This is a genomic window from Acinetobacter sp. B51(2017) (genome assembly GCF_003711395.1).
Lineage (GTDB): Bacteria > Pseudomonadota > Gammaproteobacteria > Pseudomonadales > Moraxellaceae > Acinetobacter.
Map to the genome: position 1 here is coordinate 57,672 of NZ_PJRJ01000004.1, position 57,671 is coordinate 115,342.

The window sequence follows — 57,671 nt, forward strand, 5'->3', positions numbered from 1 at the left end:
ACACTCTATGCTTTAAGCTGCAAAGGAAGGCGCATGTCTTTATTGATACAATTGACGATTATTTTGGCGTTTGCCTTAGTTATGGTGCCAGTCACCAAACGGCTCGGTTTACCCACACTTATCGGCTATGTAGCAACAGGTATCGCCCTTGGTCCTTACGTGTTTGACCTCATTCCATTAAGTATTGAGCTCAAGCAACTCCAGCATCTTGGTTTATTACTTTTGTTGTTTTTCATAGGGATGCAATTGCAACCCACTCGTTTAATGCAACTTAAACTAAAAGACATTCAATTTGCCAGCTATGCCCTCGGACTGAGTATTTTAGTGCTGACCATGCTCGGGATTTGGTTATTCGATCTGTCTATTTTGGTCAGCTTTATTGTCAGTGCAGCCTTAAGTTTACTCAGCTTTAGTTTATTACAACAACAAATCCAACTACCAAAGCACTTTAACCCTGTTTTAGGTCAGCAAGTGTTTAACTTTGGCTTAATACACAGTCTATGGGCTGTGCTATTAATTGCTTGTTTACCCATATTGATTGGTTTCGCATCACCGCAACATAGCTTTGCCTATGCAATGAGTGTAGTGGCTGCGCTGAGTGGTTTATGGTTACTCCAGCGCTATGTGCTGCAACCTGTGTTTGAATATTTAGAGCAGACTCACACGCATGAACTGGTCTTAGCCAGTGCGGTTTTAAGTGCAAGTTTAAGTTTTATTGTACTCGATGCTTTGAATATTCATGATAGTTTAGCTGCCTTACTGGCAGGCTTTTTAATTTCAGATTCGCGTTTTCACAAACGTATCGCTCAATATAGTGCACCATTTAAAGGCTTGGTATTTGCCGCGTTTTTTATTGTGCTTGGCATGAGCCTACCGCTATCACTACTGCTGGAACAGCCTGTATTTTTCGCGCTAGGCTTATTGGTTCTGCTCTTGGTTAAGCTCAGCATGTACTTGGCCTTAGCACGTTATTTTAAAGCCTCTTGGTTAGACAGCTGCTTAATCAGCAGTGCCTTCATCAGTAGCGGTGAATTTGGGTTTATTTTGCTGTATAGCGCTTTTGCGAGCCAACTTGCACCTGCAACAGTACTCGAACCGTATTTACTACTGTTGATGCTGGCGTTCGTGCTCTCACCCGTTTTAATGCTGTTTAGTCAGCGCTATCTTGTGCCACGTTTTAAGACGGCAGCTTTAGCAGATAACGCCACTGAGCCTAAATTTACTGCACCCACACCGCTATTCATTATTGGTTTTGGCCGTGTTGGACAATTGGTGGCACGGGTGGCACACACGCAAAATATTGCTTTTACAGCGATTGATAATCATCTGCCTCCCGCACAGGATTTATCTGCTTATGGTGGCTGTTTACTAAAGATGGATGCGACAGATACTCAAGCACTGCAAAAACTGCCGCTCAATGCTATGCAACTTGCCGTGATTGCTGTCGATGATGTGGAAGATAACATCAATATTGTGCGTTATTTACAGCTACATTATCCTGATTTAAAGCTCTTGGTTCGGGCGCGTGACCGTCATCATGCGCATCTCTTAAGTGATTTAGGCATCATACATATTTGGCGAGAAACCTATCTATCTGCCTTAGATTTAGCCCTAAATAGTCTGATTCATTTAGGGATGCAGCCACAGCAAGCTCAAGATAACATTGCTCAGTTTCGTATTCACGACCAAAAGCTACAACGCCAACAACAGCAAATTGAGTACGATGATATTAAGCTATATCAAACCCAAGAAGCGGCTTTAGCTGAGTTACATTATTTACTCGCACAGGATCTATCCCTTAAAAGCCAAGTAAGTGCATTAACAGCGGATGATTTAAAGCCAGACTCAGCATTACAACAGATGAAGGCAACTGACTTGTGATTTACAATATAGCCACCATTAAGACAGGGTTTGGAGAATTTTATGTCTGATTTACGTCAACGTTTTTTTATTGAAGATAGCCCTGTTCGTGGCGAAGTGGTGCATCTTGAGCAATCCTTAACCACCATTTTAGCGCAGCGTGACTATGCCCCTGCGATTAAAATTTTACTGGGTGAGATGCTCAGTGCCACAGCATTATTAGCCAGTACCCTAAAAATCCAAGGTCGTATTAGCTTACAAATTCAAGCATCAGGCACCTTAAAATGGGCTATGGCTGAATGTAACCATTTAGGTGAAGTACGCGCTTTAGCAGAATACGAGCAAGATCCGCATTTTAATCAAGCAAGCGATTCAAGTACTGTATTAAAAACTTTAGTTAAACCCGTATTATTTATTAATATTGAGCCAGATGTGGGTCAACGTTATCAAGGTATTGTGCCGCTTGAGCATGACACTTTGGCAGGTTGCTTAATGCAGTACTATGATTTATCTGCACAAATTGCAACACGTATTGTCCTAGCCAGCAATGAACAACGCGCGGGTGGTTTACTGATTCAATTATTACCACGTAATAGCGAAGAAGAACAGCAACGTGTTGATGAAGACTTATGGCCACGTTTAACTATGCTCACCAGCACACTCAAAGCAGAAGAATTAACAGATTTAACTGCAACCGACATCTTATATCGTTTATATAACGAAGAAGAAGTGCGTTTACCTGAGGCTGAACAACTTAAATTTGGCTGTACCTGTTCTAAACAACGCTGTGCTGTTGCTTTAGAGCAATTGGGCGTCAGCGGTGTACGTGAAACGCTCGAACATCAAAACCCAATTGATATGAATTGCCAATTCTGCAATACGGTATATACCTTTAGTGCAGAAGAAGCTTTAGGCTTATTTGGCGAACATTTAAGTTAATTGCTTTATTTAAAAAGGCAGCATTAGGCTGCCTTTTTTTATGCCTAACCGTTTATCGCTTTGCAACAAAGCCTCACAAATACCCTCTAGGCTTATTCATAAAAACATAGAATAATGACCAAATAATAGACAGATTAAGCATAGGCAAAACATTGCTTTTGTCACATTGGTTTGGGTACAACAATAAATACACATTTTCCAAACTAAAGCTATAGCGTTGTCACAGGCGCAATCTTTTATGCTTAATAGAGTTTTTCTGTAGCAAAGTGACGCTGCTACACCCGATTATAAGGAGATGGCAATGACCACAATCCATTATCGTGAAACCCTAGACCATGTTGAAGAGCCGTTAAGTTTTGACTTACATAGCTTTGCTGAAGCTTGTGAACAAAGCCCAGAATGGGTATTGCAACTCTTAGAATATGACATCCTGCCACGCCGCCCTGAAGAGCGGATTCATCAATTCTTTGCTGCTGATGTGGAGCGTGCGCAACAAGCCTACCGTTTACAACGCGATTTTAATGCCAGTTTTTCTGCAGTTGCCATGATGCTTGATCTGATTGATGAAGTACAACAACTGCGTAAGCAAGTAAAACATTGCAACTTTATTCATAGTTAAGTTGCGCATCCCTTTCGCACAGCAGCTTGTTAGCTGCTGTATGTCTATAGACGCTTTGTTGAGACTATGCACCCACTATGAAGACCAAAGAATCTAATAAAAAGACCAAGTTCATGTTTCCCGAATTTAAGGATTTAATTCCCAAATTACGTGAAGACAATCCTCATTTTGCCAAAATGTTTGAACAACATGAACAACTTGATCGGGAGATCAATTTGTTGGAACAAGATCCTGTTAATCAAATTCGTGATGACATTGAGCTGTTAAAACGGCAAAAGCTTAAGCTCAAAGATCAAATGTATTTGATGCTACAACAAGCCCAAACTCAATAAAAAAGCCCGCTACATGAGCGGGCTTTTTTTTAGACGCTAAACAGCAAATTATGCTTGTTCGATGTCTTTCATAGTTAACTTGATACGACCGCGGTTGTCGACATCAGCCACTTGTACTTTGATCTCTTGACCTTCAGTCAATACGTCTGCAACGTTGGCAATACGTTCATTTGAGATTTGCGAGATATGAAGTAAACCATCAGTACCCGGAAGGATATTAACGAACGCACCAAACTCAACAATACGAATCACTTTACCTGTGTAGATTGTACCTGGTTCGACTTCAGCAGTAAGTGCTTGAATCTTAGCGATTGCAGCCATTGCAGCAGATTTTGTTTCGCCAAATACGCGCACTGTACCATTATCTTCGATATCAATTGCTGCTTTAGTTTCTTCGGTAATCGCACGAATAGTTGCGCCGCCTTTACCAATCACATCACGGATCTTATCAGGGTTGATGTTGATCACTTGGAATGTTGGCGCGTGCATCGAAATTTCTGGACGAGCGCGTGAAATCACTTGGTTCATTGCATTTAAAATGTGGATACGACCAGCGTATGCTTGGTTTAATGCAACTTCCATGATCTCTTCGGTAATACCTTCGATCTTGATGTCCATTTGTAGCGCAGTAATACCGTTGGCAGAACCAGCTACTTTAAAGTCCATGTCGCCTAAGTGATCTTCATCACCTAAGATGTCAGACAATACTGCAAAACGCTCGCCTTCTTTGACTAGACCCATTGCGATACCCGCAACTGGCGCTTTCAGTGGCACACCTGCATCCATAAGAGATAATGAAGCACCACATACAGAAGCCATTGAAGATGAACCGTTTGATTCTGTAATGTCAGATACGATACGGATCACATACGGGAAGCGATCCGCTGCAGGAAGCACAGCTTGAACACCACGACGAGCCAAACGACCATGACCAATTTCACGACGTTTAGGACCAGATTCACGACCTGTTTCACCTACAGAGTATGCAGGGAAGTTGTAGTGAAGCATGAAGTTATCAGTTTTAGTACCTGCAAGGGTATCTACCATTAAGGCATCACGTGTGTTACCCAAAGTCGTTGTAACCAACGCCTGAGTTTCACCACGCGTGAATAATGCAGAACCGTGTGCACGATCTAACACGCCAACTTGTACGTCAAGCGCACGAACAGTTTTGGTATCACGACCATCAATACGTGGCTTACCAGACAAGATATTGTCACGTACTGTACGGTATTTAAGATCTTCAAACAGTTCGTTTAATTCGTCTGCAATACCCGTTTCGTCATTTTCTGGAACGAATTGAGCAACCGCTTCAGCATGAAGTGCATCAAGTGCTGCATAACGGTCTTGTTTCACTGCAATGGTGTACGCTTCAGAAATTTTCGCTTCAAAAGCTTCTTTTAATTTTGCACGAAGGTCTTCGTTTTTAGATGGAGCCACCCAATCAGATTCTTTCGCGCCAGCTGCTGCAGCAAATTCTTTAATCGCTTGAATCGCGATTTGCATTTCATCATGACCAAAAAGTACTGCACCAAGCATTTGGTCTTCTGAAAGTTCTTTCGCTTCAGATTCAACCATCAACACCGCAGATTCTGTACCAGCAACCACAAGGTCAAGATCAGATTCTTTTAACTGTTCGTGGTTTGGGTTAAGAACGTATTCACCGTTGATTAAACCTACACGCGCCGCACCAATTGGACCACGGAATGGTGTACCTGCAATTGCAAGTGCAGCAGATGTACCAAGCATAGCTGCAATGTCAGCTTCCATGGTTTTGTCAGAAGATACAACAGTTGCAGTCACTTGGATTTCGTTGTAGTAACCTTCTGGGAACAACGGACGAATTGGACGGTCAATTAAACGTGAAATTAAAGTTTCAGCTTCAGACGCACGGCCTTCACGCTTACCATAACCACCTGGGATACGACCCGCAGCATATTGTTTTTCTTGGTAGTTAACCGTTAACGGGAAGAAATCTTGACCCGCTTTTGCTGTAGGCTGCGCTACAACTGCAACCAGTACAGTTACGCCGCCCATCGTAATCACAACCGTGTTTGCTTGACGTGCTACACGACCAGTTTCAAGTACAACTTGGTGCTGACCAAATTGGAATTCTTTACGAATAATATTAAACATCGACATGTTTTATTTTTTCCTAGTTCTTGTGAACAATTATTCTAGTGGAGACCCCTAAGGTTTGGCATTCATCGGTACTTTTGTTAAGCCAAAGCATAAATGACAAAGCTTAGAAGCCGACCTCACTAGATTTTAAACACAAAGAAGGAGCGAACATTCGCCCCTTCCCCATTATCTAACCTAAAGTTAGATATACTCTTGTTTTTAGTCCTACGGCACTAAACATGCAATAATCCAAAAACAAAGTTTAAATCGAATTAACGACGTAAACCTAAAGCAGCAATCAAATCGCTGTAACGAGTAGCGTCTTTACCTTTAAGGTAGTCAAGAAGCTTACGACGTTGGTTAACCATACGGATAAGACCGCGACGGCTGTGATGATCGTGCTTGTGCTCTTTGAAGTGACCTTGTAAGTCATTGATTTGAGCAGTTAAAAGCGCTACTTGAACTTCTGGAGAACCAGTGTCGTTTTCAGCACGAGCAAATTTAGCGATGATCTCTGCGCGATCTGCGTTTGTTAAAGCCATTCGATTTCTCCGAGATGCTTTGATAAAAAAATTCGATATTAATCAATTTAAAAAAATTGACTGCCGTGCATCACTACAGCAAGGCAACTATTTTAAGCGATATTGGCTACAATTGCAAAATTGCTTTTGCTTAAATGTGCGTCTAGATGCAACGAAGAGCTGTTTAAAATGCAGCTGCACAGCTCAAACAACCCCTATACAAACATGGCAGACAAATAAAAAAGCCCAAGTCAAACTTGGGCTTTTTGCGCTGTAATTTCACCATTTATTCTTAATCTTATCTCTTCTTATTATTGGATTCGCTCAATTCCTTGTGAGTTTTGCTTTCCTTATTTTTACAATTGTAATACATGCTAAATTTAAACCAAGTCGCCTTTGGCTGCTTATTTTGTGCGCTTTGGCTTACATCAAGCTAAACTCAGAGGACACACAAAATTCTATTTAAAATGCCAAGATAAAAATGCGAGATAAATAAAAGCCTTGTAGTCTCTCCCAAAACTACAAGGCTTAGCGGCTGTAAGTTTCCTCTGTGACTTACCTTCCTGTAAGTTCGCTGTCTTTTCGACTTATCATTATCGTTATGCGATTATTCCCAACATTCCGTGTTGAGCTTTTGTTAAAGCTATATTCGCAGAAACTCAGCTGAAGCTCTATGCGTCAATTTCTCGAATCTTTGTAAGCCATTGCTTACAAAGTGCCGTTTTGCACCAAATAGTCAAAATTTTTAACCCTCATTAAGCTTTTTCTGTAGACCACTTTGCCGTGTAGTCATCACCATAAGCGCCTGTTGTAAACTATGTTTATCTGCCAAAATACTTACCGCAGATTTAGCACGGGTGATTGCCGTATAAATCAACTCACGACTGAGTAAGTTGGCTGCATAGCGATCTAACACCAAAGCAGTGTGCTTAAATTCGGAGCCTTGCGACTTATGGATGGTTAAGGCGAATGCAGTTTCTATGTTTTTGGGTAAACGCGGTGCAGGTAACCATTTCTCTAAGCTTGGGAAATACACATCAAATTGCCATTGCCCATCACGTAAACGTTGCAAGCAAATGCCAATATCGCCATTCGATAGCCCTAATTGGTAATCGTTATAGGTCATCATAACTGCGCGGCCAACATACCAATCACCTTGTTTAGTGGTATGTAAGGCAAGTTGTTGCAAAATACGTTTTTCAATCTGCTGATTGAGTTGATATAAACCCAATTGACCTTGGCGAATCGCGGTTAAAATTCGATACTCATCAAAACGCGCCAAAACCTCTGCTAAATCGTGTTCAGGTTCATCACTATCTACATAGCGTTTTAAGGCAGCAACATAGCCTGCAAAACCTAACATCAGTTGATCATAATATTGTGCATAATCTTCGTTGGTTAAGCTGTCGGGTAAATATTGTAACTGTACAACATCTGCCATATCGGCATGTAGCTCAATGGCTTGCAATTGCATTGGCGGCAATAATTGTTCTAACCGAGTGAGTACCTGCTCTGCTGGATGTTCTTGCTGAATAAATTGTGCCAACTCACCAATTAAAGCACCCGCTTTAAAGCGACGGCTGGTATGCAAATGCACCCGATGAGCAGCTAAATGTTCGACTTGCTGCAAATCTGCCAAGACTGCGCCTACATCAACCGAAGCCAACTGGTGGGCATCGCCCAATAAAATTAAACGGCTGCCTGAACCAATCGCAGCAAATAATAGGCTGGCTAGATTTAAATCCAACATCGAAGCTTCATCAACCACTACAACATCAAAAGGTAGCGGCTGCTGTGCCGAATAACGCGCTTGCTGTTGCATGCCTAAGCCCAATAAACGATGCAAAGTCACTGGATTTAAGTGTTTTAAATCTGCTGTGACCAAATGGCTTAGTTTAGCGTCACTAAAAGAATTTTGTAGCGCCTCTTTCATACGCTGAGCAGCTTTACCTGTAGGCGCTGCCATAGCAATACGTAAATCAGGTAAGGCTTGATTTAAGGCGGCAATAATCCGTGCCAACGTATAGGTTTTACCTGTACCTGGTCCACCTGTAATAATGGTCAATGCTTGCCTCGCCACTGCTGCCAAGGCTTGTTTTTGTTGTGCATCACTCAAAAGATCTTGATAATCATCCACCGAAAATTGCGCAACTTGTGCCTGTTGTAAGCGTAGGACATGCTGCGCTAAATTGTGTTCGAGCTGCCAATAACGATATAAATATAATTGTTGCTCGGCATAAATAAACGGTGCTATATGCTGCGGTTGAGCCACCAAATGCTGCAACGCCTGCACTTGCTCAGGCAACGCCTGTATACAACTATGGCCACTTTGCATCGCCAACAATAATTCTTGAATTAACTGCTGGGCTGGTGCAGACAAACCTTGAGCAATATATTGACTCCATGCGCTCATCCAAGGGGCATTTATATCTTGAGTTTGCATTAGGGCTGTTCCTCCACATGCCCCAACAAGGCATCTAAACGTAAAATAAACTCATCCGCGGGTTTAAAATAATGTACACCCTGCTGAGGTTGCCCATTCATACCACGTAAATATAAATAGCTCGCACCGCCTAAATGTTTAGCCATATCATAATCTTGTAACTGCACGCTTAAATGACGATGTAAAGCCACCAAATACAATCCTGCTTGCAACCAATAACTTGCCTGCGACATATTGGCTTGAATCTTGGCATTGGCATAATCCTGTTGATCTTGCCCTAAGAAATTACTTTTATAGTCGGCAATGTGATAGCGCTGCCCATCATAAAACACCAAGTCAATTGAACCTGTTAAATACCGCGCTGAATTGGCATGCTGAAGCGGCAACATATCAATCCCATATTCACGAAATAATTCACTAATGCGCTGCACGCCAAACACCCGATCTGCCAAAGACAGATAAAATGGAAATTCGGCACTATGTTGTTCGGGATTCAGCTGACTTAAGCAAAAGTCAGCAAATAACGGTGTATTAAGTACTTGTTGTAACCATTCAACCAACATCGCGTATAAATGCTCATCATTGGGTGCAGCAAATTCTGTGGCATATTGGTGTTGTAAATCTTGCCATAAGCTTGGATAACTATTTTTAAAACGTCGATGTAGCTCAAGTGCCCAATGCTGATGATCTTGAAAATCAATATGTTCAAAAATTTCATGTAAGAAATTACCAGCTAAAGTTCCCATAGGAAAATGCCGTTTAATCCATGCCAAAGGCTGCTCTGCTACTTGATCTTCTGGTATGACATACATGTCATCGGCAGCACTACCCATGTTTTCACGTTGGGCGGCTAAAGCATCTATAGCTTGTTTACGGCTTAAATGCTGTGACAACGCACTAAAGCTGGTTTTACTACGTGGATAAAAACGTTGTTTAGGCAAAGCTAAAGCCTGAATATCTAAAGATACGGTGGCGTGTTGTGGCGCAATCCATTCAGGACATTCCAGTAAGAGCGGCTCATCACAACAACCTAAATGACTAAAACCTTGACCCGCATTTTTCCAAAAGAGTAAACCATGCGCTTTATCTAAGGCTTTGGCACTAAGCATGGCATAAACGCGATGACTAGCACGCGTCAGTGCCACATACCACAACCGATGCTGTTCGGCTTCAAGACGCGCCTCGTGCTGTGCAATCATTTCTTCAGCCAAGCCATGTTTGTCATTGACGGCAATAATACGCTGTGGCTCAGTTTGACCTGTTTCGGGATTAGTCAACATTTGAGTGGAGAAATTCAGGGTCTTATTTATTTCACGCCCTGCTGAACTGGCACCCAGCAAAAATACGATTTTAAATTCTAAGCCTTTAGACTGATGTACGGTCATGAGTTGCACACCTGCGCTGTTGCTCAGGCTAAGTTCCATTTCCCAATCACGCTGACCGGATGCTTGAATTTGTTTTAAATACCAAGCATACAGGCTTTGTGCACCTTGATAACTCTCACTATGCTGGGTCAGACTTTCGGTTAAATGGCGCAGATTGACTACGCTACGTTCATTATCACGGTGTTGATAACGAACTAAATTTTCCCAAACTCCAAATACATTTAAGGTGTATTGCCATGCCGTTAAAAAGCCTTTATGCAGCCACATTTCACGAATATACTCAAAATCATGCATATATTGACTCAAGCCTTCAGGCTGCTGCTGAAGTTGGCTTAAATCTTGAAGATTTAAACCAATTAAGCGACTGAGCAAAGCACGTTTTACTTTGGCTTCATCAAAAGGATGTAAAATCGCTGTTAAAATTGCAGCCACATCCTGTGCCACCACACTATCAAAAACACTACGTTTTGAAGCACGATTGACACGAATATTTAAACGATTTAATTCATATTGGACTTTGTCTAACGCGTCGTGATTACGCGATAACACCGCAATATCATCGGGCTGTAAAAACTTTTTCTCGGCAAGCTCACCAAAATGTAATTGCTGTTGGGCGCTTAAATTCAGCAACTTACGAATCTGCCATGCCACTTGGATCGATTCTTGGTCAGCATCAGGCAAGGTAATAAAACGTAGGGGCTGAGGGTTCGCAATTTGATGCTGATAACAAATGGGATGAGCACGCGCAACTGCCTCTACAGGCTGATAGCTTACCTCTTCGCCAAAATCCATCTGTTGCTGAAATAGTGCATCGACCACTTCTACTAATTCACGCACCGAACGCTGATTGTATTTTAGACTATATAAACGACCGTTTTTAGCCAAGACATCTTGGCGAGCTTTGCTATAGGTGAGCATATCACCGCCCCGGAAACCATAAATCGCCTGTTTAGGGTCGCCCACCATAATCATACAACCTTGGCTATACCATTTTGGGTTACGCCAAATTTGCTTAAGCATATTGTCTTGATCTTGGTTGGTATCTTGAAATTCATCGACCAAAATTAATGGATAACGACTATGTACATATTGAGCAAAGCGTTGCCCCTGCTCACCTTGTAACGCCTCACTTAAACTTCGCATTTGCTGGGCAAAGGTGGTTTCGCCTTTTTGTTGTAATAACTGTGGTAAACGACGCTTTACCTCACTGGCTAAATGATATTTAAGATAGAGATCCAAAGCATCTAAATTTAAATGCAAATCTTTTAATTGCTGACAAAATTTTGCTAAGGTCAACATAATCGGATGCTGTTCAAAGCCCGCTAATACCTCAGCACTGCATTTATTCAGAACTTTTTTAGTGGCTAAATCAGTGATGCCTTTTAAGGTGTTCTCAAAGGCAGCAGCAAACAAGGCTTGACCACGACGTTGCTTTAAGGCTTTTAAAAATAGCGGCAATTTTTCTGTCAATAACCATTGCATGCTTGCGTTGTCACGCCATTTTTTAGCCACAACACTATGATATTGCCCATCAGGCGCATAGTAATCTTGTAAACTCTCTATACTGCTCAGATCAAGCTGAATGAAGGCATCAATCGCCTGTTCAAATTGCTGTAAATCAAGGCTTGGGGCTTCAACCTTTTGTAATGTGGCAGAAGCAAAATTTAGGCTAGTTTCAACCACAGCCACATAGCTTTCTACCGACTTGAGTTTTTGATTTAACAGCAAATAATCAATGACTGCTTGCGGTTGCAATTGAATCCATTCACGTAAAACATCATGAATAATTTGCTGGGTGTACAATTTAGCATTGTCACTAATAGCAACATGTTCAATCTTGCCACTTTCAAACGAAAACTCCGTGAGCAGTTTTTGACTAAAACTATCGAGCGTACCAATAAACAACTCATCAAGCTGATCCAGCACCAAATTTAAACGCTCACAGGCATAGCCAATTTTGTCTGAATAATCTTGTAAGAGTTTTTGAAACAATATGTCTGTTTCATTTGCCGCATGTAGTAATACTTCACTCGAGCTCAATGCTTGATAGCTTTTTAAAAAATTTAAGGTCTGTTGCAAACGTTTACGAATACGCGTTTTGAGTTCAGCCGCAGCAGCACGGGTAAAGGTAGTGGCAATCACTTGATGCGGCAAATAGTCATGTAACAGAATCCGCACCATTAAACTCGATAGCGTATAGGTTTTCCCTGTACCTGCCGACGCTTCAATCCAATGCAACCCTTTAAACTGCATATCGACAATGGGTGCAAAAGAAGGTTCTGGCTGATAAAAACTGTTCATGTTGCGTCCTGTACCACTTGATGCCAGAAAATTGGCTGATAAAGTCGATAAGAGAAGTCTAAGCACGCTTGTTCTAACAATTGTTGAGTGTCACAGTCACGTAAAATAAACTGCCAATCACGGTGTTTAATATTCCACTCTTCATTGTCATAGCGATAACCAGCAAAGTTGTCGGATTTACGCCATTCTTTAAACAGCTTGTCTAAATCTTTGACTTGCATAAAACCATGAGTGTCAATCCATTCAATTTTGACTTCATCTTTTAAGATCAGTTCCGCGGGTAACACTAGCGGCTGCTGCTTGGCGTGGTGCCATGCCTCTAACCAATCATTAAGCCATTGTTTCGCTTGATTGGAGCTTACCCCTTGGCAAACAAGGGTTTTATTACTACATACCGCAACGCGTTGCAATTGGCGACCACCTTCGCCTAAGTCTAAATAAGCCAACCATAATAAATACTCAAGCCACACCCGACCACGGCGTTTGGGTTTAGCACTGGCTGCCAGCACATTCACCCAAAGTGCTGTATCTTGTTGTGGCACTTGGATGCTGATATGTAAGTGCGCGTGAAGCTTGAGGACTTGGCGCGTGGTTGCGGTAGGCGCTTCGGCAAAGACATATAAACGCTCTAGCAACTGCTGTTGTTCTAACAGACTTTGTTGCCATGTCGCATGCTGGGTTTTGCCCACAGGTAAAATATCTTTGACCAATTCAGCTTCAGGCCGATGCTGCTGCAACATAAACTCACGCAGCTGGTACTTTTTTAAACCATTGAGCAGTAAAGGTTCTTGCGCTTCAATGGCATCGGTTGGGCTTAAGTTTTTCACCCCTAAGTTTTTTAAATAACTACGCGCAGGGAATAAAATATCTTGTATCCATTGTTCACTGTCTAATACTTCGAGTTGCGGCTCAAGCTGGGTCAGTTGATAAGTTCCTACACTCCATGCTGGGCGCGGTTGTTTGGCGCTACTGAGTTGTTTAGCAACTTTAAACCACTGGTTTTGATAACGAATACACTTTTGTTGGCTAAACCCAAGTGGATCAAAAGGTTGTAGCGGATGAATCCGATACAGGCTAAATAATTGACTCGCAATTTCTACACCATGTACATCAACACTAGCTGGCAACTCAGCAGGTTTTTGGGTGATTAAGTTAAGATGCTGCACAAATTCTTGCACTACACTGGATGGATCACGCACTTCACTGTCGTTTAAATCAAAAGCATTATAAAACAGCCACACGTTGTCTTTTGCCAATAATAACGCATCTAAAAACGCCCCTTGATCATCTTCTAAACGGGAGCGATCACCTAATTTAGGACGTAACATTTGCATTAAATCAAAGGGGATATGCTGATCACGATTCGGGAATTTGCCACTGTCTAAATTCAGCATCACCACCAATTTATAAGGTACAGGACGAATCTGACCCATTTGGCTAAAGGTGATTTGCCCTGTGGGTTCTGCTTGCTCAAGCTGTGTGGTGAGCGTTTTTTCGATTTCGGCTAAAATATACGGCAATGGCAAGGTTAAACTGCGTAATGCATCTTGTTCGTCATCATCATAGAAACTGGTTAAGGTCAGCATACGTTCTTGTTTTTTAACCAAGCTATAGACTTGCTCTAATACTTCAACGCCCGCTGCTTTAAACTCGTTAATTTCATCCATTAAACAATTGAGCCAATATTCTGCGCTTTGCTCGGTCTCAGTTTCATGCTCATTGAGCCAAGTACGCCGCGCGGCAATATCTTGGTAAATTTCAATCAGGCAACCAATTAAACTAAAGTCACTTGGACGCACTTGGGCATAGCTTAAAGTCTGATTAAATACGCGGTGTTCAGGAATCGCTATCCCCAGCGCTAAACGATCCAAAGCAAACTTAAAGCTAAAACGATAGTCTTCATCACCTTGGCTTAGACTTTCTTGTAAATGTAACGCATCAAAACCACGTTTAAACCCTGCCGCTTGCAGCAGCTCATACATGCGCTCTAAGCCATTCGGCTCAAGCCCATAACGCTGTTGTGTGGCATACAAACTCAGCCAATCGGCAAATTCTTCTAAAGTAAAACGCCCTTGTAATAATTGAATACGCCCGAGCACAGCACGCCATGCATTGCCAACATCCAATTGACCCACGCCTGCGATTTGAATCGGCAAATAGACGCTGTCATGTTGCATGCGCTCACGTTCAGACAAGGGCGCGGCAAAGGTGCTACGAATTTGCGGTTCAATATCTTTTAAATTCGGACATAACACCAAAATATCGCTGGCACGGCGCGGTGTTGCAGCAGTACTTTGACTCAGCCAATGGATAATTTGTTCTTTTAAAACTTCTAGCTGGCGTAAACTGGAATGACAAACATGAATCTGAATGGAATCATCATCTTCGGCCAAAACATAAGCATTGGGCTTAGGTTGAACTAAATTTAAAATATCACTTTGCAGCTTACCCAAGAGGGTCTGTGGATAATCTTCGGGGAATAAGTCAAACCATTGCCCTTCTTGATTGGAAGATAAACTTGCCAACAAAGAGAAATGATCACGCGCTTGCTTACCAAAACGGGTTAATAACGGATGATGTGAGTCGCGTTTTTCAGCATTAAATTCTAGACTAAACTTTTTAACGTAAGTTTGAATTGCCGCATCATCCACTGTACGCCCTTGCGCTTGCTCACGCTCAATAAAACGCTGCCGCAACTGTGCGTCATAACGGGCTTTCCAATGTGGATCGACCATATCCGCCCAATATTCTTGTGAGGGGTTGTAATGCAACACAAAAATATCAAGATACTGCCCTAAGCGACGTAAAAATTTTAATTGTACGGGTGGCAAATCCAACAAGGTAAATAACACCAATTGCTGAGGCAGGCGTTTTAAGGCATCTTGACGGGTAGTTGGGTCATCTAAACGTTGCCAAAATAACTGATCAATATGCGCCACTTGTTTAAAGTCTTCGGCAAAGACCGCATGCCAAAGCCAGCGTTGCCATGCTTCGAGTTCAGTGGCTTGCTCAAGTTGAAATTGTTCAATCTCAGTGCCGACGTTAAAGAACAGTTGTTCTACCTGTAGGGCTTGATTGGCTGACCAAGTTTGTAGCCAATTGCTACCGCACTGACACACACCTGTACAACTGCTGCAATCGCTGCGATATTCCATATAATTGGAAAATAAACGCGACACTTGCTCCGCCACCCAATACAACATACTTTGCTTTTTGCCCAGTTGTTCAAAACCTTGTAAACGGTCGGCACTGGCATAAATACGTTGAATAATGGGATATAAGGGATGCTGTTGCTTTAAAGGGTTAATGGGGCTTTGAATAAAATTTTTCAGGCTTTGATAGATACGCCATTTGATCATTAAACGCGGTAAGTTGGCCTTACGTACTTCATCACGTTGATCATGCAACACTTCTTGATAAGCCCACCATTGAAAACCACGAATTCGATGATGAAATTGATTATTGGCACTAATGCCGCGCTTTTCCGCCAAACGCTGCGTCAGCCAAGTTTCTAAGGCAATGGATGGCACAATAAAATGCTGTGCTTTAAGCACCATAAGTGGATTCTGATACGGTTGTTGCACCGCACGCAGCATGGCCTCAAACAGCACTTCAATCCGCTGACTTTGCATCACATGAATCGCCATAATGTCCTCAAAAAACCCATCAAAATATTAATTTTTCTACAAAATCATAAAGATTTTGCACTAGACCCCTTGGCACTGCTATGTCAAATTAACAGCAAATCCAAGCCATGCTTCACTTTATATCACTAAAAAAATCTAACAGTAGTTTAAGGTATTTCACGATGAAAATTGACAATATTCCACAAACAATTGATCCTAAATTAAATCTAGAACAAGTCCGCGCTGAGTGCTTAGAACTGGTCAAAAAACGTGCCTATGTCTCTGCTGGCGCTGCCATTATTCCCATTCCATTTTTAGATGTATTTATTGATGTGGGGATTTTGTCGCAGCTGATTCCGCAGATTAATGCGCGCTTTGGTTTAGCGCCTGAACAAGTCACTGTATTTGACCCAAAAACCAAACAAATTCACTGGAATGAACTGAAAAAACGCGGTGTGCAATTCTCTGGTATGGTGGTAGCACGTACCGCAATGAAAAAATCGTTTAATAACATTGCAGCCAAATATGTCACCAAACAAGTGACTAAATTTATTCCACTCGGTGGTCAAATGATTGCCGCAAGTTTGGGCTATATGGTAATGAAAAAAGTCGCCGAAGCGCATGTAGAAGAAAGTTATAAACTGGCAAAGGGCATTCAGCTCAAACAAGGTGTAGAACGTGGCGAAGCAGTGGCTCCACCGGTGACGAACGTACCAAGCCTCGAAAAACAGCAAGATGATGCAGCCAAAAAATAACAGCAACGCGATAAAAAAACGCTCAATCGAGCGTTTTTTTATGTGGCTTTTAATTGTTTTAAGATAGTTTCTAACACCTGAATACGGGCGGTATTTTTATCATCGGTAGCGATGATATGCCACGGCGCATCATGACTACTGGTATGTGCAAACATATCCGCGGCTGCTTGCAAATAATCATCCCAACGCTCACGGTTGCGCCAATCTTCTTCGGTAATTTTAAAGCGTTTGTGCGGAGTGTCTTCTCGTGCTTTAAAACGCGCTTCTTGTTCATCCTTAGAAATCGCCAACCAAAACTTAATAATGACGTGGTTGTGGTCAATTAAGTCTTGTTCAAAACGGTTAATTTCTGCATAGGCGCGTTGCCACTGGGCAGGATGAGCAAAACCTTCAACCCGCTCGACTAAGACTCGTCCATACCATGTGCGGTCAAAAATATTAATATCACCATCGGTTTGAATACGACGCCAAAAACGCCATAAATACGGACGACGTAGCTCATAGGGTTCTGGTGCAGCAATGCTATGAATTTCGTATTCACGCGGATCAAGCTTTTGCACAATGCGTTTAATCGCACCACCTTTGCCCGCTGCATCCATACCTTCAAAGCAAATCAAGACATGCCGTTGATCAAAGCGTAAGGCATCTGCGACCTCGCTGCTCAATTTTTTGAGTTTGCTTTTATATTCCGTTTTATCTAAAGCGCTATTTTCGGGTTGCAATAATGCAACTGGAATAGGATTGTTTTTCCACTTGGTTTTCACCTCTTTGCTATGTTCTGGGCAATCTTTGAGGGCTTTTAAAATATGTTGGGCAAAAATTTGGTCACGGTGTTTATCTTCACCATCAATGATCAACCAATCATCGGTAAAGCGTTTACGTAAGCGTTGTAAAGTGTCGTATTTGTGTTGATTATGCCAGTCAATGCCATGCAATTTATGCCAGCGTGCTTCGCTTGGCGGCATATCTTCAATGCGTTGTTGCAAGGTTTTCCATGACAGATCAAACCAAACTTTAATCACATCGACATTGTTGTTTTTTAAATCTTGCTCATATATGGCCATTTTTTTAATGTATTCATCATATAAACTATCATCTATCGGATGAGACACATGCATGGCGGTATTGAGTAAATCGCTATACCAGTTGCCAAACAAAATCGTAATTTGCCCTTCTTTGGGAATAGAACCCATATAAGGCAACCAGTAGGGCTGACTGTGATCAAGCACTAAGGGTTTATCGGCCTTAACCTTTAAATAACGTGGATCAACCCATTCACGCAGTTGTTTGACGGCTTCGCCCTTACCAGCTAAATCAATACCATTGACTAAAATCAGTAAGCTTTTGGCATTTTTTTGATCTCGACTTTCACGTAAAGCAAACTGCGCTTCGATTAAATCAAAAGACAGTTGATCTTCATCCATGAGTTTAAATTTTTCTGTCATTCGCTGCCGCCTAAAATGTATTTGTTATAGTTATGGATATGTGTACAAAGATTTTGCTGATTCTGCAATCGAGATACTACATTTTTTTGTATTTAAGCGAGTTTTAGTCATAGCAGCGTTTTACATAAGCTATTAAGCTTAACCTTCTATCTTGAGCTTGGAATACGTATGTCAAAACTTGCGGTTTTAAATGAACTTTTAGTGAAGTATCAACAATTAAACTATCATCAAAATCCGCAGTTATTGCAGCGTTTACGCGACGTACAAAATTGGCAAAAGCAACGCATTATTCAAAGTCATGCTACAGAGTTTAAACAAAAACAAAATGTGCTTATGGCAGAGTACTTTATGAATCGCCTCTATGGTGGGCCTGATTTTGATGCTTTAGCAGCACAAATCGAGCGTTTAATACCTAAAATTCATAAAGCCGAAAAACTCATCCCCGAAAATGCCATTAAAACAGGTACAGCAGGGATTCAATTGGCGATTTTAGCGGTGCAGTTGGATGAACAAGTCGCGGCACAATTATTACAAGATTATCCAGAAAACACCCCGCTGACAGATGAAATTATGCGCATCACTTATCTTAAATTAGATCAACAGCAGCAACGTCTCGAACAGTTGCGCCAATTGGATCAATTGGGCATCAGCTTAGATAAATATCTACGCTCTTTTGTGGTGCAGACTGCGTTTAAAATGTGTAAGGGCACTGCTTATAAGCATAAATTTGAGGTGATGTACGAATTTATGCAAGATGGTTTTGCAGCTATGAAGCCTTTAAAGTCGGCAGAAAAATTTGTGCGTGATTTTACCGAGCAAGAGCGTGAAATTGTGCGTAAAGTTCATGCTGGTGACCCAACACCTTTTGTTTAACTTAAGCAGATTGAAGCAGGTTTAGTTGCGCTATAAATACAACAACTGTGCTTTTTTTCTGTATATTATGGAACACATTCAAGTCTGCATGGCTGTACAACGCTTTATAATCTGTCATGATGCAGCACTGTTTTTAACTCTATTTCCCTGTTAGGAGTGAGACTCATGTCTAACGAAAATCAAACGCCTACAAACGCACAGAACACAGACAAAGTGAGCCCATTCTTAACTGAGCCACTACCACAAGGCGCACCACAAGGTCAGCAACAAAGCGTACAACAAGATGCGCCGCGTGCCATTCCTAAATACAACTTACCACGCGGTGCCAATACCGGTAACGTCGGTGAAAAAACTCACTTTGGCTACCAAACGGTGAATAGTGAAGAAAAAGCCCAAAAAGTGGCTGAAGTGTTCCATTCGGTTGCAAGTAAATACGACATTATGAATGACCTGATGTCATTTGGTATTCACCGTCTATGGAAACGCTTTGCAATTAACATGTCAGGTGTACGCCGTGGTCAACACGTTTTGGACATCGCTGGCGGTACAGGCGATTTAGCCAAAGTATTTAGCCGTGAAGTAGGTCCTACAGGTCATGTGGTGTTATCTGACATTAACGAATCTATGCTCAATGTTGGTCGTGATCGTTTATTGGATGCTGGCTGTGCCAACGTTGATTTTGTTTTAGCCAATGCTGAAACTTTAGAACCATTTGCCGACAACAGCTTTGATTTAGTGACCATTTCTTTTGGTTTACGTAACGTGACCGATAAAGATGCAGCACTAGAAGCAATGTACCGTGTACTTAAGCCGGGCGGTCGTTTATTAGTTTTAGAATTCTCTAAACCTGTATTTGAGCCATTCTCAAAACTTTACGATTTATACTCATTCACTGCATTACCAGTCATGGGCAAACTGATTGCTAATGATTCAGAAAGCTACAAATACTTAGCTGAATCGATTCGTATGCACCCAGACCAACGTACCTTAAAAGGTATGATGGAAAATGCCGGCTTTAGCAACTGTGATTACCACAACTTAACTGGTGGTATTGTGGCCGTGCACCGTGGCTTTAAACTTTAAGGCTTGATGATATGTGGTCGATTCTTGCCTTAGGTGCAGTCGAACGCTTTATGCATCATCTGATTGATCTGGATGCGATTACTCGCATTCAGCTCAACAGCTTGCACGGCAAAATGCTACGTGTGGTGATTGACTCGCCGCAATTGTCTGTCGATGTGTTTTTTGACGATGGCAAAGTTCGTTTAGAACCCACCGCTACAGGTCAAAGTCACACGCCCTCAATCTTCGAACAACGCCCTTTTGATCCTGTGCATGTGCCAATTGTGGCAAACGCGACTTTGCATGTCGGTAGCGTGGTTGAACTATTAAAACTTCTTGTCAGTGAAGATGTAGGTACCATTCCCCTGCAAGGCGATTATCGTTTATTGCAAGATGTGCAACGCATCATGCAAAACAGCGAACTCGACTTAGCTGCACATTTAAGCCCATGGATCGGTGCCAATCTTGCGCATGAAATTGGTAAGCTGCAAGCCTTGCCTAAACTGATGAAAGATCAGCTACAAAGCCAAGCCTTTATTGCAGAAGATTACTTAAAAGAAGATTCTGGTTTATTTGCCCCACGTTGGCAGATGGATGACTTACAACAGGCGACGCGTCGCTTGCAACAAAATATTGACCGTGCTGAAGCAAAAATTTTAGCGCTGCAACACAACATTTCTTAACTTAGGTAATGGCATTTATGATTCCGCATGTTTCACGTTTACTCGAACTTTGGCGCATTGCCGCGCACTATAGACTCGACACGTTGTTTCCTGCCGAAGAATTGCCTGCCAAAGCCCGTCCAATCTTAAACTTAATCCGCCTGCATCCTGCGGCATGGTCAAGTAAAGAAAAAGACAATCCTTTAAAGCTTAAACAAGCTTTAGAAGATATGGGGCCTTTAGCAATTAAGTTAGGTCAATTGCTTTCAACCCGTCGGGATTTAATTCCGCCTGAAGTATTGCAACAGTTGGTATTACTGCAAGATCGCGTTAAACCCTTTGGTTCTGATGTGGCTAAAATGCGCATTCAAAACGCCTTAAAAGCCGATATTACCACCCTGTTTGCGCGTTTTGATGAACAACCGCTGGCCGCAGCTTCTATTGCGCAAGTGCATACCGCAGCGCTGCATGATGGACGCGAAGTGGTGGTTAAAGTCACCCGTCCCGACATCAAACGTCAATTATTACAAGACTTTGAAATTTTACAGTGGCTTGGCGCAACCTTAGAAAAACGCCTAGAAGCTGCGCGCGCTTTGCATTTATCGGAAATTATCCAAAGCTATCGTCAAACCATTTTAAATGAGTTGGACTTAACTTTAGAAGCCGATAACACGCGTCGTATGCGTCATTACTTTACAGGCTCAAGCATGATGTATGTGCCTGAAGTATATATAGATAGCGTTGATGTGATGGTCGCAGAGCGCATCACGGGTGTGCCCATTTCTGAAACCCATGTCTTTGATGAAATGGGCATGGATCGTGCCGATTTAGCCGAAAAAGGTCTAACGATTTTCTTTACTCAAGTCTTTCGCGATAACTTTTTCCATGCCGATATGCATCCGGGTAATGTGTTTGTCGAAACCATCAATCCAAGTAATCCGCGTTATATCGCGCTCGACTGCGCAATTATGGGGGAGCTGTCTAAAAGCGACCAAATGACTGTAGCACGCATGTTACTTGCCGTGATGAACAGTAACTTCCTACAACTCATTCAAATTGTGCATCAAGCCGGTTGGATTCCACCGGGCACCAATCAAGATGAACTAGCACGAGAAATGCGCCGTACCGTAGGTCCAATGGTATCTAAACCCATGGATCAATTGGATTTTGCTGGTATTTTATTGCAAGTGATGGACATTGCGCGTCGTTTCCATTTGGAAATTCCACCGCAACTGATGTTATTGCTTAAAACCTTAGTGCATGTTGAAGGTTTAGGTACAGATTTGTATCCGCAACTTGATATTTGGAAACTCGCCAAGCCTATCTTGACCGATTGGGTCAAAGCGCAAATGAACCCACAAAAAAACTTAAAAGAATTGGGTGAAAAAATTCCAGATTTATTGTTGGGCGCCCAAGATCTCCCAACTTTAATGATTGATAGTTTAAACGGCTTAAAAAATCAGTCTGCATGGCAAGAAAAGCAGCTGCGTGAATTGCAAAATTTACGTTTGCAAATGGAACAACAGCAAAAACGTTCTTGGTTATTTGGCAGTATCATTGCAATTTTATTAGCAATTGCAATCATTAGCCCTTGGTATATCGCTTGGGTGTTGATCGCGATCACCAGCTTTATGACGATATGGCGCATGGCGAAATAAAAGCCGAGTGCTCAATAAAACTAAATAAAGATCATCAAACAGATGGTCTTTATTTTGTGACGTAGGTCAACTTTTTAAAATAACTAAAAAATCAAAGCATAAAAACTCGTAATTCTGTAAATTCTACTTATAATTCATGCGCTATATAACAAATGTCATCTTTGCGTTGTATTTTGTTAACGGTAAAGCATTTTTTATCACGAGTTTCGTTTGGGGTCTTTATATGTTTATTCAAGCTGTTAAAATCTCGGCGCTTAGCGCTGCCATGCTCACTTTAGCTGCCTGTGGCGGTGGCGGAGGTGGCGGTAGCTCAACACCAGCCTATACTAGCCAAACGGTAACGGGTGTAGCCGTAGACTTTTATTTAAAAGATGCAACAATTACATTTAAGAACCCAAACTGTGCTTCAGTAAAGACCAATCACACGGGTCAGTTTAGCTTTAAAACCAGCCAAGCATGCCAGAATTCAGCTATGAGCATTACGGGTGGTACAGACACAGGAACAGGCTTACCCTTTACAGGTCGTTTACAATTAAAGGCAACTGATTTTAACCAAGCCAATAAACTTGCTGTAACTCCATTAACAACACTAGAAAAACATTTAGTTGATGCAGGCCAACAAGATCAGCTTGCTAACATTTTAGCAAACTTAGGCATTCGCGATGAAGGTACTCAAGATTTAAGTCGCTTTAACCCAGTGACCGATGGCACTGCGCGTACCGCTGCGGTGGCTTTTGCTCTGCAACAATTAGTCAATAAAATTGAAGACAATCTAGAAAACCTTAAAGTCAATGATTCAGCGGTATTCAGCGCTGATCAAGCTGCACAAATTGCCTTTTTAGCTGTGATTGATGTGGTAAAAGAACAAGCATTATTTACACAAGGTGCAGTAAGTTTTGATGAGAGCACTTTAAATTTAGTGCTTGACCAAGCATTTACAGCAGCTGAAGCAGCCCTACAGGCTAAAGACCCAGATGCAATGATTCCTGTTAGTCTGATGAATGACATTGCCGCAGATTTAAGTAAATTAGCACAGCTATTAGATGATTTAGTTAAACAAAGTGGTGATGCTCAGCAATTACTGAATGAGTTAAAAAAACCTGAAAATCAAGCCATTCTTGAAGAAACTTTAAAAGAACCTGCATCTGAAATTATTACCCAACCTGTCTATGGTAATTTTGCTGTCGCTGGCTACAGTGTCTTAGATCTGAAAAACTCAAGCCAAGCTGCGCCAATTTTACTTGATCCTAAAGATATCGATAAAGTACTCGAGTTTAATTTTGGCATTAACAATACAACTAAAGCGCTAGAAGATAATTTCCGTCTAGGCTTTAGTGTTCAAGCACACACAGGTGATCGTACTGAAACGCTTGATGTCATCTTGGATGAAGTGAAAGTTACTTTTGATAAGACGGGTCGTATTGCAACAGCAACCATTAGCGAAGGTACATTATTAACCGTAGACTCAAGCATGAAATTCCCTGTACCGGGTCAAAATGCGAGTGTTTCTTATATTCAAACTGAATCACCTCGTACATTTAGTGTGAGCAATAACCGTACTATTTCCCTAAGCCAATTACTTCAAAGTGATGATCGTTTAGCATCTGCTTATAACAACTATAAAGCTAATCTAGTATCTGGTAACAGTATGGACGCTAAAATATTTGTTGAGCCAAAAAACTATCTGATTGATCCTGCTTTAGGTTTACAAGTATCTACGATGAAGATTAAAAACTATAGCTTCTCAGCACCAAGTCTCAAAGCGTATTTCCGCCTGAAATAATTTAGCGTTTAGGTCAGCATCAACATGCTGACCTTTTTTATTTTTCTGATCTTTTTATATTAAATATCTATGAACCTAAAAACTTTGTGTCTTGCTCTAGGCGCGTGTGCAAGTGGTTATACTCTAGCCGCGCCCAATGACCTATTTTTACAAGCCAATGACTTTAAAGCGCAAGATTCAGCGCTTCAGCTAACTGTAGCCTTAGATGCCGTGAATGACACGATTGATGTGTTTGATATGCGTCAAAGCGAAGGTGTGAGCGGAGATCGTGGCGATTATATCGGTGGGCATATTGCTGCTGAATATCAGCTTAATCCTAAGTGGAGCATCGAAGGTAGTTATTATTACCGTGATATCGACTTAGCGCCAGATACCAATACGATTCATAGCGCATTGCTTGGCGTTCGCTATCAACCTGAATTGCCATTTTTAGCACACAATGATGCTATAGCATTTCGTGCCAGTGTTTGGGGAAATCGTAGTGATGAGCTAACTAAATCTAGCCCCACTCGTATCAATACACATACTTTTGATCAAGTTAGTGTGACCAAGCCACAAGACTTACAACTGCAATTTGATGCGCTATTTTCACGTAAAATTGACCACATGAACCAAGTCAATGCCTTTGCCAGTCTAGGTTATAGCAAAGTCGAAATTGAAAATCTTAAAATGCGCACCCTTTATCAAGGCTGTTTAGCAGATATCAATGTCGGATCCAATAACCAATATACAGGTCAACTGGCTGCACCATGTAAAATTGGTGGTTCAACCGTACATCAACTTGAAATTACAGGTGACGCTAAAGACTATGGTTTAGAAGTTGATAAAGACCTCAATTACGATAGTTATTTTGCCAGCCTAGGCGGCTCATGGAATTGGCGTTACCAACAATTTGAAAGCCAAATCGCCTATCAATATCAATATTTATGGCGTCAAGATATTGATGATCGGGTTGCGCAATTTGGTAACAGTGCCATTAAAGACAATCATCAATTAGGTCTAAAACTCAGCTATGACCTAAACCCTAAAATGAGTGCTTTTGTACAAGGTGAGCTGTATCAACATAACTTTGTCGGGCAAATTCCATTTTTATATAATGGTACAACAGCTTCACGTTTAGATAAGCGCTATGGTTTAGCCTCAATCGGTCTACGCTTGCATAGCTTCTAAATTAGACTCACCACTCAAAGCACTTGATTGTAAAATATGAAGTGCTTTTTACTTCAAGATTCACGTTATTTTAAAAATAAATCACTTAAAATATTGTATTTACTGATATTTAAAAAAAGAAAATAAATTTAAAAGATTGTTTATTTTTTGTTGTTTTTTGCTATAACTAGAAAAAATATCTTAATAAGGGTCATAACAATGAAAAATAAAGCTTTTTACAGCTCATTCTTAAGTTTATCAATTGCAGCCGTTTTAGTCGGGTGTGGTGGCGGGGGAAGTAGCAGTGGCAGCACACCGGTCAATAAAGAAGGCCGTGCAATTGATGGCCCCTTAGCAGGGGCATTGGTGGTGTTTAAAGACTGTATGAATGCCACGACAAAAAATCCAGAAACTGCAGAAACTGATGCAAATGGTTTCTTTAAATTTCCAAACAACTGTAGCTCTAGTACGATTCATGTGAGTGGCGGTCTTGACCGCACCAGCAATTTACCCTTCTCTGATGTGTTGATCGCACCGCGCTCTACATCTACGCAAGTGATCGTATCGCCAATTACCACACTGATTCAAATGCAAGTGGAGCAAGGACAAAATGTAAATGCCGCAGCACAACAGATTGCACGGGCTTTAGGTTTACAAGGTACGCAACTGTTATCTGCCGACCCAATGCAAAACCAAGACTTATATGTCAAAACAGCAGTTGTACAACAACTTGTTGAACAAATTAAAAATAGTATTGCGCCTTTAGGTGACTCGATTCCAGAAGAAGAGTTTACTCTAGCCACCTTTGCAGCCTTAAGCACAGCGCTGAGCAATCGCAATAATGTACTGAGCTTACAAGATCAGGTTTTGATTGAATCGACTCTGAGCCAAACCTTATCGAGCATTCAAGAACATCTAGAACCAGAATATCGTAGTGATTTAGCTGCAGTCAGTGCAAACCTGAGCGCATTAGCCATACCATTGATTCAAAATAATATTGCTGCTGTAGAAGAGACTTTACAGAACTTATCGCCAACAACCTTTGCCCAAGGGGTTGATGCGATTCAACAAGCCACTCAGGACAATATTCAGGCAGCTAAAGAATCTAATAGCACCCATAAAGTCGTGACAAATTTAGCCGAAAGCTTAACGCTACCAGCAGATGAAGCGGCTACAGTGTTAGCAGAAATTAGTGATGCTATTCTAAGTGCTGACCCAAGCACTAATATCAGCAGCCATTTTGAACAACTGTTAGATTTAATTGAAGTCTATCAACCTGAAAGCAGTATTAATCCTGAGTTGGTATTAGATAACTTAATTTCAGCACCAGATTTCTATCGCGATTACATCAAGTTGGCACAAATTAATGTCATGGATCAAAGCTATGCAGCTGATGCCCTGATTAACTCTTTACAGCAGCCAATTGACCTCAATCAATTAAATGGCATTAGCCTTGATTTACACAGTTATGGCGCGCAACGCGGTCAAAATCTGCAAGTGAGTGCTGGTTTAAAAATTAATACCTTAAGCAAAAGTTTAGTCCTTGCGATTGACCAGTTAAATTTAAGCTTTGATACCAATGGCGTACTGACGCGTGCTGTGTTACCACAAGGTGCCGAATTAGCACTTGCCTCTAATTTAAGCAGCGTGACAAATACGGAATTAACTCTTAGCCGCGATATTAATGTATTACAAAATGGTAAAATTGCCTTAAATGCTGCAGTGTTATCGCAAATTGCACCACAATTGGCGGGCTTAGCCAATTTACCCTTAGGCGGTGAAACTGTGACTGTAACTGGTGTCATCGAGCACCCTGATGCAGTGGTTGCCTATGATCATCGCAATGCACCAGTGTTAGCGCTACGTTATCAATTAGATCAGAGCGTATATGGGGCTGGCTTGACTGGGAAGTTTAAAATCGCACCTTAAATCCATCTCAAACCACATCAGATCAACAGGCTTATGCTAAGCTTGTTGATCTTTTTATTTTGACGCATCCCAATTTTAACAATGCGCTATATTCTAAAAAAATCTGCGCCTGCCCTCACCATTCGTGCAGGTCATCTCGCTCAACAACATATTTTACAGCATGGTTTACAGGCACAAGATGTCGATATCATCCCCGGTGCTGCAGGCGGCCCGAAAGGCATTGGTATTTTTGGTTTGGACCAAGCGATTTTCGAGAACTTTTTAACACAAGCACCAAAACGCCGTACCTTAATTGGCTCATCGATTGGGGCATGGCGTTTTGCTAGTATTACCGCTTGGGGAGCAAGTGAAGGCTTAAGCCGCTTAGCTGATTTATATACCCACTTATATTTTGATAAGCACATGAGCATGCACGATATTGGCAAGATTTGTCAGCAGATGCTGTTGGATTTAGTCCAAGGTCGTGAACAACACATGCTGAATCATCCCGATTACCATCTGACGATTATTTCTGCCAAAGCTCGCCATCTGTTTCAAAGTGACCGCGCCTTGCCCTTACTCGCCTCTGTTGCAGGGATTATTGGCACGAATGCCTTATCGCGTAAAAACAACCGTTTGTTTATGCAACGCGTGATTAGTCAGCCTGCATATGGTGCCCAGTTTCAGGTACAAGATGAATTTACCACCCATTATCACCCACTCAATCCAGATAATATTTTAAGTTGGCTGATGGCATCCGCTTCAATTCCTGGCGTGATGAATGCAGTGAATAATATTCCTGATGCCAAGGGCAGTTATCGTGATGGTGGCTTAATTGATTATCACCTAGACTTAGACTTTAACAGCCAAGGTATTGTGCTGTATCCGCATTTTACTGACTCAATTACCCCCGGTTGGTTTGACAAAATGATTAAACGCCGCGCCAAACCAAGTCGTCAAGCACGTACTTTACTCATTGCGCCATCGCCTGAGTATTTAGCCAGTTTGCCGTTAGGGCGTTTACCCGATCGTAAAGATTTTTCGTTAAAAGGTTTAGATCAAGCCACACGCATTAAATTCTGGCAGCAAAGTGTTAGTGAAAGTCAGCGTTTAGGGGATGAATTTTTAGAATTGATTGAGCAGCAAAACTTAGCTGCTGTGATGCAAAACTTCACTTAATTGCACGACAGCCACTGTCGTAAAAGCGCTTTTTTTAATGTCAAAACGGCTGTGATTAGGCTAAGATGAAGCACGCAAAATTCTGCACTTTTCTTTTATAACCTTTAGGTGAATCCAATGAACAATCTGCAATGGCTCGATGAAGTAAAATTTAACGAACAAGGGTTAGTCCCTGCTATTGCGCAGCATCATCAAACGGGACGCGTATTGATGGTGGCTTGGATGAACCGTGAATCTTTAGCAATGACCGCTGAGAAAAACCAAGCAGTGTATTTCTCACGTTCACGTCAAAAACTTTGGCATAAAGGTGAAGAATCTGGTCATTTCCAAACCGTACATGAAATCCGTTTAGACTGTGATGCCGATGTTATCGTGCTGCAAATTGAACAACACGGCGGCATTGCTTGTCATACCGGTCGTGAATCATGTTTCTACCGTAAATTGACGCCAAATGGTTGGGAAATTGTCGATGCACAGCTCAAAGATCCAAACGCGATCTATGGCGAAAAATCCACTAACCCACATACCATCGCCATGAATGCCTCAACTGCTCAAGCTGAACAAGTTGAAGTGTTGTCTTATTTGGGTCAAATGATGGCAGAGCGTAAAGCGGCTGATCCTGATTCATCTTATGTCGCGAAGCTATATCACAAAGGTTTAAATAAAATTTTAGAAAAGGTCGGTGAGGAAAGCGTTGAAACCATCATTGCGGCTAAAGACTTTAAAGCTCAAGCTTCTGAAGACAACAAAAATGACTTAATTTACGAAGTGGCTGATCTTTGGTTCCATACCATTGTCATGCTCGGTTACTTTGACCTTGATGTGCAACTGGTTCTCAATGAATTGGCACGTCGTCAAGGTTTATCAGGTTTGCTTGAAAAAGCCAACCGTCAACATTAAGTTGTGTCTGTGTCTGCATTTTCTCATCAGCCCACTGCTGAACAAGCCGTTGCCATTGAGCAAGCTTGCCAAGGCAATTCCTTTAAGGTGATTGCCTATGCTGGCACAGGTAAAACCACCACCTTACAGATGATGAGTCATGCCATGCCCCAGCGGCGTGGCATGTACTTAGCTTTTAACAAAGCCATTGCCACTGAAGCCCAACAAAAATTTGGCAACAATGTCGATTGTCGTACTTTCCACTCGCTTGCCTATCGCAATGTTGGGCGTGGCATTACCGACAAATTACGTTTGCCACGTTTAAGTCCAAGTTTTCTCGCCAAAGAATATCAATTACAACCCATCACTTTACGTCGCCTTATGGGCGGACGTTATGAAAAATATGTATTGATGCCATCGCGTTTAGCCAGTTTAGTGGCTGATGCAGTTGGTTTTTTCTGCTCGACCAGTTCGCAATATCCCGCACCGAGGCATTTGCAAGCACCAAGTTGGCTGCATCCTGACGATATCGACAGTTTACAAAAACATTTATATCCTGCCGTGGAGCGTCGTTGGTTAGAATCGATTGACCCCAATCATCAAGCTGGTATTGGACACGATATTTATTTAAAATTTTGGGCGCTGTCTGAGCCGAACATTCCTGCCGATTATGTTTTGTTTGATGAGGCCCAAGATGCCGATCCCTTAATGCTGGGTATTTTGCTGCGTCAGCAACGTTCACAAGTGATTTATGTGGGGGATGCACATCAGCAAATTTATGCATGGCGTGGTGCAATTAATGCCATGCAAAAACTGCCATTGCCTGAATCACGTCTGACCACATCCTTTCGTTTTGGCTCAGAGATTGCCGCCAATGCCAATGCGATTTTAAGCAGTTTAGGCGAAACGGTGCCTCTGCTCGGTTATCAAGAACTTAGTTCTAAAGTGATTAATAAAGTACATTACAAACAACGTGATGCGATTTTATGTCGTACCAATGCTCGTGCTATGGAGCTGCTACTTTCAGGTTTGGTACAAGGCGATAAAGTCAGCTTACAAGCCGATCATGCCAAATTGGGTCGTTTTGTTGATGCTGCGAGTATGCTCAAACAAGGCCGTCGTCCCAATGATGTGCCAGAGTTGGCATGGTTTAACTCTTGGCATGATGTCCATGAATATTGCGAAACCAATGAAGGTAGTGATATTAAGCCTTTAGTGAAATTGGTCGATGATCATGGTACGGATGCCTTAAAACGTGCTTTAGCCAAAATCACCCCGATTGGGCAAGCCGACTATATTATTTCCACGGCGCATAAAGCCAAAGGTTTAGAGTGGAATCGCGTACATATTGAAGACGATTACCAATTTAAGCTCAATCAAAACGATTATAAAATTAGTGACGAAGAGTTACGCCTACTTTACGTAGCCTGTACGCGTGCTAAAGTAAGTCTAAATATTCACCATATTTATGACTTGATGCAATTACTGCAAAAGAAGATGCCGCCATCAATGCGTAGATAAGGTAAAACAACAATAAGGTGACTTATGAAGCTTTACGCATTGCATCTGCATAATACCGCGCATTTTCCCAAACTCGTTTTAAATATTCCTGCAGATTGTACTGTCACGGTCATTAGCGGTGCACAAAGCACAGGTAAAACCACTATTTTAAAAAACCTCTATCATGGCCTAACTTGGTTTCAAGGTCGTTATCGTGACTTAAAAACCGCAGGCGTAGTGATGCTATCCCAAGATATTCGCCAGCAAGCAATCGCCTCGCAAATCCGAATCAGTATTAAAATTTCGCAATCTTTACATCAATTAAGCCAAGAAATTTCGCCTGAAGAAAGACAACCTAGAATCTACACATGGCAGCTTAAAAAAACGCATACCCAAAACAGTAGCATTAGCACCGTAGAAACCACGCAACTCGAAAACTTGGTTAAGCTGTATCAACAGGCCATTAGACATGATCCAGATTATGGACTGCCACTGCTTGTCTACTACCCTGCCGAACGTTTTATTAACGACGTGAACCTATTAAGCAAAAACAATCCGCAAGTGTTGCAGCCTGTACATGCTTATGACTTAGCCAGCATCCCTTACACCACCTTTAGTCGTTTTTTTGAATGGTTACGTGAAATACATGATATCGAAAATGCACATAGCGCAGCCTATTTAGAACACTTAAGCCAAATTGATTTAGATGACTTTCAGGCACAATTTCAATTACAGCCCCTACGCCCACATTTAACTGCTCTTAAAACCAGCTTAACGACTGTTTTGCCCGAAGTTGAAGATTTGATCTTAGAATATCAACCGAAAATTCAGCTTAAAGTGAAAGTGCGTGGTGAAGTATTAATGTATCAACAACTATCTAACAGCTTAAAAGTGTGGATTGCTTTAGTTGGCGATATTGTGCGGCGCTTATGCGTGCTAAATCCTCAGCAGCTTGAGCCATGTTTGGTGGGTAATGGTATTGTACTGATCGATCAAATTGAGCAGCAACTTGATGAGGCACATTGTGCAGAAATTTTAGGACGCCTTGAGCAGGCCTTTCCTCAGTTACAAATAATTGTTAGCACCGCACAGCCTGAATTATTGTCACAAAAAAGCAGCTACCATTATCTCCAACTGGCCGATTTAGCACTTAAACCCCTACAAAGCCCAGCACAACTGTTAGATGAGCGTTATCAGCAAGTCTATGCTGAATTATTACAAGAGCCAACACAGCTCGACCATGCAGAACCACTGCATGACCAACAAGAACACTATCAACAATTATTGCAGCATGTTTTAGAGTTAAGTCCTGAGCAACAACAACAATTATTACAAGAGCTACAGCAGCAAATAGGTGAAAATATTGCTCAGACACGAGCTGATCTTAAATAAAAAATAAACAGCTAGACGGGTTGTTAAACAAAGTGTCTATCTGCTTAATCATCAAACAACATCCAAAATAGGCAGGCGTATAATGTTTTTGTTATGTCTGCGCGAAAGTGTTTGAAGTTGTTTTGTTCATGTAATAAGATCAGATAAAATCAACACTTTTATAGTAAAATCCGATTTTACTGTAGCTTTTTTCATCAAGTTGCGCAACACAACTTGTTATATACACCTGTAAAACACATTTGGTTTTCAAACTTGAGCCTCTTTTGGATGACTCCTTGTGATCCTGTAAGTTTGAAAAAATAAGATTCACTCTTAGGTTTTTAACCTATCACGACAATGGATATCAGTGTGCTACCGATTATTATCTTATTACCGCTAGTACTAGGCACCACCCTTGTCTCGTGGCTGAAGCAATTTTCGCGCGGGGTAACGGCTTTCGCGGCAATTGGGGTCAGTTTAAGCAGTTTAATTCTTTTGCTTTTACAAGCCCCCGATGTATTTAATGGCCATGTGATTACCCAAACATGGGCATGGTTGCCAGAATTAGGTTTAAATTTTAGCTTTCGTTTGGATGCCTTAGCACTCCTCTTTGCCCTACTAATTACTGGCATTGGCACCTTAATTTTTACTTATGCCTATTATTATTTAGGCCCCAAAAACTCCCTCAGCAAATTGTATGTGCTACTTCTGCTATTTATGGCCGCGATGCTGGGGATTTCGCTCTCCAACAACCTCATCTTATTGCTGACTTTTTGGGAGCTGACCAGTATTTCTTCATTTTTATTGGTTGGATATTGGAGCAATTACGACGCAGCCCAGCGCGGTTCTCGTATGGCACTCACCATCACAGGAATGGGCGGACTGGCCATGCTGGGTGGCTTTGTGCTGCTTGGGCAAATGACAGGCACTTATGAGATTGATCAACTGCTAAACATGAGCGATCAAATTCAAAGTCATGCATTATTTGTGCCGATGCTGTTATTGGTTTTACTAGGTGCTTTTACCAAAAGTGCGCAATTTCCGTTTCATTTTTGGTTACCCAATGCCATGGCTGCACCTACTCCCGTGTCGGCCTATCTGCATTCAGCCACTATGGTTAAAGCGGGTATTTTCTTAGTTGCGCGTTTACTGCCCATTTTTGCAGGTGCTGCACTATTTCATAACATTGTCACTTTTGTGGGTTTATTTACCCTATGTATGGCAGCCTTTTTTGCCATCTTTAAAGAAGATCTCAAAGGTTTATTGGCCTACTCGACCATTAGTCATTTGGGTCTAATCATGTGTTTATTGGGGATTGGTTCACCTTTAGCCGTGGCTGCAGCAATTTTCCATATTATTAACCATGCCACCTTTAAAGCTGCGCTATTTATGATTGCTGGCATCATTGACCATGAATCAGGTACGCGAGATTTACGTAAGCTCTCTGGGCTTTGGCAATTACTCCCATTTACTGCAACCCTAACCATGATCACTGCTGCCTCAATGGCAGGTGTACCGCTGACCAACGGCTTCTTATCTAAAGAAATGTTCTTTACCGAACTGTTGGCTAACTTAAGTGGACCAATTATGCTGGGTTCGGCCGTGATGGCAACTTTAGCAGGTATCTTTGCGGTGGCTTATTCTACCCGTTTGGTCCATGGGATATTTTTTGACGGCCCATTGGGTAAAAATGTTCCCAATAAAGATGCGCATGAACCACCCTTTGGTATGCGTGCACCAGCAACCTTATTGGCATTATTGTGTATTGCCGTAGGTATTCTCCCTAGCCTGCTAGTTGAAAATATTGTCAATGCGACAGCACGCGCCAGTACCCAAAACTTTGCTTTTGAAGGCACACATTTAGCACTTTGGCATGGCATTAACGCACCTTTATTTATGAGTATCATTGCTCTTGTGGGTGGATTGCTGTTCTACTTTGCCTTGGCCAAAGGTGGTCGCTTACGTGAAATTGATCTCGATCCATATTTAGGCAAGTTACAAGGTAAATTGCTGTTTGAGGATGCCTTAAAACAGCTCTTGCAATCGGCACGTAAGATTAAGCGCAGCACCGAAACAGGCTCTTTGCAAAGCTATCTATTTTATATCATTGTCTTTGCCATTGCACTGGTTGCTCTACCACTGATCTTCCAAGATTTAGGAACTGGAACACGCCAGCTTACTCAAGCCCCAATCTTGGCGATTGTATTATGGCTGCTATTATTCTCAGCTTGCTGGATGATGCTCTGGTTCCATCATGAACGGATTAAAGCCGTTCTGATTAGTGGTGCAGTCGGCTTAGTTGTAACCATGATTTTTGTGGGTTTATCTGCACCAGATTTAGCGCTCACGCAAATTACAGTTGATGTCGTGACAACTGTATTGTTACTTATGAGTCTGTCTTTATTACCACAGCTTACGCCTTATGAATCGAGCCGTTCACGCCGCTGGCGCGATGCAATTATTGCCATTGGTGGTGGTTTTGCCGTAGGTTGGATCGCATGGCTGATCATGACGCGTGATCATCATTCAATTTCATGGTTCTTCTTACAGCAATCTATTCCGTTAGGTGGCGGTACTAACGTGGTGAACGTCATCTTAGTTGATTTCCGTGGCTTTGATACCTTTGGTGAAATTACCGTGCTTGGTATCGCAGCAATTGGTGCGCTATGTATGATGGATGGTATGCGTGCTCACGGAACCACCATCACCCAAGGCTTAACCTATCGCTTTAATCCATCACCATTGATGCTACGTATGACCGCATCATGGATTTTACCGTTGGCGCTAGTGGTGAGTGTCTATATTTTCTTACGTGGGCATAACTTACCAGGTGGCGGCTTTATTGCAGGTTTAGTCACCTCAATGGCCTTGGTGATTCAATATATCGCCCTAGGTCAAGACCGCACCGAACAGATGCTCAAAGCCAAATCTGGCCGCTTGTATGAAATTTGGATTGGTACAGGCTTAATCATTGCTGGTCTATCGGGGATGGGGGCATGGTTCTGGGGACGTCCGTTCCTCACCAGTGCACATATTTATGTTTCGCCGCCTTTACTGGGTGAAATGCATTTAGCCTCGGCTGCCCTATTTGATCTTGGGGTATATATCACCGTCGTTGGTGCCACCATGTTACTGATTTCTGTACTTGGCGACTCACGTCACTCGACCATGACCGGTCCAGTACCAAAGGGGAAATAAGATGATTAGCTTAGAATTTTTATTAGCCTCTGCGATTGGTTTATTGGTTTCCGCAGGGATTTATTTAATCTTACGGGCGCGTACCTTTCCTGTGGTTCTTGGGCTTGCCATGATTGGTTATGCGGTGAATATTTTCTTATTCACCATGGGAAGAGTGCAATTAAACTCACCCGCAGTACTGACTCAAGCCACACAGGTCACCGACCCTTTACCGCAAGCCTTAGTTCTGACCGCCATTGTGATTGGTTTTGCCACCACAGCCTTTATTGTGCAACTTGCATTACGTAGTCGTTATGAATCGGGGACAGATCACGTTGACTCCAAAGAAGATTTACCTGCCACAGACCCTCGTGAGGATGAGCCATAATGACTGATCTTCTGCAATTTTGGCAGCAACATGCACCCATTTTTAGTATTTTAATTCCAGCCTGCACTGCCTTTATTTTGGTATTACTGGGTAATCCTGGTTCAGGCGCTTTAGCCAATGATTGGCGCCAACCTTGGCGACGTGGCATTAGCTATGTGTCCGCAACGCTTGGTTTAGCCACAGCGCTTTGCTATTTGAGCTATGCCAGTACAGGACAAATCACCATTTACAATTTAAGTGAATGGGCAGCGCCTTTTGGCATTATTTTGGTGTTAGACCAATTGTCTGCGCTAATGCTGGTACTGACCTATGCCTTAGCTGTACCTATTTTATGGTATGCCAGCCGTCAATGGGATGAACGTGGCCGCTATTTCCATGCCATGCTGCATTTCTTGATCATGGGTCTGTGCGGAGCATTTTTAACAGGTGACTTATTTAACCTGTTCGTGTTCTTTGAAATCTTATTGATGGCCTCTTATGTCTTACTGTTGCATGGTCAAGGCAAAGTGCGCTTTCAGTTAGGCATTCATTACGTCACCATTAACCTGTTAGCCTCTGCCCTGTTTCTGATTGGCTTAGGGATGATTTATGGCAGCGTAGGTAGCCTGAATATGGCAGATGTGGCACGTTTGATGCCGCTGCTTGAACCTGATCAGCATAAACTGGCTGTAGCGGGTGGCTTAATGCTGTTTGTAGTATTTGGCATTAAAGCTGCCATGTTACCTGTAGGTTTTTGGTTACCTAAAACCTATGCCGTTGCTGCCACCCCTGTTGCGGCCTTCTTTACCATTATGACCAAAGTCGGTGTTTATGCGATTTTGCGTGTCAATGGTACGGTGTTTGACGACAGCTTAAGCCATAGTATTTTAATGCCGTGGCTTTTGGTAATTGGTCTAGTCACTTCATTGTATGGCGCAATTGCTGCCTTAGGTGCTGAGCGTTTACGTCGCTTTGTCGGCTTTATGATTTTATCTTCGGTAGGTACGATCTTAGTGGCCATTGCCATGCTCAATACGCAAGCATGGTCAGGTGCGTTGTATTACATGCTGCATAGTACGTTAATTGCCGCAGCTTTGTATTTACTGAGTGGTTGGATTACATCACAGCGCGGTGAATTTAAAGATCATTTAAAAGTTGCACCGCAAATGAAGCAACAAAAAACGGCCTCTATGACCTTCTTAATCATTGCCTTAATGATGGCAGGTTTACCACCGTTTAGTGGCTTTTTAGGTAAAGTCTTTATCCTGCAAGCCTCAGCAGGTCACGCGTATCAAGGCTGGATTATTGGCATTATTTTACTGGTAAGTTTAATCAGTATTATTGGCTTTACTCGCGTTGGTTTTATCTTATTTTGGCGTGCCACTAAACCCGAAGATGATGTCAACAGTGAAGCTTATGTGGCTTACCAAGCGCTACCTGCCACAGCCCCAAAACGTAATGACACTGCAATTTATATCTTATTGGCGATGCTAATCGCTTATGTGCTATTTGCAGCACCGATTCAACGTTATATGCAAAATACCGCAGCACAAATACAACATAATCCGCTCTATGAGCAGACGATTTTAAAACGTGATGGTGATGATCAGCCAATTAGCGTACAACCTTATGATCCTAAAAACCTACCAGAAACTAAATATGGTGGCGAAAATCTGGATCCAAATGCTCATTTGATTCCTTATTTAATTTCAGAAAACACCTTACAAGGTGAACATATTTCTGAGTTTAAACAGCGTCAAATTGCGGCACAAGAACAAGAGATCAATGATCCTCAAGGTGACAAACTACAACCCGTACAGGAGGCATACTAATGCAATATCGCTTTATGGAGCGCTGGTTTCCGCATCCTTTTGTTTCGGTGTTAGTCGCTGTAAGTTGGATCATGCTGGCACATAGTATCGCTATTGGCAGCTTAGTGATGGCACTGATCTTAGCGATTGTGATTCCACGCCTGATTCGACCATTTGTGGAACGCACCCCTGACATTCAGTGGCTACCCTCGATCAAACTGTTTTTGGTCGTGGTTTGGGATATTGTGATTTCTAACCTACGTGTGGCGAAATTGGTATTGGGGCCAACCGACCGCTTACAGCCTAAATGGTTCCGTGTGCCACTCGAAACCCAGCATGAACAAGTCAACACTTTACTGGCGATGATCATTACCACAACACCTGGTACTGTGACTGCTGGGATTGACCAAGATCGTGGTGATATTTTGGTTCATGCCTTAAGTACAGATGATATAGAAGAAGAAATCAAAACCATTAAAGCGCGTTATGAACGACCTTTAATGCAAATTTTTGACGTAAAAACAGGAGATGTGGCATGACTACAATTTTGCCTTATGCCTTAGGCATTAGCCTGCTGGCGATTACCATCTCAATGTTAATGTGCTTATATCGCTTAGTGATTGGTCCCTCGATTGTGGACCGCTTATTAGCACTGGATACATTATTCTTAAATGCCACAGGTTTAGTGGTGGTGTTGGGGATTTATTGGACCAGCACTTCATTGTTTGAAGGCGCGCTTTTGGTTGCAATGCTTGGCTTTGTTTCGACGGCCGCTTTGGCACGTTATTTTACCACTGGCCATGTGATCGACTAGGAGCAAAAGCATGTATTTAGCCTTAGAAATTTTAGTATCGGTCTGCTTGGTGGTGGGGGCGCTGTTTATGTTAGTGGGGGGTATTGGCATGATACGCCTACCCGATTTATTTATGCGCCTGCATGCACCCACTAAATCCAGTACCTTAGGCTTAGGTGGCTTTTTATTAGCGGCGATTTTATTTTCCGCTGCCCATGGACGTTTTGGTTTTGCAGAAATATTAATTACCTTATTTGCTTTTATTACAGCTCCTGTATCGGCAAATTTAATGGCACAAGCTGCACTGCATTTACGCCTACGCTCAATGAGTGGTGAGGTACCCGAGAGCTTAGAACGTCCGCTACCTTGGCAAAAGCATCGTCGTAGTTTTAAACGCTATCAAAAACAAGTCAAACACGACAACCACGATATTACTTAACTAAAAAATAGCAGCCAAAAAAAAGCCACCCGAAGGTGGCTTTTTTTAGGACAACTTATTGGTCGTCTTTGTGGTCATCCGCTGCAGGTAAATCTTTTACAGCTTCAGCAATCAGACCAAACATATAGTTGCCATATGCATTGGTTTTGTCGTAATGGAAACGTAAACGTGGCGTAATACGTGTGTTAATACGACGGCTGAGCTCATGGCGTAAGAAACCAGATGCTTTGTTTAAAACTTCTAAAGTTTCTTTGTTTGCCGCTTCACTTTGTTCATCGCCAAGTTCACGACCCATCACAGTCACGTAAACTTCCGCATAACCTAAGTCTGGGCTGACTTTCACCGCAGAGATGGTCACTAGACCACCTAAACGCGGATCTTTCAGCTCCTGACGGATCAGTTCAGACAACTCACGTTGTACTGTATCCGCCATACGCTTCAGACGTTGACTACCCGCCATTAAAGACTCCGTTTAATCAATTGAACATCGTACACTTCGATCTTATCAAGTGGTTTGATGTCTTTGTAGCCTTTAACCGCAAGACCACATTCCATACCAGCACGAACTTCTTCAACCACGTCTTTATAACGACGAAGTGATTCAAGCTCACCTTGGAACACAACCACGTCATCACGTAATACACGAATCGGTTTGTTACGGTGTAACACACCTTCAAGTACCATACAGCCAGCAGCTGCACCAAACTTACTTGAGTGGAACACTTCACGTACTTGCGCCACACCTAGAATCGTTTCACGGTGTTCTGGTGCCAGCTTACCGCTCATTGCTGCTTTCACGTCATCAATCAATTGATAGATCACTGAGTAGTAACGAATGTCGATGCTATCTGCGTCTGCTTTTTGACGTGCAGTGGTATCAGCACGGACGTTGAAGCCGAGAAGAACCGCTTCTGAAGATTCAGCAAGTGTTACGTCAGACTCAGTGATTGCACCGACACCTGAACCAATAATACGTACTTTCACTTCGTCAGTTGCAAGTTCAGCAAGTGCAACGTGAAGCGCTTCTAAAGTACCGCGTACGTCAGTCTTAAGAACAACGTTCACAATCGGCACATCTTTCTTGCCCATAGACGCCATGATGTTTTCAAGACGCATAGCAGATTGACGCTCAAGACGTTTTTGACGTTCACGATCCATACGCGCATCGGCAACTTCACGGGCTTTTTTCTCGTCATTCACAACAAGAACTTCGTCACCCGCCATTGGCGCTTCTGGAAGACCTAAAATCTCAACTGGGATTGAAGGACCTGCAGATTTAATACGTTGACCGTTTTCATCAGTCATGGCACGAACGCGACCGTAAGATGCACCTGCAAGAACAAGATCACCTACTTTCAACGTACCGTTTTGAACCAGAATAGACGTTACCGCACCACGGCCTTTGTCTACACGTGCTTCAATCACAACACCTTGCGCAGCACCTTCTTCAGACGCTTTTAATTCAAGTAACTCAGATTGAATTAGAATTAAATCAAGAAGTTCGTCGATACCTTGACCAGAATGCGCTGAAACCATTGCAACTGGTACGTCACCGCCCCATTGCTCAGGCACGATTTCTTTGGTGGTTAATTCGTTCAATACGCGATCTGGATCAGCAGATTCTTTATCCATCTTGTTGATTGCAACAATGATTGGTGTACCCGCTGCACGCGCATGATCGATTGCTTCTGCAGTTTGTGGCATTACACCATCATCTGCTGCAACAACTAACACGACGATATCAGTCGCTTTAGCACCACGCGAACGCATTGCAGTAAACGCTGCGTGTCCCGGTGTATCTAAGAAAGTAATAATGCCTTTCTCAGTTTTAACGTGGTAAGCACCAATATGCTGTGTGATACCGCCCGCTTCACCCGCTGCCACTTTAGCACGGCGAATACGGTCAAGAAGCGAAGTTTTACCATGGTCAACGTGACCCATGATGGTAACCACTGGCGCACGCGTTGTTTGCGCACCACGTGCTTCTTCTGCTGCTTCAAGTAAGTTATCTTCAGCTTGCGTATCCGATACTAGAACTGGGTTATGCCCCATTTCTTCTACGATTAACGCTGCAATTTCTTGGTCAATGGCTTGGTTTTGTGTAACCAATTCACCCATCTTCATGAGTGACTTAATCACTTCACGTACTTTAACCGCCATTTTTGCTGCAAGGTCTGCAACAACAATCGTTTCACCAATTTCAACATCGTAAACTTGTTTTTTAACAGGTTTTTCGAAGCCGTGTTTGTTGGCTTGGCTTGATTTAAGACCACGTTTATGTTGGTTATCACGGAAAGACTGTTCTTCACCACGACGACCACCTTTTTTCGGTGAGCGTGTGCTAGGCGTATTGGTACCACGCTTGATTTCACGGTCTTCTTTGTTAAATGAATCTTCGTATGCTTGACCAACAAGGCCAGCTGCAAGCGGAGAATCGTCAACTACACGAATGGTTGGCGCATTGTCTTCAGCTGAATACTTAGACGCCATTTGACGCATTTGCTCAAGCGTACGTTGCTGCGCTTCTTCCGCTGCACGACGACGTGCTGCTTCTTCAGTCGCTTTTAACTGTGCTGCTTGTGCTTCACGCGCACGTTTTTGCTCAGGGGTTTCCACAGGTTTAATCTGTGATTTTACCACTGGCTTGTTGGTTGATTTGCGTTTTACCACAACTGCCGCTTTAGACACTTCTTGCTTTTCGCTGCTTTGTTTTGCAGCGGCACGCATTGCTTCTAAAGCTTGGCTTGCTTTGTTTGCACCAGAAACTGGTTGGCTTTGTTCAGCTTGAGCTTTAGCTGCTTTATCAGCTTCAGCTTTTGCCAATGCTTCAGCTTTGATCTGTTCTGGATCAGGCTTAACAAAGGTATGTTTTTTGCGAACTTCTACGTTAATAGTTTTCGCCTTACCTGAGGTACTTGCTACCTTAGCGGTGCTGGTTGTTTTACGTTTCAACGTGATTTGTCCTGCTTGACCCACGTCTTGACCATGAATCTTCTTCAAATGGTTCACGAGGGTATCTTGTTGTTCTGTGGAAATAATATCTTCAGGCTTACGTTGTGGTAAACCTGCATCACGAACTTGCTCTAAAAGTGTTTCAACCGAGCGCTCAACGCTCAATGCCAAATCTTTAATCGACTTGTCCGCCATATTACCTCCTAGTTAAACCATGATTCGCGCGCTTTCATAATGAGTTGACCCGCTTTCTCAGCACCTAAACCTTCGATATCTGCGATATCATCAGTAGCTTGGTCTGCCAAATCATCGACAGTGACCACGCCACGAGCAGCAAGCGCGTAGGCAATCTCTTGTGTCATTCCTTCCATTGCTAGAAGTTCAGCACTTGGATCTTGGATATTTTCCTGTTGTTTCAGTGCGTCTGCTAAAGCTACTTCTTTAGCACGGCCTTGTAACATCTCAACTGTTGCAGCATCTAATTCGATTTCATCGAATGTTTCTGCTGGAACATATGCAATTTCTTCTAACGAAGTGAAGCCCATTTCCACTAAAGCCATTGCTAGGTCTTCAGCAATATCAAGACGCGACACAAACATGTCTAGATATTGTTGTGCTTCATTTTGTTGACGTGCTTGGTACTCTGATTCAAGCATCATATCGAGTTTAAAGCCAGTTAATTCTGACGCTAAACGTACGTTCTGACCTTGTGAACCAATGGCACGAGCAAGCTGATCGCTGGTTGCAAAGATGATATCTGCAGTTTTTGCATCTTCATCAATCACAATACTTGATACATCAGCAGGTTCTAAAGCACTTGCGATGTATTGCGCTGGATCATCTGACCATACCACAACATCAATACGTTCACCATTAAGTTCTTGTTGGACTGCTTGGATACGTGTACCACGCATACCAATACAAGCACCTACAGGATCAATACGGTGATCGTTGGTTTTTACAGCGATTTTAGCACGAACGCCAGGTTGACGTGCAGCTGCTTTAATTTCGATGATTTCTTCAGAAATTTCTGGAATTTCTTTTTTCATCAGCGCAATCAGCATGTCAGGTTTAGCACGTGAAAGTTGTAACTGGGCGCCACGACCTTCGCGGTTGACGTTAAATAGAATCGCATTGACACGTTGTTTAGGACGCAAAATTTCTTTTGCAATCATTTCTTCACGTGCAAGATACGCTTCAGCGTTTTCGCCTAGATCAATGATAAAACCATCTTTAGTTTGCTTTTTCACTTCACCGTAAATCAGCTCACCGACTTTAGATTCATAAGCATCAGCAATTAACGCGCGTTCTGCTTCACGAATTTTTTGCACGATCACTTGCTTGGCAATTTGCGCTGCAATACGACCGAAATCAATCGATTCAACCTCAAGCTCACGAATGTCACCAATTGACCATTTCGCAGGATCAACATCAGAGATCGCGTCTTGGCAAGCTGGCATTTCGTGATCTTCATCAGCCACGACTTCCCATTGACGGAAAGTACGGTAGTCACCCGTTTTACGATCAATTTCTACACGTAAACGTGCTTCTTCCGAGTGTGTGCCTTCGTAAAATTTCTTTTTCGTGGCAGCAACTAACGCTTGCTCCAGCGCTTCGAAAATTGCTTCACGAGGTACACCTTTTTCGTTACTAACCGTTTCTACTACGGTAAGAATTTCACGTGCCATAAGTCACCTATTCGTTCAGATTCTTTCTAAATTAGTCTTGGTAGACTAAATTTGCCTTATCAATATTGTGACTGTCGATATCCAACACTTGTTGTTTTTCAACTTCCACTTGAATCATTTCGTTTTCAAGATCCACAGCAACAAGTTTTGCTTGGAACTTACGACGGTTATCTACAGCACTGATCAAGCGTAATGCCACTTGCTGACCTACATAAGCCGGCATTTGTTCTAATTGGAAGAATGGACGATCCCAACCTGGTGAAGATACTTCTAATGAGTATTCACCTGAAATTGGATCATGCACGTCGAGCATTGCGCCAACTTGCTGTGTCACGCGAACACAATCTTGTACGCCAATACCACGACCTTGCTCTTCTTCACCATCTTCATTTAGAACTGGCGCTGCGTTTTGATCGATTTCTTTGTCAATATAAATACGTAATAAAGAACGTTTCCCTTGTGGCAAAAATTCAATGCCCCACAGGTCAACACCACAAGCTTGCACAGCCGGAGCGATTAGGTCTTGGAGTGCTTGAGTTTTATTTGATAGCTTCATTTACTCTCGTCAATTTTGTGCGATTCAATGGTCAGAACGACCATAAGATTGGACAGGACTATAATAGTAGTGAAACATGACTATTTGACCAATTGATGTCGACACTACACGATAGCCAATAAAAAAGGGCGTCAATCGCCCTCATTATTACACAGAAAACAAATGTCCACTGTGCAAAAAGGCCCACCTTTTTGTGAGCCTTTAGAAAACTTGGTAGCGGGAGCTGGATTTGAACCAACGACCTTCGGGTTATGAGCCCGACGAGCTACCAGACTGCTCCATCCCGCATCAACGTGCAAAAATTATATCTGTATTACGGTTAATTTTCAATCTAAAAATTAATCGCACTAATTAAGTTCTGGCTTAATTAAAAGTGGTAGCGGGAGCTGGATTTGAACCAACGACCTTCGGGTTATGAGCCCGACGAGCTACCAGACTGCTCCATCCCGCAACGACATATACAAATTATTTTCATTTAACTTAAAGGCTAAATGCTTATTTAGTTTGCAAGCTAAATAAGATTGGTAGCGGGAGCTGGATTTGAACCAACGACCTTCGGGTTATGAGCCCGACGAGCTACCAGACTGCTCCATCCCGCAACTATATACAAAATTCTCTGATTTAACTTTAAGTTAGATTCTTATTTAGTTTGTATGCTAAATAAGATTGGTAGCGGGAGCTGGATTTGAACCAACGACCTTCGGGTTATGAGCCCGACGAGCTACCAGACTGCTCCATCCCGCATCAACAGATTTGCCGCTTACACCAACTTAACTTCTGGATTAAAGTTGGTGCGGAAGGGGGGACTTGAACCCCCACGCCCGAAAGCACTACCACCTCAAGGTAGCGTGTCTACCAATTCCACCACCACCGCAGCAGCCCGCATTCTAATCCTTCCTTTACAAAAAGGGAAGCTTATTCTGCGCTTTTTGGCACAACTGGTGAAGTTTCAGACAATGTAGCTGGTGCAGTTTGTGTGCTTGGTACTGATTTTAAGCTATATGAGTCATTACTTTGATTCTTAGCAAAGATCGCCAAAGTCAAACTGGTGACAAAAAATAGCGCAGTTAAAATTGCAGTTAAGCGACTTAAAAAATTACCCGAACCCGAAGCACCAAACACTGTTGCTGCACCGCCACCACCAAAGGAAGCGCCAGCATCCGCACCCTTACCGTGCTGTACTAAAATTAATACGATCATTAACAAGGCTAAGATAATATGTACGACCAGCACAAAAGTTTGCATGCTGTACTCCTAATTATTGTGTATTGGCAAATGCTAAAGCAATCTGATGGAAAGATTGGGCATTGAGTGATGCACCGCCAACAAGTGCACCATTAATATCAGGACAGGCCGCTAACTCTACTGCATTTTCAGCTTTTACACTACCACCATACAAAATAGCCATGCTCGCGCCATAGCTGGTGATTTGCTTTAAGCCTTCACGAATTTTTGCATGCATCGCTTGCGCATCTTCAGGAGAAGCTGTTTTACCTGTACCAATCGCCCAAATTGGCTCATAAGCCACAATAATATTGGCCCACTGTTCAGCAGCAACCACGCCAGCAATATCACAAATTTGTTGCAATACCACTGCTTCTGCTTGACCCGCTTCACGCTGTTCTAAACTTTCACCTACGCAGTAAATCACTTTTAGACCAGCATTTAAGGCATTTTGTACTTTAGCGTTTAAGCTGTCGCGGTTATCCGCAAAAATCTCACGGCGTTCTGAGTGGCCAATCAACACATAGCCAATACCAGCATCCAGCAAAAGTTCAGCACTGACCTCACCCGTATAAGCACCCGTACCCGCAATACGCGATACGTCTTGTGCTACGCTATACACTGGGCGCACCGCATCAGACAATTGTGCTTGCACAGTGCTTAAAGCCAACATCGTTGGCGCAATTCCTAAATGACACTTTTCTTCTGCAATACCATGATCTTGCAATAATTGTTTAAATTCATTCAGCAATTGCTGTGCTTGTGCCTGCACTGGATTCATTTTCCAGTTGCCTATAACCCAAGGGGTAATGGTCGAAGCCGACATAAATGACCTATAAAAAACAATTCATAAAAACGCGCATATTCTACACGGAATTGTAAATTTTTAAGCATACTTTCTTGTATTGCATGAATTTACAAATTCAACTTCGCTTGATCTTGGTAGCTTAAATATTGAAAAAGCATAGATTTAATTCTAACTCGTTCAATTTTTACTCCATATTTAAGGCAAACACCACACTTTGAGATATAGTATTTTCACGCAACAAAAGTATAATTTTGTTATACGTATTATAAACAATTTATGTTGAGGACGATTGGGGCATGTCATTTACACACGGGGCGCCGAAATTCACAGGCTTTATTCGACGCTTGGTCGACGACGGCGTCATTAGCGCTGAAGCAATGCAACAGGCGATCTTAAGTGCCAAGAAAACTGAACAAGATATTGTCCCTTTTTTAATTGATCATTTAAATATCCCGCCTTACGCCATTGCAGAAAAAATCTCCCAAGAATTTGGTGAGCCATTATTTGATTTAAATGCCTACGACTCGTCTAACTTAATCACTGACTTAATTGAAGATAAGTTAATTTTAAAATACCGTGTCTTACCCATTTATCAACGTGGGCATTTGCTGTATTTAGCGACCAGTAACCCAACCAATATTGATGCTTTAGATGCGATTCGTTTTAACAGCAAAAAGAATGTTGAACTGGTGATTGTCGAACATGACAAACTTGAAAAAGCCATTGAAGCCAATTTTGCCGAAGACACCACTTTTAATTTTGACGAAGACTTAGATTTAGACTTACAAGCTGACCCAGAACCGCATCATGATCATGATGAACCAACGGCAGAAGATGAAGCCCCTATTGTTAAATATATCAATAAGTTATTAATTGACGCTATTCGTATGGGTGCATCAGATTTGCATTTTGAACCTTATGAAAAGGTTTATCGTGTGCGCTATCGTATTGATGGGGTATTACGTCAAATTGCCACCCCACCGTTGCAATTAGCCACCCGTTTATCGGCACGTTTAAAAGTCATGTCACAAATGGACATTTCAGAAAAGCGTGTGCCGCAAGATGGACGTATTAAGCTTAAAATTTCTAAAAACAAAGCCATTGATTTTCGTGTTAACTCCCTGCCCACACTCTTCGGTGAAAAAATCGTGCTGCGTATTTTAGATCCATCCAGTGCCATGCTCGGTATTGATGCTTTGGGTTATGAGCCTGATCAAAAAGCTTTGTTTATGGAAGCCTTGGACAAACCGCAAGGCATGTTACTGATTACAGGGCCAACAGGTTCGGGTAAAACCGTATCACTATATACAGGTTTAAATATTTTAAACCGCGAAGATACCAACATTTCCACTGCCGAAGATCCTGTGGAGATTAACTTAGAAGGGATTAATCAGGTCAACGTCAATCCCAAGGTCGGCTTAACCTTTGCGGTAGCGCTACGTTCATTCTTACGTCAAGATCCAGATATTGTCATGGTGGGTGAGATTCGAGATTTAGAAACAGCAGAAATTGCTATTAAAGCCGCGCAAACGGGTCATATGGTGATGTCAACGCTGCATACCAACAGTGCACCAGAGACCTTAACCCGTTTACGCAATATGGGTGTACCTTCATTTAATATTGCCACTTCGGTTAACTTAGTCATTGCACAGCGTTTAGCACGTCGTTTATGTAAACAATGTAAAGCGCCGATTGAGATTCCAAAAAACAGCCTACTTGAAATGGGCTTTAGCGAAGAAGATTTACAACAAGAGTTTCAAATTTATCAGCCTGTGGGCTGTAGTGAATGTCGTGAAGGCTACAAAGGGCGTGTCGGGATTTATGAAGTAATGAAAATTACGCCTGAAATTTCTAAGTTAATTATGGAAGATGCCAATTCCATTGAAATTTCCAAGCAATCACAAGCATTGGGGTTTAGTAACCTGCGTCGTTCAGGCTTACTTAAAGTGATGCAAGGCGTCACTTCTTTACAAGAAGTGAACCGCGTAACCAGCGAATAGACCAAGTATTTAAAATAAGGATAACTTGCATGGCTGTCAAAAAAGCACAGATGATGCCAACTTTCATCTACGATGGTGTTGATCGTAAGGGGATAAAGATTAAGGGGGAAATTCCAGCACGGAATATGGCTTTAGCTAAAGTCACCCTCCGTAAGCAAGGGATTACCATTAAGACCATTCGAGAAAAGAAAAAAAATATTCTTGAAGCGTTTACCAAAAAACGGGTCACCACTCTAGATATCACCATCTTTACCCGTCAGCTTGCTACCATGATGAAAGCGGGTGTGCCTTTGGTACAAAGCTTTGAAATTGTGGCAGAAGGTTTAGACAACCCTGCCATGCGTGAAGTGGTGCTGGGCATTAAAGGTGAAGTCGAAGGTGGTAATACCTTTGCTGGCGCTCTGCGTAAATATCCACAGCATTTTGACAAGTTATTCTGCTCATTAGTGGAATCAGGTGAACAATCTGGTGCGCTTGAAACCATGCTAGACCGTGTCGCGGTCTATAAAGAAAAGAGCGAGTTACTCAAGCAAAAAATCAAAAAAGCCATGAAATATCCAGCCACCGTGATTGTAGTGGCGGTGATTGTCACTATTATTTTGATGGTCAAAGTGGTACCTGTCTTCCAAGACCTGTTTAGCTCCTTTGGTGCTGACTTACCTGCCTTTACGCAAATGGTAGTGAATATGTCAAACTGGATGCAAAGCTACTGGTTTATTTTAATTATAGGTGTTGCTATTGCGATTGCTTTGATTTTAGAAGCGAAAAAACGCAGTAAAAAATTCCGCGATGCGCTCGACAAAGCCGCTCTCAAACTGCCGATTTTTGGTGATCTAATTTATAAAGCCATTATCGCGCGTTATAGCCGCACCTTAGCCACGACCTTTGCTGCCGGTGTACCCCTCATTGATGCACTAGAGTCAACTGCGGGTGCAACCAACAACGTGGTTTATGAAGAAGCTGTACTCAAAATCCGTGATGACGTCGCTACAGGTCAACAATTACAGTTTGCCATGCGTGCGACCAATAAATTCCCTTCAATGGCGATTCAAATGGTCTCAATTGGCGAAGAATCAGGTGCCTTAGATGCCATGCTCGATAAAGTTGCAACCCATTATGAAAACGAAGTCGATAACGCGGTAGATGGCTTAACCTCTATGATGGAGCCACTGATTATGGCAATTTTAGGTGTACTCGTAGGTGGTTTAGTCATTGCCATGTACCTGCCAATCTTCCAAATGGGTTCTGTGGTCTAATGCAAGACATTGTGTATTTTTTAAGCAACAACCCAACTGCGCTGTATATCGTGGTTGGACTCTTCAGCCTGTGTATTGGTAGTTTCTTAAATGTGGTGATTTATCGCACCCCAAAAATGATGCAGCAAGAATGGCACAATGAATGCCAAATGTTGTTGCATCCTGAACAGCCCATCATCGATGACAGCAAGTTTAGCTTAAGCCAACCGGCTTCCACTTGCCCAAAATGTAAAACCGCGATTCGTTGGTATCAAAATATTCCGCTGCTGAGTTGGCTTGTACTGCGCGGCAAATGCGGTAATTGCCAAAACCCAATTAGCATGCGTTATCCGCTGATTGAATTGCTGACCGCAGCCTGCGCTTTGGTTGTGGTGGCAGTGTTGGGGCCAACTGTACAGATGTTATTTGGTTTAGTACTGACTTATATTTTAATCGCGTTAACCTTTATTGATTTTGATACCCAATTGTTACCAGATCGCTATACTCTGCCTCTGGCGGCTTTAGGTTTAATCGTCAACAGTTATGCGCTGTATACTACGCCCACACAAGCCATTTGGGGTTATGTGATTGGTTTCTTATGCTTATGGAGCGTATATTACCTCTTTAAACTCGTGACTGGCAAAGAAGGCATGGGTTATGGTGACTTTAAATTACTCGCTGCCCTAGGCGCTTGGATGGGCCCTTTAATGCTGCCGTTGATTGTGTTACTTTCATCCGTAGTCGGTGCGATTATTGGGATTATTTTACTCAAAGTACGCCAAGAAAATCAGGCGTTTGCCTTTGGTCCTTATATTGCAATTGCTGGCTGGATTGCCTTTTTATGGGGCGACCAAATCATGCAAGTTTACTTAGGTTAAGGATCGCCTTATGCGTTTGATTGTGGGTTTAACAGGAGGCATTGGCAGCGGAAAATCTGCAGCAAGTCAATGGTTTGAGCAACAAGGCATTTGTGTGGTTGATGCTGATATCGTAGCGCGTGAAGTAGTCGAAGCTGGTTCACCGGTGTTAGCACAATTGGTCGCTGCGTTTGGCGATTGGGTGTTACTGGATAATGGCGAGTTAAATCGTCGTGCTTTGCGTGAACATGTATTTCAAGATAATGCTGCACGGCAAACCTTAAACAGCATTACTCATCCTGCAATTCGTCAATCGATTATTCAGCAGCTTGAACAAGCCACCAGTCCTTATGTGATTTTGGTATCGCCTCTTTTATTTGAAAGTCAGCAAAACCAACTTACCTCACGCACACTATTAATTGATGCCAGTGTTGAGCTACAAATTGCCCGTGCCTCACAGCGTGATGGACAAAGCCTCGAACAAATTCAAAGCATTATTGCTGCGCAAATGTCGCGTGAGCAAAAGCAAAATTTAGCTGATGATATTGTATTAAATGATGGTGAGCTTGCACATCTCTATACCAAACTTCGCCCCTTACATTTACATTATTTAGCCTTAAGCGAACAATAAAAAAAGCAGTCTTAAGACTGCTTTTTTTCTGCCAATTTAGCGGCTAAAGGATCTTTACGCCCCATCCAACGCCATGGTTGCAAAGCACCAATCGCCATTCCCACCAAACCACAAATAATGGCCATACTGAGCGGTTCATCGAGTAAGGGTACCGCCAAAATAGCCGCCATAAATGGCGCAAGGGTCACAATACTGCCCGCCTTAAATGCCCCTAAACGTTTAATGGCTTCAACATAGGTCAGTGTGGCAATAATCACCACAAACACCCCATGGAAAATCGTTTGTAGCAGCAGTTGTATCGGTTCTGGTTCACTTAAATTTTTTGGTAAAAACACTAAGTAAATTGGGATGTAAACAATGGCTGACCAAATCGCCACACTAGCCATCGAATGCCAAGCCGACAGTTTCCATTGTCTAAGCAATACACTAAAAGTCCCCCACAACAAAGCGCTGCTAAAAAACAGTAAATCGCCAAAACCAAAGGCAACGCCTGTTTCTTGGTACATCAGATAGCTCATACTGCCAATTGCCAGCAGCATAATCAGCACACTAATCCAAGTACTTTTATCAAACGGCGCTTTATATAACAGCCATGCCATCAGCGCAGTACATAGCGGAATGCAGCCATTTAAGAAAATTGCAGCATGTGCCGCAGGGACATAATGAAAGGCTGTATAGCAAATTAGGCAATACCCTAAGCCACCAATCATGGCTAAAGTAAAGGCACGTCGATTCCATAAAAAAGCAGTGTCTTTTTTATAGATTAAAATTGGCATTAAAATCATAAAGGCCAAAGCAAAACGCAGTGCAGTAATATCCCAAGCACTAATTTGCCAATTGGCACTGAGGCGGGCTGTGAGGGTAAAGCCGCCCCAGATACACATGGTAATCAGAACAAATAAATAACCTTGGTATCTGGGTGACATGCTTATTTTCCGTTACGTTGACGACACGCTTCGTATAACGCCATACCTGTCGCTACACTGACGTTTAAGCTTTGTAAGTTGCCGGCCATTGGAATGTACACCGTTTGGTCACATTGGCTTTGAGTGATTGGACGTAGACCTGTATCTTCTGCTCCCATCACCACACAAACGCCTGTGCCGGTAAAGTCAAACTCATGAATTGGCAAGGCTTTTTCATCCAACATAGTACCCACCACTTGCACATTAAATTCATCTTTAATGTTGCCTAAAGTACGCGCTAAGTTAGTCACTTGAATAAATTTGACTTTTTCGGCACCACCTGCAGCAATTTTACGTGCTGTAGGCGTTAAGCTTGCCGAACGATCGCGCGGTACAATCACTGCTTCTGCACCCATCGCCGCTGCGGTACGAATGCATGCACCTAAGTTATGCGGATCAGTCACTTGGTCTAAAGCCAATAACAAGGCCTTTGGATTATTTTTGAGTAATGCATCTAAATCTTGTTCATTTAAAGTGGGATGCGGACGTACTGCTGCCACCACACCTTGATGGAAGGGTTGACCCGCCATTTTTTCTAATTTGTCGCGGCTCGCTTGCTGTACGCTAATGCCAAACGGTTCTGCAAGAGCCAAAATATTCTTTAAGCGCTGATCATCACGACCTTTTAAGGTAAACAGATTCAAAACGCGCTCAGGCTCAAGCTCTAACAATGACTCCACAGAGTGAACGCCATAAAAATATTCTAATTTAGCCATGAACGACCTCAAGATTTAACTGTGACAATGCCAAAAACAAAAAATCCTGCAAAGTACACCTTACAGGATTTGAACAACTACAGTTTAACTGATTCACTGTAAAATTGCTTGAATTAGCCTTCGAAGTGACACACGTAATCTAGAGGTTCACTGGTTTCGATTTTAAAACGGCTATTACCTGGCACATAGAAAGATTGACCAGCACGGAAGAGTTCGCTGTCGGCACTGTCAGCAATTTGTACACGGCATTCACCTGAGATAATTTCCATACGCTCAGGTGCATGGGTTTCAAATGTCAATGCCTGAGAAGTCGGCAGAATCACGCCTAAAGTTTTTTTAGTGCCATCAGCAAATTGTACCGTGTGACTCACACATAAACCGCCAAAGTAAACATTTGATTTTTTTACTACAGATACATGATCAAACTGCATCGACATGCTTTTTCTCCACAAATAGTATGTTGTAATATTCCAATCGCTGTAGTTTAAATCTGCGTCAACAACTAATCAATTGATCAATAGGGTTGTAGACATATTTTCCACTGCCCTTGTTGTATATTCTGAGCGTAGTGTCTAGGTAAATGAATTTGGATTTTTTGATTTGCTAAAACCTGAGATTGATACTTACAAATTATTTGTTCCTGCTCATCTAACAGTTGCCAACTCAATTGTGCACCTTGTTCGTACTGGACAGGTACCTCAACACATGCTGCTGCGTAGTTACTTCCAACATGAAACGAGGATTCCATTTCATAAGGCATCTGATTTTCAGGAGTGACACAATCTATAGCATTCGGCTCATAGGCTTGCGAATCATGTGTCATTAAACTTTGTGCAATAGTTGGCCATAAGCAATGCCGCAAAAAATGTTGGTCAATAACACGAGCACTTAAATAATCGTCTGTCTTAACATAATTTTGTATTTTTTCTTGAATATCATTAAATATGCCTACACAGCCACCCCACATCCCAGCCAATAACAACTCACTATGGCTATAACTGTCACGCATACAATGAAACCACCTGTCACTTTGTAGCCATGTATTCACAGCTTCAGCTTCACGATATGACACTAAAGAATCTGCATCTCGAATAAGAAAAAATTGCACCTCTGGATCATCTATCACAGCAAAGCGCCACATTAAGCCAGAATAAGCCTGTTGTGCCATATTTACTTGAATCACTTGAGCACCTTGCTCTTTTAAACGCTGTTGAATTTCCAATGGAACACTATTGTCTAGATAATAACGACAAGTCCAAGCAGGATAAATTTTTTGAGCATACCTGAGGTTCAATAATGCAGTTTCACAATAACGTGGATCAGCACCAAATAACGAAAAAGCAATCACATTGCGTTGGGGCTGAGTTGGATCAAAAAGTGGGCGCGGCTTAGAGATTTTTGTTTTTGCAGCAGTGATTACTTGCTGTTTTTTTAAAGCAACTGATAATGCACCATATTTTTGGCGTTCTGCCTTTAATCCTAAATGATGACACACCTCAGTCAGACCATCATAGAGATTAATGGCTTTGGATTGCTCAACAAGAGGAATAGCTTGTTGATAATGCTGATAAGCCTAGACGCAACTCTAAATAAGCAAGATCAATTAATATGATTGGATGATCAGGCAAAAGCTGATGTGCAGCATTTAGCTTTTGGTAAGCTTGTTGATCATTTCCAAGTTGTCGTTGCTGTTTATATTCTTTATGTAATGCAGTTAAGCGTTGGTTTAATTGTTGTCTAGTTAATGTTTTTTTTCTTTGCGGCAAGGCTATTGTTGTTTTCATGATGTCCCTTTCTCCCTTTATACAATATTGTTTAATAGGGTTGTAGGCATATTTTCCACTGCCCTGTTGTTAAAGATTCAGCATAAGGACGTGGCAAGTTCATACGAATTTTGCCTGCCTCTACTTTAGAATCATAAGCACAAATACTATTGAGCTGCTCATCGACTAAATGCCAGCGTACTTGTTTAGCATCAGGCTCATGCACTTTGACTTCGACTACAGGGGTTGCTAAATCTGCACCCACATAAAAATAGTGGGCTTTTTCATAATCACTTTTAGCGACATAGTCGGGAAATGCCACTGCATTACTGGCATATCCCTGTGAGTCATGCATTAATAAACTACGTGCAATGGTTGGCCACATTTGTCTTAAAAAATACCATTCTTGATCTTTCTTTTGCGTCTGCTGATGCAATTGCCAGTACTGCTGCAAAATACTTTCGATATGCTTAAAGGGCCCAAAACAGCCACCTAAATATGCACTTAATAACAGCTCTGTATGGGTGGCATAGTCGCGCATATGATGGAACCAATATTCACTATCTAACCAATCATTGACCGCAGCGCGTTCACGGCGCGATAGCAAGGTATTTACATCACGAATTAAGAAGAATTTGACTTGACGATCACCCATGACTAAAAAGCGCCAAAACTCCATAGGATAATGCTGTTGGTTTTGCGGCACTTTTTTGACTTGCGCCCCAGCAATTTTTAAACGCAGTTGTACATCCATCGGCACGGCATCATTAATATAAAAACGACACGTCCATTCTGGAAAAATATCTTGCGCATAACGCACATTTAATATGGCACTTTCACAATAGCGCGGATCAGCACTATCTAAAGCAAAGCTAATAATATTTTCTTCAGGCTCACTTGGATCAAATTCAGGTCGCTGTTTAGGAAAGGTCAAAATATGATTCTTTTCGACTTCGCGTTGCTTATGTAACAGTGCCAAAGCGCCATATTTTTGTCGCTCTGCATTTAATTCTAGCGCCAAACACACTTCAACCAAGCCATCATAGACATGGTAGCTCAGCTCACTGGCTGGCATCTCCAATACCTCTAAATAATGCTGATATGCCTCTTGATAGCGCTCTAAACGCAGCGCTGTAAATGCTAAATCCATTTTCGCAGTGGGATGCTTAGGTACTAAGGCCAGTACCTCTTTCACTGCTTGATGTGCAGTAAGATAATCCGATACTGCAATCGCATCACGAAAACGTATCGCCAACTGATCTAACTGTTGTTTTAGCGCAGTTTGATCTGGAATCGCAGCTACGCTTCCCGCTGCTGTCGCGTTGGGTTGTTGTTTTAATGTTGAATAGGGCGAACTGGAAAAACTTAATTGTATTTTCATATTTAATTTAATATAGAATTGTTATGTTTTACGTCATCTTAGAATAAAAGTCTGGCGATGACAAAAGAAAGCTGACGATTTTTTATTCATTTTTTTTGCAGCCTGGATGGGTTTATGCTGACACATTTAACTCTGATCAATTTTGCTTTAGCTGAACGCCTTGCCCTTGATGTTAACAGCGGTTTTAATGTGTTAACAGGTGAAACCGGTGCTGGTAAATCCTTACTTTTAGATGCACTCTCTGCCTGTTTAGGCGAACGTACCGACACCAACTATGTACGTTTTGGCTGTGATAAAGCTGATGTCACGGCGGTGTTTAGTTATAAAGACCATAGCCCCGAAGCAAAATGGTTACAACAACAAGAACTTGATGATGACTCAGGCGAAATCCATTTACGCCGAGTGATTTTTGCTACAGGTCGTTCTAAAGCATGGATTAATGGTCGTCCTAGCAGCTTAACTGAACTCAGAGAATTGGGGCGCTTATTGGTACAACTGTATAGCCAGCACAGTCAGCAACAACTCCTTGAGCAACCTTATCCTAAACGTTGGTTAGATCGTTATAGTCAGTTACAACAACCTGCCCAAACCGTACGTGAAGCCTATCAAACTTGGCAACACACCATTCGTCAGCATCAAGCTGCATTGGATGCCCAAGCCACCCGCCAACAACGTATGGCAACTTTGGAGTTACAACTTGAAGAACTCGAAGATGTGGTACAGCTTGATTATCAAGACATCGAACAAGAGTTTGATCGCTTAAGTCACCATGAAAGCATCATGCAAGATTGCGGTTATGCCTTAACTGCCTTAGATGATGCCGAGCAAAACTTAAACCAAGAATTGTCGAGCATCATTCGCCGTTTAGAAGATCATGCAGGACGTAGCGAACAATTGGGTAATATTTATAACTCTTTACTCAATGCGCAAAGTGAACTGGATGATGCCACCAGTAGTATTCGTCAATTTATTGATCGTCAAAGCTTTGACCCAGAACGCATGGAAGAGCTAAACAGCCACATGGAACTGTTCCATCGTTTGGCGCGTAAATACCGTAGCCAACCTGAAGAATTAAAACAAGAATATGAAAACTGGCAAGCAGAGCTCGAGCAGCTACAACAGCTTGAAGATCCAGAAACCTTAGCCGAGCAAGTTGCTTTGGCTGAACAAGATTTTATGCAACATGCCCAAGCCCTAGACCAATTACGCCGTACAGCAGCCGTACCTTTGGCGCTTAAACTCACTGAACAAGTCAAGCAATTGGCGCTACCTGAAGCACATTTTGAATTTAAGTTTGAGCCTTTAGAGCAACCCAATGCTGAAGGTTTAAGTTTGGTGCAATTACTGTTTACAGCCAACAAAGGTATGCCAGCACAGCCATTGGCCAAAGTGGCCTCTGGTGGTGAATTGTCACGTATCGCATTGGTGATGCAAGTGATGAATGCTGAGAAAACCGATGCCGAGATTTTAGTATTTGACGAAATTGACGTCGGGATTAGTGGCGGTACCGCGGAAATCGTTGGGCGTTTACTGGCAGACTTGGCACAACATGTGCAAATTTTATGTATCACGCATCAAGCACAGGTCGCAGCCCAATCTGATCAGCACTTATTGGTGCAAAAACAACAAACTGATCCAGCCAGTAGTACCATTTTTGAGCTGAATGAAGAAGATCGTATTTTAGAATTGGCACGTATGACAGGCGGTGTTGAAATTAATCAAACCACATTGCAGCATGCCAAACAGCTACGTCAGCTCAAATTCCAACAGCTGTAATGTAAATACACAAAAAGACATTGGTTTATTGGTCGGACTCTAGTAATTTGAATAGATGTACTCACGCAAAAAAGGAGATTTGCCGCATTGCCAAATAAACAATATTTGACGCACCGTTGCCTTATTGCCCCACCGGATTTGGCGGATGACTTTTTTGCAAA

General features: G+C 42.3%; 46 protein-coding genes and 5 tRNA genes (1 of these 51 only partly in view). 28 read left to right on the plus strand and 23 right to left on the minus strand.

What is annotated here, in order from left to right; translation table 11 throughout:
* Positions 1 to 33: 33 nt before the first annotated feature.
* The 4 genes from CYK47_RS03175 to CYK47_RS03190 all read left to right on the plus strand — a co-directional run bounded on the left by CYK47_RS03175 (position 34) and on the right by CYK47_RS03190 (position 3,750).
* A complete protein-coding gene (locus tag CYK47_RS03175) occupies positions 34 to 1,881 on the plus strand; it encodes a cation:proton antiporter domain-containing protein (protein ID WP_122898855.1) in 1,848 nt (615 codons plus the stop codon).
* A gap of 42 nt (positions 1,882 to 1,923) precedes the next feature.
* On the plus strand, positions 1,924 to 2,799 hold the full coding sequence (gene hslO / locus CYK47_RS03180; protein WP_122898857.1) for an Hsp33 family molecular chaperone HslO: 876 nt from the start codon (positions 1,924 to 1,926) through the stop codon (positions 2,797 to 2,799).
* A 301-nt stretch (positions 2,800 to 3,100) separates the two neighbouring features.
* Positions 3,101 to 3,418, plus strand: a complete 318-nt coding sequence (locus CYK47_RS03185) for a chaperone modulator CbpM (RefSeq protein ID WP_122898859.1) — start codon at positions 3,101 to 3,103, stop codon at positions 3,416 to 3,418.
* A gap of 77 nt (positions 3,419 to 3,495) precedes the next feature.
* Positions 3,496 to 3,750 (plus strand): HP1242/YdcH family protein, encoded by a 255-nt coding sequence (locus CYK47_RS03190; protein WP_122898861.1) that lies wholly within the window; start codon positions 3,496 to 3,498, stop codon positions 3,748 to 3,750.
* A 48-nt stretch (positions 3,751 to 3,798) separates the two neighbouring features.
* On the opposite strand, the gene pnp is transcribed toward CYK47_RS03190, so the two are convergent.
* From pnp to CYK47_RS03220, 5 genes are all read right to left on the minus strand, one after another.
* On the minus strand, positions 3,799 to 5,886 hold the full coding sequence (pnp, locus tag CYK47_RS03195; RefSeq protein ID WP_171407292.1) for a polyribonucleotide nucleotidyltransferase: 2,088 nt from the start codon (positions 5,884 to 5,886) through the stop codon (positions 3,799 to 3,801).
* A gap of 257 nt (positions 5,887 to 6,143) precedes the next feature.
* Positions 6,144 to 6,413, minus strand: coding sequence for a 30S ribosomal protein S15 (gene rpsO / locus CYK47_RS03200; protein WP_004692669.1), 270 nt, complete (start codon positions 6,411 to 6,413; stop codon positions 6,144 to 6,146).
* A 724-nt stretch (positions 6,414 to 7,137) separates the two neighbouring features.
* Complete coding sequence (gene recD, locus CYK47_RS03210) at positions 7,138 to 8,835, minus strand: exodeoxyribonuclease V subunit alpha (protein WP_122898866.1); 1,698 nt, start codon at positions 8,833 to 8,835, stop codon at positions 7,138 to 7,140.
* Entirely contained in the window at positions 8,835 to 12,521 is a 3,687-nt protein-coding gene (locus CYK47_RS03215) for a UvrD-helicase domain-containing protein (RefSeq protein WP_122898868.1), read from the minus strand. The genes recD and CYK47_RS03215 overlap by 1 nt, the downstream gene beginning before the upstream one ends.
* Positions 12,518 to 16,168: an exodeoxyribonuclease V subunit gamma gene (locus CYK47_RS03220; protein ID WP_122898870.1), complete on the minus strand. Its 3,651-nt coding sequence runs from the start codon at positions 16,166 to 16,168 to the stop codon at positions 12,518 to 12,520. The genes CYK47_RS03215 and CYK47_RS03220 overlap by 4 nt, the downstream gene beginning before the upstream one ends.
* Positions 16,169 to 16,329: 161 nt before the next feature.
* Between CYK47_RS03220 and CYK47_RS03225 the strand changes: the two genes are divergently transcribed.
* Positions 16,330 to 16,902 carry a hypothetical protein gene (locus CYK47_RS03225; protein WP_122898872.1) on the plus strand — a complete coding sequence of 191 codons (573 nt, stop codon included), beginning with the start codon at positions 16,330 to 16,332 and terminating at the stop codon, positions 16,900 to 16,902.
* A 38-nt stretch (positions 16,903 to 16,940) separates the two neighbouring features.
* Here the strand turns inward: CYK47_RS03225 and pap are convergent, their stop codons facing one another.
* Positions 16,941 to 18,347 (minus strand): polyphosphate:AMP phosphotransferase, encoded by a 1,407-nt coding sequence (gene pap, locus CYK47_RS03230; protein ID WP_122898874.1) that lies wholly within the window; start codon positions 18,345 to 18,347, stop codon positions 16,941 to 16,943.
* A 168-nt stretch (positions 18,348 to 18,515) separates the two neighbouring features.
* Between pap and CYK47_RS03235 the strand changes: the two genes are divergently transcribed.
* The 17 genes from CYK47_RS03235 to CYK47_RS03315 all read left to right on the plus strand — a co-directional run bounded on the left by CYK47_RS03235 (position 18,516) and on the right by CYK47_RS03315 (position 38,958).
* Positions 18,516 to 19,220: a DUF8198 family protein gene (locus CYK47_RS03235; RefSeq protein ID WP_122898876.1), complete on the plus strand. Its 705-nt coding sequence runs from the start codon at positions 18,516 to 18,518 to the stop codon at positions 19,218 to 19,220.
* 165 nt (positions 19,221 to 19,385) lie between these two features.
* Positions 19,386 to 20,303, plus strand: a complete 918-nt coding sequence (ubiE, locus tag CYK47_RS03240) for a bifunctional demethylmenaquinone methyltransferase/2-methoxy-6-polyprenyl-1,4-benzoquinol methylase UbiE (RefSeq protein ID WP_122898878.1) — start codon at positions 19,386 to 19,388, stop codon at positions 20,301 to 20,303.
* Positions 20,304 to 20,314: 11 nt separating this feature from the next.
* Entirely contained in the window at positions 20,315 to 20,965 is a 651-nt protein-coding gene (locus tag CYK47_RS03245; RefSeq protein ID WP_122898880.1) for a ubiquinone biosynthesis accessory factor UbiJ, read from the plus strand.
* Between the two features lie 17 nt (positions 20,966 to 20,982).
* Positions 20,983 to 22,602 carry an ABC1 kinase family protein gene (locus tag CYK47_RS03250; protein ID WP_122899012.1) on the plus strand — a complete coding sequence of 540 codons (1,620 nt, stop codon included), beginning with the start codon at positions 20,983 to 20,985 and terminating at the stop codon, positions 22,600 to 22,602.
* 223 nt (positions 22,603 to 22,825) lie between these two features.
* Positions 22,826 to 24,385, plus strand: coding sequence for a hypothetical protein (locus CYK47_RS03255; protein ID WP_122898882.1), 1,560 nt, complete (start codon positions 22,826 to 22,828; stop codon positions 24,383 to 24,385).
* Between the two features lie 69 nt (positions 24,386 to 24,454).
* On the plus strand, positions 24,455 to 25,555 hold the full coding sequence (locus CYK47_RS03260) for a hypothetical protein (RefSeq protein ID WP_122898884.1): 1,101 nt from the start codon (positions 24,455 to 24,457) through the stop codon (positions 25,553 to 25,555).
* Positions 25,556 to 25,753: 198 nt separating this feature from the next.
* Positions 25,754 to 27,463, plus strand: coding sequence for a hypothetical protein (locus tag CYK47_RS03265; RefSeq protein ID WP_122898886.1), 1,710 nt, complete (start codon positions 25,754 to 25,756; stop codon positions 27,461 to 27,463).
* An 81-nt stretch (positions 27,464 to 27,544) separates the two neighbouring features.
* A complete protein-coding gene (locus CYK47_RS03270) occupies positions 27,545 to 28,621 on the plus strand; it encodes a patatin-like phospholipase domain-containing protein (protein ID WP_122898888.1) in 1,077 nt (358 codons plus the stop codon).
* Between the two features lie 117 nt (positions 28,622 to 28,738).
* Positions 28,739 to 29,521, plus strand: coding sequence for a bifunctional phosphoribosyl-AMP cyclohydrolase/phosphoribosyl-ATP diphosphatase HisIE (hisIE, locus tag CYK47_RS03275; protein ID WP_122898890.1), 783 nt, complete (start codon positions 28,739 to 28,741; stop codon positions 29,519 to 29,521).
* Positions 29,522 to 29,530: 9 nt separating this feature from the next.
* Positions 29,531 to 31,021: a UvrD-helicase domain-containing protein gene (locus CYK47_RS03280; protein ID WP_122899014.1), complete on the plus strand. Its 1,491-nt coding sequence runs from the start codon at positions 29,531 to 29,533 to the stop codon at positions 31,019 to 31,021.
* A 24-nt stretch (positions 31,022 to 31,045) separates the two neighbouring features.
* Positions 31,046 to 32,392, plus strand: a complete 1,347-nt coding sequence (locus tag CYK47_RS03285; protein WP_122898892.1) for an AAA family ATPase — start codon at positions 31,046 to 31,048, stop codon at positions 32,390 to 32,392.
* 336 nt (positions 32,393 to 32,728) lie between these two features.
* Positions 32,729 to 35,569 (plus strand): monovalent cation/H+ antiporter subunit A, encoded by a 2,841-nt coding sequence (locus tag CYK47_RS03290; protein WP_122898894.1) that lies wholly within the window; start codon positions 32,729 to 32,731, stop codon positions 35,567 to 35,569.
* A gap of 1 nt (position 35,570) precedes the next feature.
* On the plus strand, positions 35,571 to 35,936 hold the full coding sequence (locus CYK47_RS03295; RefSeq protein WP_122898896.1) for a Na+/H+ antiporter subunit C: 366 nt from the start codon (positions 35,571 to 35,573) through the stop codon (positions 35,934 to 35,936).
* Positions 35,936 to 37,747, plus strand: a complete 1,812-nt coding sequence (locus CYK47_RS03300; RefSeq protein WP_122898898.1) for a monovalent cation/H+ antiporter subunit D — start codon at positions 35,936 to 35,938, stop codon at positions 37,745 to 37,747. The genes CYK47_RS03295 and CYK47_RS03300 overlap by 1 nt, the downstream gene beginning before the upstream one ends.
* The gene (locus CYK47_RS03305) at positions 37,747 to 38,265 is read left to right on the plus strand and encodes a Na+/H+ antiporter subunit E (RefSeq protein ID WP_122898900.1); all 519 of its coding nucleotides are present in this window, start codon (positions 37,747 to 37,749) and stop codon (positions 38,263 to 38,265) included. Before CYK47_RS03300 ends, CYK47_RS03305 begins: the two co-directional genes overlap by 1 nt.
* Positions 38,262 to 38,540 carry a monovalent cation/H+ antiporter subunit F gene (locus CYK47_RS03310; RefSeq protein ID WP_122898902.1) on the plus strand — a complete coding sequence of 93 codons (279 nt, stop codon included), beginning with the start codon at positions 38,262 to 38,264 and terminating at the stop codon, positions 38,538 to 38,540. The genes CYK47_RS03305 and CYK47_RS03310 overlap by 4 nt, the downstream gene beginning before the upstream one ends.
* A 10-nt stretch (positions 38,541 to 38,550) precedes the next feature.
* Positions 38,551 to 38,958, plus strand: coding sequence for a Na+/H+ antiporter subunit G (locus tag CYK47_RS03315; RefSeq protein ID WP_122898904.1), 408 nt, complete (start codon positions 38,551 to 38,553; stop codon positions 38,956 to 38,958).
* 55 nt (positions 38,959 to 39,013) lie between these two features.
* Here the strand turns inward: CYK47_RS03315 and CYK47_RS03320 are convergent, their stop codons facing one another.
* From CYK47_RS03320 to tpiA, 11 genes are all read right to left on the minus strand, one after another.
* Positions 39,014 to 39,418, minus strand: coding sequence for a ribosome-binding factor A (locus tag CYK47_RS03320; protein WP_122898906.1), 405 nt, complete (start codon positions 39,416 to 39,418; stop codon positions 39,014 to 39,016).
* Positions 39,418 to 42,105 carry a translation initiation factor IF-2 gene (gene infB / locus CYK47_RS03325; protein ID WP_122898908.1) on the minus strand — a complete coding sequence of 896 codons (2,688 nt, stop codon included), beginning with the start codon at positions 42,103 to 42,105 and terminating at the stop codon, positions 39,418 to 39,420. Before infB ends, CYK47_RS03320 begins: the two co-directional genes overlap by 1 nt.
* Before the next feature lie 8 nt (positions 42,106 to 42,113).
* Positions 42,114 to 43,598: a transcription termination factor NusA gene (gene nusA / locus CYK47_RS03330; RefSeq protein WP_122898910.1), complete on the minus strand. Its 1,485-nt coding sequence runs from the start codon at positions 43,596 to 43,598 to the stop codon at positions 42,114 to 42,116.
* A gap of 31 nt (positions 43,599 to 43,629) precedes the next feature.
* A complete protein-coding gene (gene rimP / locus CYK47_RS03335) occupies positions 43,630 to 44,154 on the minus strand; it encodes a ribosome maturation factor RimP (RefSeq protein WP_122898912.1) in 525 nt (174 codons plus the stop codon).
* 211 nt (positions 44,155 to 44,365) lie between these two features.
* A tRNA-Met gene (locus CYK47_RS03340) sits at positions 44,366 to 44,442 on the minus strand.
* Positions 44,443 to 44,528: 86 nt separating this feature from the next.
* A tRNA-Met gene (locus tag CYK47_RS03345) sits at positions 44,529 to 44,605 on the minus strand.
* A gap of 71 nt (positions 44,606 to 44,676) precedes the next feature.
* Positions 44,677 to 44,753: transfer RNA gene (locus CYK47_RS03350), tRNA-Met, on the minus strand.
* Positions 44,754 to 44,821: 68 nt separating this feature from the next.
* Positions 44,822 to 44,898 (minus strand) — tRNA-Met (locus CYK47_RS03355).
* Between the two features lie 45 nt (positions 44,899 to 44,943).
* A tRNA-Leu gene (locus tag CYK47_RS03360) sits at positions 44,944 to 45,028 on the minus strand.
* A 41-nt stretch (positions 45,029 to 45,069) separates the two neighbouring features.
* Positions 45,070 to 45,399, minus strand: coding sequence for a preprotein translocase subunit SecG (secG, locus tag CYK47_RS03365; RefSeq protein ID WP_122898914.1), 330 nt, complete (start codon positions 45,397 to 45,399; stop codon positions 45,070 to 45,072).
* A gap of 13 nt (positions 45,400 to 45,412) precedes the next feature.
* Positions 45,413 to 46,204, minus strand: coding sequence for a triose-phosphate isomerase (tpiA, locus tag CYK47_RS03370; RefSeq protein WP_122898915.1), 792 nt, complete (start codon positions 46,202 to 46,204; stop codon positions 45,413 to 45,415).
* A gap of 278 nt (positions 46,205 to 46,482) precedes the next feature.
* Here tpiA and pilB point away from each other — a divergent pair, with 278 nt between their 5' ends.
* Genes pilB through coaE form a run of 4 tightly spaced genes read left to right on the plus strand, consistent with a single transcriptional unit; the run spans position 46,483 to position 50,909 of the window.
* Positions 46,483 to 48,186, plus strand: a complete 1,704-nt coding sequence (gene pilB / locus CYK47_RS03375) for a type IV-A pilus assembly ATPase PilB (RefSeq protein WP_122898917.1) — start codon at positions 46,483 to 46,485, stop codon at positions 48,184 to 48,186.
* 29 nt (positions 48,187 to 48,215) lie between these two features.
* A complete protein-coding gene (locus CYK47_RS03380) occupies positions 48,216 to 49,442 on the plus strand; it encodes a type II secretion system F family protein (protein ID WP_122898919.1) in 1,227 nt (408 codons plus the stop codon).
* The gene (locus CYK47_RS03385; protein WP_122898921.1) at positions 49,442 to 50,299 is read left to right on the plus strand and encodes a prepilin peptidase; all 858 of its coding nucleotides are present in this window, start codon (positions 49,442 to 49,444) and stop codon (positions 50,297 to 50,299) included. The genes CYK47_RS03380 and CYK47_RS03385 overlap by 1 nt, the downstream gene beginning before the upstream one ends.
* A 10-nt stretch (positions 50,300 to 50,309) precedes the next feature.
* Positions 50,310 to 50,909, plus strand: coding sequence for a dephospho-CoA kinase (gene coaE, locus CYK47_RS03390; protein ID WP_122898923.1), 600 nt, complete (start codon positions 50,310 to 50,312; stop codon positions 50,907 to 50,909).
* A gap of 11 nt (positions 50,910 to 50,920) precedes the next feature.
* Here coaE and CYK47_RS03395 read toward each other — a convergent pair whose 3' ends face one another.
* The 6 genes from CYK47_RS03395 to CYK47_RS03420 all read right to left on the minus strand — a co-directional run bounded on the left by CYK47_RS03395 (position 50,921) and on the right by CYK47_RS03420 (position 55,734).
* The gene (locus CYK47_RS03395) at positions 50,921 to 51,835 is read right to left on the minus strand and encodes a DMT family transporter (protein WP_122898925.1); all 915 of its coding nucleotides are present in this window, start codon (positions 51,833 to 51,835) and stop codon (positions 50,921 to 50,923) included.
* A gap of 2 nt (positions 51,836 to 51,837) precedes the next feature.
* The gene (gene rlmB, locus CYK47_RS03400) at positions 51,838 to 52,590 is read right to left on the minus strand and encodes a 23S rRNA (guanosine(2251)-2'-O)-methyltransferase RlmB (protein ID WP_122898927.1); all 753 of its coding nucleotides are present in this window, start codon (positions 52,588 to 52,590) and stop codon (positions 51,838 to 51,840) included.
* Positions 52,591 to 52,703: 113 nt separating this feature from the next.
* Entirely contained in the window at positions 52,704 to 53,027 is a 324-nt protein-coding gene (gene ppnP, locus CYK47_RS03405; RefSeq protein WP_122898928.1) for a pyrimidine/purine nucleoside phosphorylase, read from the minus strand.
* Positions 53,028 to 53,104: 77 nt separating this feature from the next.
* Positions 53,105 to 54,085, minus strand: a complete 981-nt coding sequence (locus CYK47_RS03410) for a nitroreductase family protein (protein WP_122898931.1) — start codon at positions 54,083 to 54,085, stop codon at positions 53,105 to 53,107.
* A gap of 40 nt (positions 54,086 to 54,125) precedes the next feature.
* On the minus strand, positions 54,126 to 54,374 hold the full coding sequence (locus tag CYK47_RS03415) for a hypothetical protein (RefSeq protein ID WP_122898933.1): 249 nt from the start codon (positions 54,372 to 54,374) through the stop codon (positions 54,126 to 54,128).
* Positions 54,375 to 54,405: 31 nt separating this feature from the next.
* Positions 54,406 to 55,734, minus strand: coding sequence for a tetratricopeptide repeat protein (locus CYK47_RS03420; protein WP_122898935.1), 1,329 nt, complete (start codon positions 55,732 to 55,734; stop codon positions 54,406 to 54,408).
* Positions 55,735 to 55,848: 114 nt separating this feature from the next.
* On the opposite strand from CYK47_RS03420, the gene recN reads away from it, so the two are divergent.
* Positions 55,849 to 57,510 (plus strand): DNA repair protein RecN, encoded by a 1,662-nt coding sequence (recN, locus tag CYK47_RS03425; RefSeq protein WP_122898936.1) that lies wholly within the window; start codon positions 55,849 to 55,851, stop codon positions 57,508 to 57,510.
* A gap of 87 nt (positions 57,511 to 57,597) precedes the next feature.
* On the plus strand, positions 57,598 to 57,671 hold the 5' portion of the coding sequence (locus CYK47_RS03430; protein ID WP_122898938.1) for a YqgE/AlgH family protein. Its footprint extends 484 nt past the window's final position; the window shows 74 of its 558 coding nt (coding positions 1-74); the start codon lies at positions 57,598 to 57,600; its stop codon lies off the right edge, out of view.

Excerpts from the sequence above, each read along its gene's own strand:
- recN (WP_122898936.1), top strand. The coding sequence starts at position 55,849 with ATGCTGACACATTTAACTCTGATCAATTTTGCTTTAGCTGAACGCCTT.
- CYK47_RS03320 (WP_122898906.1), bottom strand. The coding sequence starts at position 39,418 with ATGGCGGGTAGTCAACGTCTGAAGCGTATGGCGGATACAGTACAACGT.
- CYK47_RS03255 (WP_122898882.1), top strand. The coding sequence starts at position 22,826 with ATGTTTATTCAAGCTGTTAAAATCTCGGCGCTTAGCGCTGCCATGCTC.
- CYK47_RS03300 (WP_122898898.1), top strand. The coding sequence starts at position 35,936 with ATGACTGATCTTCTGCAATTTTGGCAGCAACATGCACCCATTTTTAGT.
- coaE (WP_122898923.1), top strand. The coding sequence starts at position 50,310 with ATGCGTTTGATTGTGGGTTTAACAGGAGGCATTGGCAGCGGAAAATCT.
- CYK47_RS03285 (WP_122898892.1), top strand. The coding sequence starts at position 31,046 with ATGAAGCTTTACGCATTGCATCTGCATAATACCGCGCATTTTCCCAAA.
- CYK47_RS03185 (WP_122898859.1), top strand. The coding sequence starts at position 3,101 with ATGACCACAATCCATTATCGTGAAACCCTAGACCATGTTGAAGAGCCG.
- CYK47_RS03295 (WP_122898896.1), top strand. The coding sequence starts at position 35,571 with ATGATTAGCTTAGAATTTTTATTAGCCTCTGCGATTGGTTTATTGGTT.
- CYK47_RS03225 (WP_122898872.1), top strand. The coding sequence starts at position 16,330 with ATGAAAATTGACAATATTCCACAAACAATTGATCCTAAATTAAATCTA.
- CYK47_RS03220 (WP_122898870.1), bottom strand. The coding sequence starts at position 16,168 with ATGGCGATTCATGTGATGCAAAGTCAGCGGATTGAAGTGCTGTTTGAG.
- rimP (WP_122898912.1), bottom strand. The coding sequence starts at position 44,154 with ATGAAGCTATCAAATAAAACTCAAGCACTCCAAGACCTAATCGCTCCG.
- CYK47_RS03305 (WP_122898900.1), top strand. The coding sequence starts at position 37,747 with ATGCAATATCGCTTTATGGAGCGCTGGTTTCCGCATCCTTTTGTTTCG.
- rpsO (WP_004692669.1), bottom strand. The coding sequence starts at position 6,413 with ATGGCTTTAACAAACGCAGATCGCGCAGAGATCATCGCTAAATTTGCT.
- ppnP (WP_122898928.1), bottom strand. The coding sequence starts at position 53,027 with ATGTCGATGCAGTTTGATCATGTATCTGTAGTAAAAAAATCAAATGTT.
- CYK47_RS03245 (WP_122898880.1), top strand. The coding sequence starts at position 20,315 with ATGTGGTCGATTCTTGCCTTAGGTGCAGTCGAACGCTTTATGCATCAT.
- nusA (WP_122898910.1), bottom strand. The coding sequence starts at position 43,598 with ATGGCACGTGAAATTCTTACCGTAGTAGAAACGGTTAGTAACGAAAAA.
- CYK47_RS03250 (WP_122899012.1), top strand. The coding sequence starts at position 20,983 with ATGATTCCGCATGTTTCACGTTTACTCGAACTTTGGCGCATTGCCGCG.
- CYK47_RS03380 (WP_122898919.1), top strand. The coding sequence starts at position 48,216 with ATGGCTGTCAAAAAAGCACAGATGATGCCAACTTTCATCTACGATGGT.
- pilB (WP_122898917.1), top strand. The coding sequence starts at position 46,483 with ATGTCATTTACACACGGGGCGCCGAAATTCACAGGCTTTATTCGACGC.
- hisIE (WP_122898890.1), top strand. The coding sequence starts at position 28,739 with ATGAACAATCTGCAATGGCTCGATGAAGTAAAATTTAACGAACAAGGG.
- CYK47_RS03395 (WP_122898925.1), bottom strand. The coding sequence starts at position 51,835 with ATGTCACCCAGATACCAAGGTTATTTATTTGTTCTGATTACCATGTGT.
- CYK47_RS03235 (WP_122898876.1), top strand. The coding sequence starts at position 18,516 with ATGTCAAAACTTGCGGTTTTAAATGAACTTTTAGTGAAGTATCAACAA.
- CYK47_RS03415 (WP_122898933.1), bottom strand. The coding sequence starts at position 54,374 with ATGAAAACAACAATAGCCTTGCCGCAAAGAAAAAAAACATTAACTAGA.
- recD (WP_122898866.1), bottom strand. The coding sequence starts at position 8,835 with ATGCAAACTCAAGATATAAATGCCCCTTGGATGAGCGCATGGAGTCAA.
- CYK47_RS03290 (WP_122898894.1), top strand. The coding sequence starts at position 32,729 with ATGGATATCAGTGTGCTACCGATTATTATCTTATTACCGCTAGTACTA.
- CYK47_RS03265 (WP_122898886.1), top strand. The coding sequence starts at position 25,754 with ATGAAAAATAAAGCTTTTTACAGCTCATTCTTAAGTTTATCAATTGCA.
- CYK47_RS03270 (WP_122898888.1), top strand. The coding sequence starts at position 27,545 with ATGCGCTATATTCTAAAAAAATCTGCGCCTGCCCTCACCATTCGTGCA.
- tpiA (WP_122898915.1), bottom strand. The coding sequence starts at position 46,204 with ATGTCGGCTTCGACCATTACCCCTTGGGTTATAGGCAACTGGAAAATG.
- CYK47_RS03385 (WP_122898921.1), top strand. The coding sequence starts at position 49,442 with ATGCAAGACATTGTGTATTTTTTAAGCAACAACCCAACTGCGCTGTAT.
- pap (WP_122898874.1), bottom strand. The coding sequence starts at position 18,347 with ATGACAGAAAAATTTAAACTCATGGATGAAGATCAACTGTCTTTTGAT.
- CYK47_RS03420 (WP_122898935.1), bottom strand. The coding sequence starts at position 55,734 with ATGAAAATACAATTAAGTTTTTCCAGTTCGCCCTATTCAACATTAAAA.
- ubiE (WP_122898878.1), top strand. The coding sequence starts at position 19,386 with ATGTCTAACGAAAATCAAACGCCTACAAACGCACAGAACACAGACAAA.
- CYK47_RS03215 (WP_122898868.1), bottom strand. The coding sequence starts at position 12,521 with ATGAACAGTTTTTATCAGCCAGAACCTTCTTTTGCACCCATTGTCGAT.
- pnp (WP_171407292.1), bottom strand. The coding sequence starts at position 5,886 with ATGTTTAATATTATTCGTAAAGAATTCCAATTTGGTCAGCACCAAGTT.
- CYK47_RS03315 (WP_122898904.1), top strand. The coding sequence starts at position 38,551 with ATGTATTTAGCCTTAGAAATTTTAGTATCGGTCTGCTTGGTGGTGGGG.
- secG (WP_122898914.1), bottom strand. The coding sequence starts at position 45,399 with ATGCAAACTTTTGTGCTGGTCGTACATATTATCTTAGCCTTGTTAATG.
- hslO (WP_122898857.1), top strand. The coding sequence starts at position 1,924 with ATGTCTGATTTACGTCAACGTTTTTTTATTGAAGATAGCCCTGTTCGT.
- CYK47_RS03175 (WP_122898855.1), top strand. The coding sequence starts at position 34 with ATGTCTTTATTGATACAATTGACGATTATTTTGGCGTTTGCCTTAGTT.
- infB (WP_122898908.1), bottom strand. The coding sequence starts at position 42,105 with ATGGCGGACAAGTCGATTAAAGATTTGGCATTGAGCGTTGAGCGCTCG.
- CYK47_RS03260 (WP_122898884.1), top strand. The coding sequence starts at position 24,455 with ATGAACCTAAAAACTTTGTGTCTTGCTCTAGGCGCGTGTGCAAGTGGT.
- CYK47_RS03310 (WP_122898902.1), top strand. The coding sequence starts at position 38,262 with ATGACTACAATTTTGCCTTATGCCTTAGGCATTAGCCTGCTGGCGATT.
- rlmB (WP_122898927.1), bottom strand. The coding sequence starts at position 52,590 with ATGGCTAAATTAGAATATTTTTATGGCGTTCACTCTGTGGAGTCATTG.
- CYK47_RS03190 (WP_122898861.1), top strand. The coding sequence starts at position 3,496 with ATGAAGACCAAAGAATCTAATAAAAAGACCAAGTTCATGTTTCCCGAA.